This window comes from Leptothrix sp. (in: b-proteobacteria) (genome assembly GCF_965250675.1).
Classification (GTDB): domain Bacteria; phylum Pseudomonadota; class Gammaproteobacteria; order Burkholderiales; family Burkholderiaceae_C; genus Sphaerotilus.
On record NZ_CBDFPH010000011.1, the window covers coordinates 619773 to 673328 of the forward strand.

Annotated in this window: 42 protein-coding genes (1 of these 42 cut by a window edge); 19 read left to right on the forward strand and 23 right to left on the reverse strand. The window is 69.0% G+C overall.

The features are described from left to right. Positions 1 to 1577, forward strand: partial view of an ABC transporter permease gene (locus tag AC5IG3_RS17395; protein ID WP_491907599.1) — the 3' portion only. The gene continues 961 nt to the left of window position 1, outside the view; the window shows 1577 of its 2538 coding nt (coding positions 962–2538); its start codon lies beyond the left edge, outside the window; it ends in the stop codon at positions 1575 to 1577. Positions 1578 to 1605: 28 nt separating this feature from the next. Here the strand turns inward: AC5IG3_RS17395 and AC5IG3_RS17400 are convergent, their stop codons facing one another. Together AC5IG3_RS17400 and AC5IG3_RS17405 are read right to left on the reverse strand one after the other, a co-directional pair. Next, positions 1606 to 2997: an ATP-binding protein gene (locus AC5IG3_RS17400; RefSeq protein WP_491907544.1), complete on the reverse strand. Its 1392-nt coding sequence runs from the start codon at positions 2995 to 2997 to the stop codon at positions 1606 to 1608. Beyond that, the gene (locus AC5IG3_RS17405; protein ID WP_491907545.1) at positions 2994 to 3752 is read right to left on the reverse strand and encodes a response regulator; all 759 of its coding nucleotides are present in this window, start codon (positions 3750 to 3752) and stop codon (positions 2994 to 2996) included. The genes AC5IG3_RS17400 and AC5IG3_RS17405 overlap by 4 nt, the downstream gene beginning before the upstream one ends. Before the next feature lie 177 nt (positions 3753 to 3929). On the opposite strand from AC5IG3_RS17405, the gene AC5IG3_RS17410 reads away from it, so the two are divergent. Beyond that, complete coding sequence (locus AC5IG3_RS17410; RefSeq protein ID WP_491907546.1) at positions 3930 to 4625, forward strand: response regulator; 696 nt, start codon at positions 3930 to 3932, stop codon at positions 4623 to 4625. A 25-nt stretch (positions 4626 to 4650) separates the two neighbouring features. Here AC5IG3_RS17410 and AC5IG3_RS17415 read toward each other — a convergent pair whose 3' ends face one another. The 13 genes from AC5IG3_RS17415 to AC5IG3_RS17475 all read right to left on the reverse strand — a co-directional run bounded on the left by AC5IG3_RS17415 (position 4651) and on the right by AC5IG3_RS17475 (position 27954). Beyond that, the gene (locus AC5IG3_RS17415) at positions 4651 to 5073 is read right to left on the reverse strand and encodes a hypothetical protein (protein WP_491907547.1); all 423 of its coding nucleotides are present in this window, start codon (positions 5071 to 5073) and stop codon (positions 4651 to 4653) included. A 40-nt stretch (positions 5074 to 5113) separates the two neighbouring features. Continuing rightward, on the reverse strand, positions 5114 to 5803 hold the full coding sequence (locus AC5IG3_RS17420; protein WP_491907548.1) for an SCO family protein: 690 nt from the start codon (positions 5801 to 5803) through the stop codon (positions 5114 to 5116). Next, entirely contained in the window at positions 5800 to 7662 is a 1863-nt protein-coding gene (locus tag AC5IG3_RS17425; protein ID WP_491907549.1) for a hypothetical protein, read from the reverse strand. Before AC5IG3_RS17425 ends, AC5IG3_RS17420 begins: the two co-directional genes overlap by 4 nt. Positions 7663 to 7722: 60 nt before the next feature. Then, on the reverse strand, positions 7723 to 8448 hold the full coding sequence (locus tag AC5IG3_RS17430) for an FKBP-type peptidyl-prolyl cis-trans isomerase (RefSeq protein WP_491907550.1): 726 nt from the start codon (positions 8446 to 8448) through the stop codon (positions 7723 to 7725). A gap of 35 nt (positions 8449 to 8483) precedes the next feature. Then, positions 8484 to 13565: a hypothetical protein gene (locus tag AC5IG3_RS17435; RefSeq protein WP_491907551.1), complete on the reverse strand. Its 5082-nt coding sequence runs from the start codon at positions 13563 to 13565 to the stop codon at positions 8484 to 8486. A 437-nt stretch (positions 13566 to 14002) separates the two neighbouring features. Continuing rightward, entirely contained in the window at positions 14003 to 18721 is a 4719-nt protein-coding gene (locus AC5IG3_RS17440) for a multicopper oxidase domain-containing protein (RefSeq protein ID WP_491907552.1), read from the reverse strand. A 264-nt stretch (positions 18722 to 18985) separates the two neighbouring features. Then, the gene (locus tag AC5IG3_RS17445) at positions 18986 to 20614 is read right to left on the reverse strand and encodes a methyl-accepting chemotaxis protein (protein ID WP_491907553.1); all 1629 of its coding nucleotides are present in this window, start codon (positions 20612 to 20614) and stop codon (positions 18986 to 18988) included. A 22-nt stretch (positions 20615 to 20636) separates the two neighbouring features. Beyond that, a complete protein-coding gene (locus AC5IG3_RS17450) occupies positions 20637 to 22358 on the reverse strand; it encodes a methyl-accepting chemotaxis protein (RefSeq protein ID WP_491907554.1) in 1722 nt (573 codons plus the stop codon). Between the two features lie 28 nt (positions 22359 to 22386). Next, positions 22387 to 22941 carry a chemotaxis protein CheW gene (locus tag AC5IG3_RS17455; protein WP_491907555.1) on the reverse strand — a complete coding sequence of 185 codons (555 nt, stop codon included), beginning with the start codon at positions 22939 to 22941 and terminating at the stop codon, positions 22387 to 22389. A 76-nt stretch (positions 22942 to 23017) separates the two neighbouring features. Then, positions 23018 to 24751 carry a methyl-accepting chemotaxis protein gene (locus tag AC5IG3_RS17460; RefSeq protein ID WP_491907556.1) on the reverse strand — a complete coding sequence of 578 codons (1734 nt, stop codon included), beginning with the start codon at positions 24749 to 24751 and terminating at the stop codon, positions 23018 to 23020. A 48-nt stretch (positions 24752 to 24799) separates the two neighbouring features. Further along, positions 24800 to 26986, reverse strand: a complete 2187-nt coding sequence (locus tag AC5IG3_RS17465) for a chemotaxis protein CheW (RefSeq protein WP_491907557.1) — start codon at positions 26984 to 26986, stop codon at positions 24800 to 24802. A gap of 76 nt (positions 26987 to 27062) precedes the next feature. Next, positions 27063 to 27425 carry a response regulator gene (locus AC5IG3_RS17470; protein ID WP_491907558.1) on the reverse strand — a complete coding sequence of 121 codons (363 nt, stop codon included), beginning with the start codon at positions 27423 to 27425 and terminating at the stop codon, positions 27063 to 27065. 67 nt (positions 27426 to 27492) lie between these two features. After that, entirely contained in the window at positions 27493 to 27954 is a 462-nt protein-coding gene (locus tag AC5IG3_RS17475; protein WP_491907559.1) for a hypothetical protein, read from the reverse strand. Positions 27955 to 28119: 165 nt separating this feature from the next. On the opposite strand from AC5IG3_RS17475, the gene AC5IG3_RS17480 reads away from it, so the two are divergent. Continuing rightward, a complete protein-coding gene (locus AC5IG3_RS17480; RefSeq protein WP_491907560.1) occupies positions 28120 to 29277 on the forward strand; it encodes a hybrid sensor histidine kinase/response regulator in 1158 nt (385 codons plus the stop codon). Continuing rightward, positions 29274 to 29903, forward strand: a complete 630-nt coding sequence (locus AC5IG3_RS17485) for a response regulator (protein WP_491907561.1) — start codon at positions 29274 to 29276, stop codon at positions 29901 to 29903. The genes AC5IG3_RS17480 and AC5IG3_RS17485 overlap by 4 nt, the downstream gene beginning before the upstream one ends. Positions 29904 to 29918: 15 nt before the next feature. Here the strand turns inward: AC5IG3_RS17485 and AC5IG3_RS17490 are convergent, their stop codons facing one another. Further along, entirely contained in the window at positions 29919 to 30572 is a 654-nt protein-coding gene (locus AC5IG3_RS17490; protein WP_491907562.1) for a TetR/AcrR family transcriptional regulator, read from the reverse strand. Between the two features lie 50 nt (positions 30573 to 30622). Here AC5IG3_RS17490 and AC5IG3_RS17495 point away from each other — a divergent pair, with 50 nt between their 5' ends. The 13 genes from AC5IG3_RS17495 (at position 30623) to AC5IG3_RS17555 (ending at position 44723) form a co-directional block, all read left to right on the forward strand. Then, complete coding sequence (locus tag AC5IG3_RS17495; RefSeq protein WP_491907563.1) at positions 30623 to 31543, forward strand: ABC transporter ATP-binding protein; 921 nt, start codon at positions 30623 to 30625, stop codon at positions 31541 to 31543. Beyond that, positions 31540 to 32301: an ABC transporter permease gene (locus tag AC5IG3_RS17500; RefSeq protein WP_491907564.1), complete on the forward strand. Its 762-nt coding sequence runs from the start codon at positions 31540 to 31542 to the stop codon at positions 32299 to 32301. The genes AC5IG3_RS17495 and AC5IG3_RS17500 overlap by 4 nt, the downstream gene beginning before the upstream one ends. Positions 32302 to 32317: 16 nt before the next feature. Then, positions 32318 to 32611 (forward strand): BolA family protein, encoded by a 294-nt coding sequence (locus tag AC5IG3_RS17505; protein ID WP_491907565.1) that lies wholly within the window; start codon positions 32318 to 32320, stop codon positions 32609 to 32611. A gap of 79 nt (positions 32612 to 32690) precedes the next feature. Next, positions 32691 to 33962 (forward strand): UDP-N-acetylglucosamine 1-carboxyvinyltransferase, encoded by a 1272-nt coding sequence (gene murA, locus AC5IG3_RS17510; protein ID WP_491907566.1) that lies wholly within the window; start codon positions 32691 to 32693, stop codon positions 33960 to 33962. Next, complete coding sequence (gene hisG / locus AC5IG3_RS17515) at positions 33959 to 34612, forward strand: ATP phosphoribosyltransferase (protein ID WP_491907567.1); 654 nt, start codon at positions 33959 to 33961, stop codon at positions 34610 to 34612. Before murA ends, hisG begins: the two co-directional genes overlap by 4 nt. A gap of 16 nt (positions 34613 to 34628) precedes the next feature. Further along, positions 34629 to 35948 carry a histidinol dehydrogenase gene (hisD, locus tag AC5IG3_RS17520; RefSeq protein ID WP_491907568.1) on the forward strand — a complete coding sequence of 440 codons (1320 nt, stop codon included), beginning with the start codon at positions 34629 to 34631 and terminating at the stop codon, positions 35946 to 35948. Then, positions 35945 to 37033: a histidinol-phosphate transaminase gene (gene hisC, locus AC5IG3_RS17525; protein WP_491907569.1), complete on the forward strand. Its 1089-nt coding sequence runs from the start codon at positions 35945 to 35947 to the stop codon at positions 37031 to 37033. Before hisD ends, hisC begins: the two co-directional genes overlap by 4 nt. Before the next feature lie 18 nt (positions 37034 to 37051). Continuing rightward, a complete protein-coding gene (gene hisB, locus AC5IG3_RS17530) occupies positions 37052 to 37648 on the forward strand; it encodes an imidazoleglycerol-phosphate dehydratase HisB (protein ID WP_491907570.1) in 597 nt (198 codons plus the stop codon). A gap of 1 nt (position 37649) precedes the next feature. Beyond that, positions 37650 to 38306, forward strand: coding sequence for an imidazole glycerol phosphate synthase subunit HisH (hisH, locus tag AC5IG3_RS17535; RefSeq protein WP_491907571.1), 657 nt, complete (start codon positions 37650 to 37652; stop codon positions 38304 to 38306). Between the two features lie 61 nt (positions 38307 to 38367). Next, entirely contained in the window at positions 38368 to 39114 is a 747-nt protein-coding gene (gene hisA, locus AC5IG3_RS17540; protein WP_491907572.1) for a 1-(5-phosphoribosyl)-5-[(5-phosphoribosylamino)methylideneamino]imidazole-4-carboxamide isomerase, read from the forward strand. Position 39115: 1 nt separating this feature from the next. Continuing rightward, a complete protein-coding gene (gene hisF / locus AC5IG3_RS17545) occupies positions 39116 to 39895 on the forward strand; it encodes an imidazole glycerol phosphate synthase subunit HisF (RefSeq protein WP_491907573.1) in 780 nt (259 codons plus the stop codon). A 162-nt stretch (positions 39896 to 40057) separates the two neighbouring features. Then, positions 40058 to 41827: a FecR family protein gene (locus AC5IG3_RS17550; protein ID WP_491907574.1), complete on the forward strand. Its 1770-nt coding sequence runs from the start codon at positions 40058 to 40060 to the stop codon at positions 41825 to 41827. Positions 41828 to 41873: 46 nt separating this feature from the next. After that, a complete protein-coding gene (locus AC5IG3_RS17555) occupies positions 41874 to 44723 on the forward strand; it encodes an EAL domain-containing protein (protein WP_491907575.1) in 2850 nt (949 codons plus the stop codon). 23 nt (positions 44724 to 44746) lie between these two features. On the opposite strand, the gene recG is transcribed toward AC5IG3_RS17555, so the two are convergent. From recG to AC5IG3_RS17570, 3 genes are read right to left on the reverse strand one after another with little or no spacing between them, the layout of a single operon-like run. Then, positions 44747 to 46822 carry an ATP-dependent DNA helicase RecG gene (gene recG, locus AC5IG3_RS17560; RefSeq protein ID WP_491907576.1) on the reverse strand — a complete coding sequence of 692 codons (2076 nt, stop codon included), beginning with the start codon at positions 46820 to 46822 and terminating at the stop codon, positions 44747 to 44749. Then, positions 46812 to 47228, reverse strand: coding sequence for a type II toxin-antitoxin system death-on-curing family toxin (locus AC5IG3_RS17565; protein ID WP_491907577.1), 417 nt, complete (start codon positions 47226 to 47228; stop codon positions 46812 to 46814). Before AC5IG3_RS17565 ends, recG begins: the two co-directional genes overlap by 11 nt. An 8-nt stretch (positions 47229 to 47236) precedes the next feature. Further along, positions 47237 to 47461, reverse strand: a complete 225-nt coding sequence (locus AC5IG3_RS17570; RefSeq protein ID WP_491907578.1) for an AbrB/MazE/SpoVT family DNA-binding domain-containing protein — start codon at positions 47459 to 47461, stop codon at positions 47237 to 47239. A 109-nt stretch (positions 47462 to 47570) separates the two neighbouring features. On the opposite strand from AC5IG3_RS17570, the gene queA reads away from it, so the two are divergent. Both queA and AC5IG3_RS17580 read left to right on the forward strand, forming a co-directional pair. Beyond that, entirely contained in the window at positions 47571 to 48650 is a 1080-nt protein-coding gene (queA, locus tag AC5IG3_RS17575; protein WP_491907579.1) for a tRNA preQ1(34) S-adenosylmethionine ribosyltransferase-isomerase QueA, read from the forward strand. Position 48651: 1 nt separating this feature from the next. Next, positions 48652 to 51066 carry an ATP-binding response regulator gene (locus tag AC5IG3_RS17580; protein ID WP_491907580.1) on the forward strand — a complete coding sequence of 805 codons (2415 nt, stop codon included), beginning with the start codon at positions 48652 to 48654 and terminating at the stop codon, positions 51064 to 51066. Here AC5IG3_RS17580 and AC5IG3_RS17585 read toward each other — a convergent pair. The 4 genes from AC5IG3_RS17585 to AC5IG3_RS17600 all read right to left on the reverse strand — a co-directional run. After that, on the reverse strand, positions 51010 to 51777 hold the full coding sequence (locus tag AC5IG3_RS17585; protein ID WP_491907581.1) for a LuxR C-terminal-related transcriptional regulator: 768 nt from the start codon (positions 51775 to 51777) through the stop codon (positions 51010 to 51012). The two genes, AC5IG3_RS17580 and AC5IG3_RS17585, sit on opposite strands and share 57 nt — an antisense overlap. 99 nt (positions 51778 to 51876) lie before the next feature. Further along, positions 51877 to 52305, reverse strand: a complete 429-nt coding sequence (locus AC5IG3_RS17590; protein ID WP_491907582.1) for an ExbD/TolR family protein — start codon at positions 52303 to 52305, stop codon at positions 51877 to 51879. A 28-nt stretch (positions 52306 to 52333) separates the two neighbouring features. Next, positions 52334 to 53095 (reverse strand): MotA/TolQ/ExbB proton channel family protein, encoded by a 762-nt coding sequence (locus AC5IG3_RS17595; RefSeq protein ID WP_491907583.1) that lies wholly within the window; start codon positions 53093 to 53095, stop codon positions 52334 to 52336. Positions 53096 to 53146: 51 nt separating this feature from the next. Then, positions 53147 to 53556 (reverse strand): energy transducer TonB (locus AC5IG3_RS17600; protein WP_491907584.1); only part of this gene is annotated, 410 nt, incomplete at its 5' end.

A 53556-nucleotide genomic window follows, 5' to 3' on the forward strand; every position in this document is an offset into this window, starting at 1 on the left:
CCGCCAGCGCGCTGGGGCTGCTGCTGGGCCTGGCGGTGCAGCAGGTGCTGGTCTGGCTGCTGGCGGGTTTGGCCGGATTGGGGGGTGGCGATTTGCCAGCGCCGAGCGTCTGGCCGGCGCTGTTCGGGCTGGGCGTGGGCGTCGTGCTGCTGGCGGCATTCGGGCTGCCGCCGGTGCTGCAGCTGGCCAGCGTGCCGCCGCTGCGGGTGATCCGCCGCGACCTGGGTCAGCGCAAGGCCGCCAGCTGGGCGGTGCTGCTGGGCGGCATGGGCGGCTATGCCGCGCTGCTGTTTGCAGTGGCCGCCGACTGGAAGCTGGGCGCCATTGCCGTGGGTGGCTTTGCCGGCGCCTGGGCACTGTTTGCCGGTGGTGCGTGGCTGGCGGTGCAGGCGCTGCGCCGCGCCGTGCCCGAGGTGGGCGCCGCGCGCTGGCTGCTGCTGGCCACGCGGCAGTTGAGCGCGCGGCCCGGCATGGCAGTGCTGCAGGTCAGCTCGCTGGCACTGGGGCTGATGGCGCTGATCCTGCTGGTGCTGCTGCGCACCGACCTGATCGCCAGCTGGCGCCAGGCCACGCCGGCAAATGCGCCCGACCGCTTCGTCATCAACGTGCAGCCCGAGCAGGCCGAGCCCTTCCAGGCCGCGCTGCGTCAGGCGGGTGTGGCGAACTACGACTGGTATCCGATGATCCGCGGCCGGCTGGTGGCCATCAACGCGCGCGACGTGCGCCCGGACGACTTCGCCGACGACCGCGCCCGCCGCATGGTCGAGCGCGAGTTCAACCTCAGCCACGCCGCACAGGCACCCGACTACAACCAGATCATGTCGGGCGCGTGGGCCTCCAGCACTTCAGGAGCAGGCGCCACCGAGGACGGTCTGAGCGTCGAACAAGGCCTGGCCGAGACGCTGGGCGTCAAGCTCGGCGACCGGCTGCGCTTCGACATCGCCGGCACGCTCACCGAAGGCCGCGTCACCAGCCTGCGCAAGGTCGACTGGGCGTCGATGCGGGTCAACTTCTATGTCATGTTCACCCGCGCGCAGATGCCCGACCTGCCCAGCACCTACATCGCTGCCTTCCGCGCGCCGCCGCAGCGCGGCTTCGACGGCGCGCTGTCGCGCGGGTTTCCCAACATCACCAGCGTCGATGTGTCGGCCCAGATCGGCCAGGTGCAGCAGGTCATCGGCCAGGTGATCGCGGCGGTGGAGTTCCTGTTCGCCTTCACGCTCGGCGCCGGCCTGCTGGTGCTGTTTGCAGCGCTGAGCTCCACCCGCGAGGCCCGGGCGCGCGAATTCGCGCTGCTGCGCGCCATGGGCGCGAGCAGCCGGCTGCTCGCGCAGGTGCAGCGCACCGAACTGCTGGGCGTGGGCGCGCTGGCCGGCGCGCTGGCCAGCGTCGCCGCGCTGGCGGTGGGCTGGGCGCTGGCGCGCTATGCGTTTGCGTTCGAGTGGACCGCGCCGCTCTGGGTGCCGCTGGTGGGCGCCACGGTGGGCGCACTGCTGGCCTGGGGCGCCGGCTGGTGGAGCCTGCGCGAAATCCTGCGTCAGCCGGTGGCGGTGACACTGCGCCAGGCCGAGAGCTGACCGGTCAGGCTGCGCCCTCAGCCGGCCCTTAACCGACTTGGGGCAGCCGCACCTCGACACTCAAGCCCCCGAGCGCGGCCACCCCCAGCCGGATGGTCGCGCCGTGGGCCTTGACCACCGTCTGCACGATCGACAGGCCCAGGCCAACCCCGCCGCTGCGGTCCTGGCGCAGGCGCTGGAAGCGGTCGAAGGCGCGTTCGCGGTCGGCCTCGGCAATGCCGGGGCCGGAGTCGTCGACGCGCAGCACCACGGCGTCGCCCTCACGGCGGGACTCGATCCGCACCTGGCCGCCTTCGGGGCTGTAGCGCACCGCGTTGGCCACCAGGTTGCGCAGCAGCGTCTGCAGGCCAAACGGATCGGCACTGATTTCTGCTGCGGCCAGCGAGGTGCTGATGTCGATGTCGCGCCGCTCGGCCTCGGCACTCACATCGGCCAGCGCCTCGGCCGTGATGTCGGCCACCCGCACCGGGCGTTTGCGGGCGTTGACGCTCTCGACATCATCGAGCCGGGCCAGCGTCAGCAACTGATCGAGCAGGTGCGCGCAGCGGTCGACGTTGAGCATCAGGTCGCGCAGGGCTTCGGTGCGATCCGCCGCATCGCGGCAGCGTATCGCCACCTGGGCCTGCACGCGCAACGCGGCCAGCGGCGTGCGCATCTCATGCGCGGCCACGGCCGTGAAGCCGCGTTCATGGTGAAACGCCCGTTCGATGCGGCCGAACAGGTGGTTGACCGCGGCCACCATCGGCTGCAGTTCCTGTGGCGAACGCTCGACCTGCAGCGGCGACAGGTCGTGCTCGTCACGGGCGAGCAGATCGGCGCTGACCTGGCGCAGCGGCAGCAGCGCGCTGCGCAGCATCCACCAGCCCAGCAGGCCGACACCGGCCATCGACAGCACGAACAGCGCGATGAAGGTGTTGCTGACGGTGCCGGTCACGCTCTGGCGCTCGACCTTGAGTTCGCCGACGTGAATCTCCATGTCTGCCACGCCCTTGAGCACATAGGCGTGCAGGCGGTGGTCGCCCGCACCCGTTTCGGACGCCCCCAGCTGGCCCAGCCGCGCAATCGGCTCGGTCGCCGACGCGTTGTAGCTGCGCAGCAGCAGCCGGCCGTCGCTCGACCAGATCTGGTACTGGTAGCGCGAGCCGAGCGTGGCACGGCTCTCCTCGTGCACATTGGTGTGGATGCCGGTGACACCCACGTCGCCGGCCAGCTCCAGGATCTCGTGCTGCGAGAACGTCAGGATGGTCTGCGCCAGGTCGGCCAGGCGCGCGTCGTAGAGCACATTGTTTTCCTGCGCTGCCGACCAGTACATGGCCGTGCCACCCGCCACCCAGGCACTGAGCGTGGACAGCAGCGCGATCAGGTAGAGCCGCGTCTTGAGCGACCAGCCCTGCGGCGACGTGGGCAGCAGCCGCTTCATGGTGCTGGCTCACCGGCAGAGCCTGGTGCCGCATCGGGCGACTCGGACAGGCTCATCGGCTGGGCCAGGCGCGCCCGCAATTCCGCTTCGCTGGCAAGCTGGTAGCCGATGCCGCGCACCGTCACGATCACGTGGCTGCCCAGCTTGCGGCGCAGGTGGTGGATGTAGACCTCGATGGTGTTGCTGCTCAGGTCATCGGTCCAGCCGTACATGGTCTCTTCCAGATGCTGGCGGCTGACGATGCGGTTGCGCAGCCGCATCAGCGTCTCCAGCACCCAGAATTCCTTGTTCTTGAGCGGCACCACATTGCCGTCCCACAGCGCCGTGCGCGTCGAGGAGATCAGCTTGAGCGGGCCGTGCACCAGCTCGGCCGACACGGCTTCGCCCTCGCGCGCCTGGCTGCGTCGCACCACGGCACGCACGCGGGCGGCCACTTCGTCCAGGTCGAACGGCTTGACGAGGTAGTCGTCGGCGCCGATGTCCAGCACCGCAATCCGGTCGTCCTTGTGGCCGCGCGCGGTGATCACGATCACCGGCGTCGGGTCCTTGGCGCGGCGCAGCACCTCCAGGCAGGCCTCGCCGCTGACCTCGGGCAGACCCAGGTCGAGCAGCACGCAGTCGTAGCGATGGGTCTTGAGCGCCACCGCCACGCGGTCGCCCGAAGTGACCCAGTCCACCGTATGGCCTTCGAGCTGCAGGCCCTTGCAGGTGGCCTGGCCCAGCATCAGATCGTCTTCGGCCAGCAGCAGTTTCATGTCGATTCCCTCTTTTTCAGGACCGGGTGGAAAACCCACCTGTTTGCGGGTCTTCGCGCTTTGATTAAGCAGAAATTAAGGCGGCCCGACGAGAGTCGCAACTCTCCCAAGCTTAATGGAGCCGGCACGCCGGACCCCCAGGTCCCGACCCGCGCCGGCCCACCGTCCACCCCCGCCATGAAACGTCGCATCCTGATCGTCGAGCCTCAACTGCTGCTGTCCCAGGGACTGGCCGCGCTGCTCAATGCGGAGGACGATTTCCGCATCGTCGCCCAGGCCGGCGACGGTCAGCAGGCCGTGCATCTGGCGGCCGAGCACGTGCCCGACATGCTCATCATCGACCTCCATCTGCCGGGCTTGAGCGGCATCGAGACCATCAGCACCCTCAAGCGCCGCCAGCCGCACCTGCAGGTGCTGGTGCTCACGCACGCCAAGTCCGAGAACGAGGTGCGCGAGGCGCTCACGGTCGGCGTGGCAGGCTATGTTCTCAAGGACAGCTCGTTCGAAGACCTGCTGCACGCACTGCGCAGCGTCGCGCGCGGCAAGACCTACCTCAGCTCCGACGTGTCGAGCCAGGTGGTCAACCGCTTCCTGCGTCCCAACGAGTCGCCCGCCAGCGAGGCGCCCTGGGCGCAGCTGACGCGGCGCGAGCGCAGCATCCTGCAACTGGTGGCCGAAGGCCGCACCAACCGCGTCGCCGCCGAGTTGCTGCACGTCAGCCCCAAGACGGTCGAGAAGCACCGCGCCAACGTGATGCGAAAACTGCAGATCGGCAGCGTGTCGGAGCTGACGCTGATCGCCTTGGAGATGGGCCTGATCCAGCGGCCCGGCTCGGTGGCGCGGGCCATGTCGACGCCCGACGCCACCCCCTGAGGCCCCGGCCGGCATGCTCGCGGCCTCAGTTCGCCGCGTTGACGCACTGCCCCAGGAACTGGCGCAGCTCGACGCCGATCAGCTTCTTGTCGGCGCCCTCCTTCCAGCACCGGCCCATGGTCGAGACGCGCTGCTGCTGATAGTGCCGCTGCTGGTCCTGCGCCTGCAGCTTGGTGGCGGGGTTGGCCGCCGAGGCCGCCGCTTCCGCTGCCGCCAGCGGCGAGATCGTGTTGATGATGCTGGGCACCAGCTTGCCGCCCAGGGTGTTGCCCAAGGTATTGCCCAGCAGCGAGCCCACCACGCCGGTGGTGCCTGTCAACGTGCTGTTGACGGTATTGCCGACCGAACCGGTCACGCCGTTGACCAACGAAGTGACAGGCGCGAGGCCCAGCGCCAGCGCGCCGAGCGGCAGCGTCAGGCACAGGGAAACGACCACGGGTTTAATCATGAGGGACTCCTTGATGAATGGGTAAGGTGAGACAGAAGGTTCAGCGCCGGCGTGCGCTGCGCGCGGGCAGCAGCCCGCGCACTTCGGCCAGCAGCTGCGTCGGGCTGGCCAGGCCTTCCAGCCGGACCCAGGGCTGACCGGGGGCGGCGCGCAGGAAAGTCACCGGCACATGGTTCATCTTGTCGCCCTGGTAGGCCTGGAAGGCCTTCTGCACCGCGATCGAATCGGCCTCGGCACCGGTGAAGAACGACCAGCTGGCACCGGCGCCCAGGCGGTCGCTGTACTCGCGCAAGCGGTCGACGATGTCGTATTCGGCGTCGATCGAGATCGACACCATGTGCACGCGCTCGCGGTCGGCACCCAGCTGGTGGCGCACCTCGGCGAAGACCTGGCTGGTCACCGGGCAAATGGTGTTGCAGGTGGTGAAGACGAAGTTCAGCAGCACCGGCCGGCCATCGTCGAGCGCCTGGCGGGCGCCCAGCATCTGGCCGTCCTGGCGCATCAGCGGCACCTCGGGCAGCGTGTAGCGGGCCTCGGTGCGGCGCAGGGTCGACGGCTGCACCGGCCGGGCCACGGTGGACGGGCTGGTGGTCGAGCCCGTCTGACGGGCACCGTGGTCGGCGCCGTTGTGCGCCCAGGCGGCGGGGGCGGACCCGGTGGCGGTCAGCACGGCCAGCGCCAGCGTGGCGACGGCGCGTGGCCACAGCGATGAAAAGACGGACAGGCTCATGGAACGATCCAGGTTGAAACGGCTTCCAGCGCCGGCCCCTCGGCCGCACTGAAGCGCACGAGGTAGGCGCCCTTGGAGGCAAAACGCTGCCCCGGGGCCAGCCCCAGGCGCGGGTAGACGGTGGTGCTCTCGCGCTTGCCGGTGACTTGCTCGGTGCGGCCCGGCAGCGGTCGGGGCGTGCGCTCGAATTCCGACTGCAGCTTGAGGCGCGCCATCGCCGCTTGCGCGCCGCCGCGGCTCTGGTGCTTGGCGACGAGGGATTCGCGCGCCTCGTCCTCGGCCTTGGCCGACTCGCGCAGGCTGAGCATGTTCTCGGCGCGCTCCAGCAGGTAGTCGCCATGCAGGTTGTCGAGCATGTCGGAGAGGGTCTCGGCCAGATAGCTCCAGGCGAAGTACACCTCCGACTGCATCAGCTCCTCGCGCAGCGGCAACTGCCGCACCGCCAGCCACGACTTGAAATAGAACAGCCCCGCCTGCCGCTTGTCGGGCAGCTGATAGGGGTAGAGGACACGGGCCGTGTCGCGCCAGGCCACCGGCAGCGCCAGGCCCTCGCGCTGCACCTGCGTGCCCGACCAGTAGGAGGCCACTTTCCCGGGCAAGGGCAAGGCCGCCAGCCGGGCGGCATCGGCCGGCGCCAGCCAGGCCATCAGCGCATCACCGCTCGACAGGCCGGCCAGCAGCACACGCGCCTGCGCCAGGCCGGCGGCGCTGGAGAGGTCCAGCGCGTGGGTGTCCATCTCCAGCGACATGCCCAGCGGCAGGCGGGCCTGGGTCACGGCGGCCTGCAGCTGCCGGGCACCGGCCAGGCCGGCCGCGTCACCGGCGTGGATCTGCAGCACGCGGCGGGGCCGCTCGGCGGGTTCGCGCAGCCAGTGGCGCGCCAGCACGTCGGCCTCCAGCGTAACGCCGCGCGAGAAGTAGAGGCTGTAGACATCGCGCCCGGCCTGGGCCGGGGCCGCAGGCACGCTGGGAAACCAGCACGGCACCTGACGGCGTTCGCAGAACTCGTGCACCGGCGCCCAGCTGCCCTCACCCAGGCCGGAGACCAGCGCAAACGCCGGCTGGGCCTGCTGGCGGGCGTCGAGCTGGGCGGCCCAGGTCTCGGGCGGGCCGTCGAGCTGCCAGACGTCCAGATCCCAGTAGCGCTGGGTGCCCAGCAGCATCTCGGCGGCGTTCATGGAGCGCCCACCCGGCACCACCGTGCCGTTGTGGCCGGAGACGGCCGCACGCGCCATGTCAATGAAGAGCCGGCGGCGCTCGGCGCCCACCTCGGGTGTGATGACGGTGGCCAGCCGCACCCGCTGCGCCGTGACGCCAGGCGACCAGGCGGCCGACAGTGTGCGCAGGTAGGCGGCCAGGCCGCGCACCTCGGCCTCGTTGAATTCATAGCGCGGCATCAGCAGGCCCAGATCGCGGCCCGTCACATGCCGGCCGTGGTTGAGCGCCGCGGTAAGCGTGGCCAGGTCATACGGCGCGTGGCGCTGGTTGAAGCTCTTGACGTTGCGGTAGTTGAGGTTGACCACCGCCTGCGGCTCGTCTTCGAGCAGGAAGCGGCCGGCAATGGGCGAGACCTGCTCGGTGCCTTCGACCGCGCCCAGGCCGCTGCGGCGATGGCACTGGGCACACGCCACCGCCGCGCCCCGGCTCTCGATGCCGCCCATGCGCAGGCCGGTGACGGGCGCGCCGTTGGCGCCCAGGCCCTGCAGGTAGATGCGCCGGCCCACCTCGACGTCCGCCGCCGAGCTCACACCCGCCAGCGACGCCCGCCCGCCCGGCACGCCTTCGCGCTGCGGCCCGGTCGACTGGGCCGCTGGCGCCGCCGCAGCGCACGCCGCCACGGCCCAGCCCAGGACGAGCAACCAACGGAGGGGGCGATTCAGCGCACGCATCGACAGGGGCCGCTCAACGGTCGGTGACGCTCACTGCGCCGGCTTGATGCCGACCAGCTCGATGTCGAACACCAGCGTCTGGTTCGGGCCGATGGTGCCGCCCGCGCCGCGCTCGCCATAGGCCAGCAGGTGCGGCACGACGATCTGCCAGGCCGAGCCGACCGGCATGGCCTTGAGCGCCTCGCGCCAGCCCATGATGGTCTGCAGCACGCGCAGCGTGGCGGTCTGGTCGCCCTCGGTGGCGTCGAACTCGGTGCCGTCGATCAGCGTGCCACGGTAGCGGACGATGACGCTGTCGGTCTCCAGCGGCCGCAGGCCCTGGCCGGCCTTGATCACGGTGTAGGCCACGCCATTGGGCAGGGTCTGCACGCCGGGGCGCTTCTTGTAGGCTGCCATGAAGTCGAGGCCCTGGCGGGCGTTCTTCTCGGCGGCGGCCTTGTTGCTGCGCACCTGCGCGCGGCGCAGGTCGGACTGCAGGCCGTTGAGGGCGGTGCGGATGTCCTTGTCGCTCAGGGCCAGCGGCTGGCCGGACAGGGCGTCGCGGATGCCGCGGATCATCATGTCGGCGTCGAACGGCACCTCGCCGGTGGCGAAGTTGCGCACGGCGGCCACGCCGCTGGCGTAGCTCATGCGCTCGACCGGGGTCTCGGGCGGGCGAATGTCCGGGGCCTGTTGTGCCCAGGTGCCCGTGGTGCCGGCCACCAGCGCCAGCGCGGCGATCAGGGGCTTGAAAGAAAACAGCGGAAGGGTTCGCATGGGGCGTCCTTGAAGGAAGGGAAGTGAGGCCGGCATCACGGCAGCGTCATCGTGATCGAGGGCGTCCAGGCGCCGTTGCCCAGCGCATTGACCGCCCGCATCTGCACCTGCACCGACCGGTTGCGCACGTTGTTGCCCACGGTGAAGGAGCCCGTCATGCTGTTGGGCGCCGCGGCCGGGCTGAAGGCGAAGTTGGTCCAGGTGGTGCCCAGCAGGCCGGGCACACCGACACGCGCCTGGTAGGTGGTGTTGCTGTTGGTGGTCTCGTCGGCCCAGTTCAGCGTGACCAGGTCGTTGTTGGTAGCGCCCACCCGCGTGGCCGAGCCGGTCAGCGCCGTCGGCACGGTGGTACCGAACGGCGAGGCCGTGGTGCCCACCTTGACTAGCACGGCGTTGCTGGCCAGGGCCGAGCTGACCGCCGCAGCGCCGGTGCCGGCCCGCGACTTCACCGTGTAGGTGTAGGTCGTGTTGGCCACCGGCCGGGTGGAGGTGGCGGTGTTGTTGGTGCCGTCGATGAACGTGCGTGTCGTGCCGGTGCCGGTGCTGCTGGCGGTGTTGACGCTGCCGATCAGCACGGCAGCGGCGGCGCCGGTGCTGCGGTAGACGTCGAAGGCGGTTTCGTTGGTCGAGGCGTCCAGCCAGCTCAGCGTGATGCGCGGCGTGTTGGTCGTCACGCCCAGCGAGACCAGGTTGGTGGGCGCCACCGGGGCTACCGGGCCGCCGGCGGGCGTGGTGACCGCCCGGTCGGTGCGGCCGTCCACGCCGGTGATGGCCTGGCTCAGCGTGGTGCTGGTTTCGCCGGCCGAGTTGACCGAGCTGACGCGGTAGTCCATCGTCGTCGGCGCCGTCGCCACCACGCTGTAGGTGTAGGCGGTCTGCGGCTGCGCGGTGCTGTCGGTGTAGGCCAGCACGTTGGCGGCCAGCGTGGCGATCTGCACGTTGTTGCGCAGCACGCGGTAGCCGGTGGCGTCCTGCACGGCCGTCCAGTTCAAGGGCACCGAATTGCCGGTCACCGTGCCCACCGTCACCACTGGGTTGCCCACGGTGAAGCTGGTGACGGCCGGCGTGGCGATCGACGTGGCGTTGGCCAAGGTGTTGACATCGCGGGTCATGATCTGACCGGCCGTGGCGCTCAGGCCGACGTTGACGGCGCGCACCGGCGCCACCGGCGCGAAGGCACTGGTGCCCACGCGGCTTTCGGCGCGGAAGCCGATCTCGGCGGTGCGGCTGGTGCCCACGCCGACGTCGTTGTCGGTCCAGCGCAGCAGGCCGCCGGCGTAGCTCAGGTTGGTGGGGGCCAGCGGTGCCACCTCATTGCCGCGGAAGACCACCGGGCGCATGAAGTCGTTTTCCTCGTGGCCGAGGATGTGGCAATGCCAGACGTATTCCCAGTTGTAGTTGTAGAGCTCGTTGACCACCGCCTTGGGCACGCCGCTGTTGGGGTCGACCTGGGTGAAGCCGAACGGCGAGCCGAGCGGCTGCGACGGGTCCATCGGCCGCACGCTGTTGGGCACGCCGAAGCCGTCGAGCGGCGGACGCTTGGCGCGCACGGCCACGATCACGTCCTCCAGCGGGTTCATCTTGATCGTCTCTTTCCAGCCGATCTCGTTGGCCTGCGGCGGCATGATGAAGCCGTCCCAGCCGACGCGGTTGACCAGCTGCACGTTGAGCAGGTGGAAGTGCACCGGGTGGGTGTCGACGCCGTTGTGGGTGATCTTCCAGATCTGCGTCTCGCCGTCGCCGAACAGCTCGGTCGGCGCGTCGATGTTGGCCAGCGGAATGGTGGTCTGCGTCAGGGCGCTGGTGAAGGGCAGCTCGACGGCCAGGATGGCGTTCATGCGGCCGAAGGTCGGCTCGAACAGCTCATGGATCGCCTTGGGCTTGACCAGGATGCGGCCCAGGGCCGCGCCGCCGTTGGCGGTGTCCACCGCCGCCACGGCACCGGTGCCGCCACCGCCGCTGATCGTGACCGTGGGCGGCGTGGTGTAGCCCGAGCCCACGTTGGTCAGCGTGACGTCAAAAACCTTGCCCGTGGCGCTGGCCGTGGCGGCCACGCCGCCGGCCTGCTGCGGCGCGCCGATGCTGATGATCAGGCCGTTGGCCGACAGGTCGGTGTAGCCGCCCCCGCCCGCCGTGCTGGGCGTGGTGGGGTCCGGCGCGGTCAGCGTGATGGCGTCCAGCGCGCCGCTCACCACCAGCTGGGCCTTGGTCGTGCCGCCGGTCACGGCAATGGTCGGCACCGCCGCATAGCCGGTGCCGGGGTTGGTGATGTTGATGCGGGTGACACGCCCGGCCGAGATCGTCGCGTTGCCGGTGGCGGTGATGCCGCCGGGCGTCTGCGGCTTGGAGAAGGTCACGGCCGCCGTGGTGCCGGCATAGCCCGCGCCGCCGTTGGTGACCGAGACCGCGCCCACCTTGAGCGTGGTCGAGGCCGTGGCACCCGAGCCGGCCACCGGCGAGGTGATGCGCACGATCGGCGCCACCGTGTAGCCCGAGCCGGCGTTGGTCACGGTGATCTTGTCGAGCTTGAGCGACGCCAGCGCCGCCGCGTCCTTGCCACCACCGCCACTCAAGGTGACCAGCGGCGCCGACACGAAGCCCGCGCCCGTGCTGGTCACCAGCACGCTGTTGAACACACCCGGCGTGCCCGGCAGGTAGTTGAACTGCGGCTCTTTCAACGTGCCGGTGTAGATGCGGGCGTAGGCCTGATCGTCGGTGTAGGTGGTGCCCAGCGCCTGGTTGTAGGCGGACTGCGCCACGATGGGCTTTTCCTGCGAGGCCTTGTAGGCCTTCGGGATCTCGGCCGCCAGCGCCGCCACGTTCAGCGGCGCGGCGGGCGTGGCAGCGGCCACGCGGATGCGCATCATCGTGCGGGTGCTGGGGCCGTAGCCCGGCAGGGTGTCCTCGGCGCCGCCCGAGGCGCTCTGGTCGCCGGTGGCGGTGAAGTAGTCGTTGCGCGGGTCACCGGCCGGCACGGGCGAGGGCGAGTCGCTGTAGACGATCAGGGTCTTGCCCGCGTACTGCGAGAAGTCGACCACCACGTCGGCCCGCTCGGCCGGCGAGATGTAGAGCGACTTGGTGTCGACGTTGAGCACGTTGATGCGGCCCTTGTCGATCAGGTAGGCCATCGGGCTGGGGTCGTACGCGGCCACCTTGGGCAGCCAGCCGCCTTCGTTGCCGATCTGGTAGAGCGTCGGGCCTTGCGTGGCGGGGTTGGGCACGCCGCCGTTGCGGGCGTCCATCTGCCAGGTGTCGGGCGTGCACATCACCGGGGCGCCGGCGGCATCCACCATGGGCTGGCCGCTGGCGTTCACGGCCTGCGAGTAGCGCGTCACGCCGGGGCCGCAGGTCACGGACGGCGTCACGGCGGGCACCATCGAGACTTCGGTGATGCTGGGCTGGCCGGTCAGCGGGTCGGCAAACGGCGCGCGGTTGGCCTCGTCGGCCACGAACAGGTTGAAGGTCATCAACCGGTCGTTGGACGCGTTGAGCACGCGCAGGCGGTAGGTCTTGGGGTCGACGTCCAGCGTCGGGTAAGCCTTGCCGTTGACCATGGCGGTGTCCATCCAGGCCTCGGGCGTGGTGGTCACGTCGTTGTAGGTGCCGGTGGGCATCGAGTACAGCGCCGGGAAGATCGGGAAGAACATCGGCCCGTAGTGCCAGCGGCCCACGGCGTTGAAGCCGTTTTCCTGGTTGGGGTCCTGCACGGTCTCGTAGACGTGCGGGAACCAGGAGTCGCTCTCGCCGCCCCAGCCGTCGGTGTGCCAGCGGCCGTCCTGCAGCGCAATGTCCGAAGGCACGAAGGTGCGGTCCTGCAGCACCAGCTGCAACGTCTCGGCGTCGGCCGGCAGCACCTTGGCCAGCGACGTGCCGTTGACGGTGCCGCCGGTGATGAGCGCCTGCTCGACCGCGTCCGTCAGCACGTAGCCCGACACGATGCCGGCGTAGACGTTCAGGCGCGTGGCGCCGATGGTGTGGTCGTGGTACCACATCTGGCGCGCCGACTGCCCGTTGGGGAAGTAGTAGGTCATGGCGCCCGCGCCCGGCTCCGGCATGTCGGGCACGTTGGCCGCGCTGGCGCCGCGCAGGAAGGCGGGCAGGAAGGTCGGGTCGAGCGTGGCCGTCGGGCCGCTAGCCGCGGCCACCAGGCTCTTGGGGTTGGCGGCGTTGGCCTCTTCGACCGGGGTGATCCACTGGTAGGGCGTGCCGTCGCTGATCCAGGGCGTGTCGCCGCCGTGCAGGTGGATGTTGACGCGGTTCTGCGTGAACTCGTTCAGGCCATCGGGGCCGATGCCGGCGCCGGCAATCGACTTGTCGGTGGGCAGGAAGATGTCACCGTTGCGGGCCGTGACCGTCCAGCTGCCATCGCCGTTCTGGATGGCATCCGCGCGGCCGGCCGGCAGCAGGTTCAGGAACTTGACGCGCACCGGCACGTGCTGGGTCGCGAAGATCACCGGGCCGAGGTACTTGGGCGCGGCCACCGCCACCGCCTGCACCTTGACGGGCGCGCCGCTGGCGTCGGTCATCAGAAAACCGCGCGCGTCGGTGTCCTGAATCAGGATGGGCGCGCCGGGGGCAAAGCGACCGGTCGCGGCGTCACGCGCACCGGGGTAGAACAGCGGCACGCCCTTGCCGGGGTTCGCTGCCTGCCAGGCCTTGCTGGCCAGTTGCACGTAACCGCGCAGCAGGGTTTCACGCTTGAGGTCGCTGTGCAGGCGCTCGGTGTATTCAACGACGGCGAGTTCGTAATACTGCTGGCGGGGTTTTCCATCAAGTCCGTCGGCCTTGCTGCCGTCCGGGCGCGTCCAGATATCGGGCACGGCCTTCGGAATATCCTTGCCCACCAGGGGCAGCGGATCGACGAATTTGCGCAGCGCCGCACCTGTGTCTGTGCCGGCGCCCACCTGGGCGGCAAGATCCGTGGCGCAGGCCGACGTGGTGCGGCGCGGGCCCGACGGGCTGTGAGCGAAGAACGACGGCACGCACATCGGGTTGCCGTTGAAATCAAACCCGTCGCCAGCGCCGACGCCGGCCATGACCCAGCCGCTGGGCAAATACGAGGCGGACGCCAGTGCCGCTGCGATGGCCAGGTGGTGACGCTTGAAACGGGTTTGCATTGAATATCTTCCTGAAGGGATATAGCCGCCGGCTTCGGGCTTTTTTCGGACCGGTATGAACGCATCCAGTTATCGACTCAGGATGAGTTTTATTGACCCATCACAAACATCTTCGGCTGCGAATGTTTCGTAGTTTGCAAGTTGCAAGCAAATGTGTCATCGCGGGCAGATACGTATTTGCATGGGCAAATACCCCACCAAGAAAACATTCATTGGGTAACTATGTTTACCTATTAATCTGATTTAATTTTCGGACTCACTTTCATCCCGCAAGGGCATGGTCCGCCCCCCGCGTTCAAGGGAGCCTGAAACGGTCGCGTTACCTATTGTGAAAATTTGAAACATTCACGATGTCGCGGCGCAATGAAAAGAGGCGCCACAAGGGCGCCTCTGAAGGGGTGTCACGGGGCGGCGGCTGCCGCCCGGTCGATCTGGACTTACTGGACCTTGAACAGGCCCCACAGGCCGGTGTTCACGAACGGCGTGGGGCCGTCGCGGTAGTGCCAGTAGCCGCGCTTGGCGCCGCCGTACAGGCTGGCTGTCACGCCCTTGCCCGGTCCGATCAGGCTGGCGCCCGGCGCCACGAAGTTCTCGATGCCGAGATCCGCGTAGTTGTGTCCGATGACGCGGAAGCTGTGCTGACGCGCCCGGCCGTCGGCCTGCAGGACCCGGAACTTGACGGCGTCACCCGCCTTGGCCGAGAAGATCGGCGTCTCCACCGGCAGGCCGCGCAGGTCGGCCGGCAGGCGGCTGTCGTCGTCGACCATCAGGTTCGGACCCAGCACGCACGGGTTGATGTCCCCGGCGATCACCAGCGACTGCGTGCAACCCGCGTAAGGCTGACCGTTGTAGTCGATGCGCGACCACAGCGGCTCGGTGCGGTAGTTCAAGGCGCGCTCGCCGAAGTCGTACGAGTCATTGCCCACGAAGTGCTGGGCGATGGCCGCCTTGCCGGCGCCAAGGCGCAGGTTCAGGCCGTCCTGGTAGTGCAGCACGAACTCGCGGTAGGCCGAGCCGTCGGTCTTGCGGATCACGGCACTGGTGGCGCTGGCCGCACCGGCGGTGCTGGTGTTGGCCTCGTTCCACCAGGTCGAACCCTTGGGCTCGATGATCAGGGCGCCAATCAGGCCTTGTGAGCCTTGCTTGACGACGTCGCTCATGGCGCGCAGCGGGATGGTGCCGTACTCGATCGGCGTGCCGCCCTTGGCCACACCGTTGAGCAGATCCCATTCGATCTTGCCGGCGTACCAGGTGTAGGTCTTCTTCTGGCCCGGGCCAGCCAGCTGACCTGGGTTGATGCCGACGTTGGCCGCATCGCTGGTGCGCGGGTCGTAGTGAACCAGCGAGGCGTGGATGCCGATCTGCCTGGACGGCTTGACGTTGTCGACGTTGAGCGACGTGATGTCCGGCATCGGTGCATCACCCGGCAGGTCCGGCACCGGCAGGTTGGCCGGCAGACGGTTGGTCAGGTTGACGGTGATGCAGTCGCCCGCGTTGGCACGCATCACGAACGGCTCGGGCGTCTTGGTGCCCGCGCGCAGGCTGGCCACGTCACCGGCGTGCACGTACATCAGTGCGGTCGGGTCGGTGAGGCCGGCGCGCTTGTTGTAGACCAGCGCGCCGCCAGGCAGCAGGTCGCGTGCGGCCCAGGCCTCGATGTTGTAGGTACGGGCCACGGAGCCGATCGGGCAGCCGTTGAGACCCAGCGTGGACGTCACGCCCCCCAGCACGCCGCCCACCAGTCCGCCCAGCAGGCTGTTGGAGCCGCCCAGCAGCGTGGTCGTGGTGTTGACCAGGTTGGTGGTCAGCGGTTGCAGCAGGCCACCGGCGACGGCGCCCGTCAGGCTGTCGACGGCGTTCGCGTCGGCATAGGTGCGCAGGATGCCCCAGGCACCGTTCCACAGCGCGTCGGTCGAGCCGTAGTGGTACATGTAGTCCATCTGCTTGGCACCGCCCGTGACCTTGGCCAGCAGGCCGAGATCCATCTCCATGTGCTCGGAGATGCCGATTTCCTGGGCGCCCACGTACGGTGAGGTCGAGTCGGAGACCTCACGCTTCCAGCGCTGGCCGTGCAGCGTGAAGACTTGCTGCACTTCCTGGGCACCGTGGATCAGGCGCAGCTGCACGCGCTCGCCCTCGAAGGCCTTGAGCACAGGCGTGAACGGGTCGCCGTGCACGGTCGAGCTGAAGAGGTTGGCCGGGTCGGCACGCTGGTCGGTGTAAGCCGTCGAGGTGTCGCCGTTGGCCGACAGGCGCAGCGGCAGTGGCTCGTTCTTGTAGTTGACCAGGAAGGGGTTGTGGTGCTCGGCGGAGATCACCTCCGGCTTGGCCGGCGCGTCGACCGGACGGCCGTCCGGTCGGTAGAGCAGGCTGAAGTCGGCACTGGCGAGCATGAACTCGCGGAAGTCCGGGTGCGTGACCTTGTCCTGAGCACCCTTGATGATCGCGACCGGACCGACACCGCTGGTCAGCGGCTGGCCACGTTCATCGAGCCAGGTGCTGCCCTTGGGCTCGACCACCAGCGCGTTGTAGAAACCGTGCTGCTGGATCGACGAGGCGCCGAAGTGATCGTGCGAGAACACGGTACGCAGCGTGCGGTCGTTGCCGTTCTTGTCGTACAGCTCGTCGGCCCACCAGCGCTGGACGCTGGTCTGGTAGCCGATGGCGGTCGGCTCGGGCAGCACGGCATGGCCGTCCACCACCGTCACGCTGCCGTCGGCCTGGACCTGACGAACCGAGCCGCCCGGCGCGAGGGCCGCTTCGGCGCGTTCGACCAGTGCACCGCGTGCAAAGGTGCCGTCTTCGTAGTTCCAGCCGTTGCCCCCACCGTCGGAGGCCATCACGTCGAACTTGACCAGGTGGATGTGCTGACCGATGGTGTCGGTCGGCGTCTTGACCTGGAAGTCGTCCTTCTCCAGCACTTCCGGCGTGCGGTTGGTGTGGAAGAAGTTGATGCAGTCGCCCGAATTGGCGCGGAAGAAGAACGGGTCCGCCGTACGCGACTTGCCTTCGTAGGCCGCCACGTCGCTGCTCAGCACGTTGATGCGGGCTTGCGGGTCGTGCCAGCCGGCCTTGTTGACCACCAGATCCATCTGGATGGCCGACACGTCGTAGCGACGCACCGGGGCCGTGGCCGGGCAAGGATCGGCGAACGGGGCGCCGGGCGCTGCCGGCTTGCCGTTGACCTTGAAGGTGGCCGCCGTACCAGCGACCGTCTTGCTGGCGATGCCAGCCGCCTTGCCGTGGAAGGCCATGGCGGCGCGCTCCAGCGGCGTGCCGGCGTCGGGCAGCAGCACCATGTCGGCGGTGACCAGCACCGAGGACAGGTCGGCCGCAGCCACGCCTGCACCCAGCACGCGGGTGCCGCCGGTGATGATGTGACGGCCCAGGCCGCTCTCACCCAGCTGGCTGTCTGCCGACAGGTCCAGCGGCGGCTGAGGCGGACGGTGTCCGGCCGTACCGGCCACGAAGAAGGGGTAACCCGGCACGGCAGCCGCGCCATAGGTCGGTGCAGGCGCCAGCGCCACGCCCCGGATCGGCAGGATGCCCGGGCTGAAGGCGCCACCCGCGGTCGCGCCGGTCAGCGGATCGGTGCCGCGGCCGAGTTCACCGTCGGGCAGCATGCGCGTGCCGTCCTCGAACACGTCATGCGAGCGCCACAGGCCCCACATGCCTTGGGCAAAGTGCGGGTACATGTGGCAGTGGAAGATCGCGTCGCCCACCGACAGGTTGCGGTTGCTGCCGGTGTAGGCGATGTCGAACGTCATGGCCTGGCGCGGACCGATGGTCTGGCTGTCCAGGTAGGTCGACTTGTCGGCATCCTTGGTCTTGGCAAACCACTGGTTGGCGTGCAAGTGGAAGACGTGCGTTTCCTTGACACCAGCCTGCATGACGCGGAACTTGACCGGGTCGCCCAGGTAGCTGTGGTGCACGTTGCCCGGATCGTCCGGGTACAGCTGCTTGGCGCGACCGTTGGCATCCTGGCCCACGATCATGGCCGGGTCGCCGTTGGCCCAGGACGTCAGGAAGAAGTCTTCCAGCGAGCACTCCGGGCAGTTGGCCGCCGGGCCGACGCCTGCACGGTTGGCCGCCACGATGGCGCCCATGCCGCTGGCACCGTAGTTGATGGCAAAGCCGTCACGGATGCCGACGCCGGCACCGGTGTGGTCGAACACGTCGCCATAGGCCTGCACGGTCTTGAGTTCGTCATGCAGCACGACGGTGAACTCGCGGAACCAGTTTTCGTTGCTGACGGTGTAGCCGTCCGACACCACGGCGTAGTCCTGCACCACCGCGTTCAGGTCGCCATGCACGATCTGGTAGCGATTGCTGCCCAGATCCTGGTGCATGTTCAGCAAGGGCGTGCCCACCGTGCCCGTCAGGGCGCCGGTGGTGTCGACTGCCTCGTAGTTGATCAGCGCGCCGGAGACCGCCTGAGCCTTGGCGGCGGCCATGATCTCGGCGCGAATTTCGCTGCGATAGACGTTGGAGCCGGTGGGCTCGACGTTGACGGCACCGAACAGGCCCAGCGTGGTGGAACCGCCGTCGCCCTCGCCGCCCGCAGGGGCGCCGTTGTCGTGGAAGACGTGATCGCCCTCGCGCTCCAGCAGCAGGCGGTAGGTGATGCCCTGCCCCGGCGCGATGCCGGAGATGCCCGTCACGCGCGGATCCCAGGTGTTGTAGCCCGGCGCGGTGGTGTCGTGGCTCAGGCCGTTGAACATCATCGAGGCGATGCGGGTGGCCGGGCGGTTGAAGCCGTTGCCCACTTCGGCCGCCGTGTCACCGGGCTCGACCGCCTCGGGGGGCTTGATCAGTTCGGTTTCTGCAAACGGGTCGTTGCCAGGGGTGCCGGGCGCGTCGTTGCACAGCAGGTTGGTGAAGTTCACCTCCAGCTTGTCGCCGATGTTGCCGCGCAGCACCAGCGGACGCGGCCGCTTGTCGGACTTCAGCGCCACCTTGCAGGGCGTCGCCACGACGCCGGGCTGGTCGAGCGTCTTGCCCGAGACCAGATCCACCACGTCGCGCTTGAGCGCATACACCATGCCGTACGGGTTGTAGGACCCGAACCGGTTGTAGACGATCGGCTGGTCGAGTGCGACCACATCGGCCACCACCGTACCCGTGCCTCGCGCCTGAACGCCCGGCGACAGTGCCATCAAACCTGCGCCCAGCAGGGCCCCGGTTCCGGATACTGTCCTGCCCAGCAACACATGCCAAGTCAACTTCATCATGCCCCCCTCATCACAACGCCAGTTGCTGCGTCCAGACCAATACCTGGACAGTCAAACAACTGAAACAAATTTTGATGTCGTTTACATTTTGACTCACATTGACCCGGCTTAAGCAAAATCCGGTAACACCCCCGTGCATTCAGGGGGTGTTGCCGGGTGTCTTGAGCGCGTCATGCGCAGATCAAAGGATCAGAACGTTTCCCAGTCGTCGCCAGCCGCTGCAGACGCCACAGCGGGTACTGGTTTTGCCGATATCGGTTTGCGCGCAACAGGGGCGCGCTGTATCGGTTTGTAGGCTGGCGCGGTCACGGCGCGGGCCTGAGGCTTGAACGATGCGACGGGCTCGCGCAGGTGCAGCGACCGACCTTCGCTGAGCTGGAACACGCCGATGGCGTCATTCAGGCGCTGGGCCTGTTCACGCAGGCTCTCGGCGGCGGCCGCGCCCTGCTCAACGAGCGCGGCGTTCTGCTGGGTCATGGTGTCCAGCTGGGCCACCGCACCATTGATCTGCACGATGCCGGAGTTCTGCTCGGTCGAGGCGTTGCTGATCTCGCTGATCATGCCGGTGACGCGCTGCACGCTGGCCACGATCTCGTCCATCGTGCTGCCGGCGTCGGACACCAGGCGCGAGCCGGATTCGACCCGCTCCACGCTCGCCCCGATCAGGCTCTTGATCTCACGCGCCGCATTCGCGCTGCGCTGTGCCAGGCTGCGCACCTCGCCAGCCACGACCGCAAAGCCCCGGCCCTGCTCACCGGCGCGCGCCGCTTCCACCGCTGCGTTCAGCGCCAGGATGTTGGTCTGGAACGCAATCCCGTCGATCACGCCGATGATGTCGGCAATCTTCTTGCTGCTGGTGTTGATCTCGCCCATGGTGTGCACCACCTGGGCGACGACCTCACCGCCGCGTTGCGCCACGCTGGCCGCCGACGTGGCCAGTGCGGTGGCCGTACGGGCCGATTCGGCCGAGTGGTGAAAGGTACCGGTCAGCTGCTCGGTGGCGCTGGCGGTGTTCTGCAGGCTGGAAGCCGTTTCCTCGGTGCGCAGGCTCAGGTCCTGGTTGCCGGAGGCCACTTCGCGGCTGGCGGTCTGAATCGACTCCGCCGTCTGGTGAACCGCGCTCAGCGTTTCTTCCACGCGCTGCAGCATCTGCTGCACCTTGCGCGAAGCCTCCCAGCGCACCGGTTCATGCGCGAAGCTGAGGTTGACGCGGCCATCGGCACTGATCAGCCGGTCGGCGATCGACGCCAGTTCATCGGCAGCACGCGACTGAACGCGGGCCTGAGTCGCCAGCAGGATGAGGATGCCGGCCTCGGCCACCACGTAGGCGGCGTGTTCGAGCACAATCATCAGGCTCGGCTCGGCGAAGCAGATCGAGCCCCAGCCCATTTGCTGCAAGTAATTGAAACTGAGGTGGTGCGCGGCAATCGCCACTGCGCCGGCCACCACGGCGCGCCAGTCGCGGTAGACCACCGTCACGGCCAGAAAGGCGAAGACGGCAAAGTGGGCTTCGGTGCGACCTTGGCTGGCGTGAATCATCAACGCCACCATCGCCATGCCCAGCATGGGCATCAGGATGCGGGCGAACTTGCTGTTGCCCAGCGCAGCGGCTGCCGCCGTGCTGAGGCCCAGCAGCACGGCGCCCAGCAGGGCAGTCAGGCCCAGGCCGCTGCCCTGCTGGCCGGCATAGATCAGCGCGCCCACCCAGGTCACCGCCATGGCCACCAGCACGATGCGGTGGCTGCCATCCAGACCCTGCGTCTGACTGGGAGCCAGGCCGTTATCTGTATGGGATGTTCGATAAAGCGCTTGGCTCATTTCTATTCCAGTGACGTTCGACTTAAAAGGTTTCCCAGTCGCTGTCGCTGGTGGCCGTGCGGGTCTCCGGCGTCGGCCTGGGTGTTGAAGGTTTGGGGGTCGCAGCCGTGGTGACGGCGGCCTTGACCGGCGCGCGATACGCAGCAGGTGCAGCGACTCGCGGCGTGAAACTGGCGGCAGGGGCATAGCGGGCCACGTGGCCACCGGCATGCCCGCCGATGTTGAAGACACGTACCACCTCGGCCAGCTTGGTGGCCTGGTCTTTCAGGCTCTCGGCGGCGGCATTGCTTTCCTCGACCAGCGCGGCGTTCTGCTGCGTCATCTGGTCGAGCTGCGTCACCGCACCCGTCACCTGGCCCAGCTCGCTGCTCTGCTCGGTCGCCGCTGCCGTGATCTCTCCAATGATGTCGCTCACGCGCTGCACGCTGGAGACGATTTCCTGCATCGTGCTGCCCGCGTCGTTCACCAGCCGCGTGCCGCTCTCGACCCGCTCCACGCTCGCCACGATCAGGCTCTTGATCTCACGCGCCGCGTTCGCGCTGCGCTGCGCCAGGCTGCGCACCTCGCCCGCCACCACCGCAAAGCCCCGGCCCTGTTCACCGGCGCGCGCCGCTTCCACCGCCGCGTTCAGCGCCAGGATGTTGGTCTGGAACGCAATCCCGTCGATCACGCCAATGATGTCGGCAATCTTCTTGCTGCTGGTGTTGATCTCTTCCATGTTCGAGACCACCTGCGACACCACGCTGCCGCCGCGCTGCGCGGCTTCGGCTGCCGAACTCGCCAGCTGGTTGGCCGTGCGGGCCGAATCCGCCGTCTGCTTGACCGTGCCCGTCAGCTGCTCCATCGAGCTGGCCGTCTGCTGCAGGTTGCTCGCCGTCTGTTCCGTGCGGCCCGACAGGTCCTGCGTGCCGCTGGCGACTTCGCTGGAGGCGGTCTGAATCGACTCGGCCGACTCGCGCACCTGACTCACGGTACGGCTGAGCGCATCCTGCATGTGGCCCACAGCCGTTTGCAGTTGGCCGATTTCGTCCTGGCGATCCGTGCGCAGGGACTGCGTCAGATCGCCCTGGCCGATGCGCTCGGCCTGGCGGCCCAGCGTCATGAGCGGGCCACAGATGTGGCGCACCAGAAAGACCGTGCCCGCCGCCATGCCCAGCACGATCAGCGCGATCAGGCCGACCACGCCGTAGAGCGTGTTCATGCGCTGGGCGCCGGCTTGCTCCAGCAGGGCGGCATTGCTTTTGCCCTGCTCGGCCACGAAGGCGAACTGGGCATTCAGATAGGCATCCAGCGCCGGCTTGACACGCTCCTTCATGAGCTGCATGGCGGCCTGGGGATCGGCGGCCTTGGCTTCGCGGGCGTTGTCGCGCGCCGCCAGGTAATCCTTGCGCCGCTGGCCGACCTGATCGAGCGCGGCTTGCTCGCCAGGCGCGCTGACATCGGCATCCAGCCGCTTCTGCAGTTCGCTGATCTGCTTGCTGGTGGCGGCGATGTCGGTCTTGAGCACAGACTCCAGCTCGGGGTCGTGCGCAGCCACCAGGGCCAGTGTGCGGGCGGCGTTGACCTGCGTGAGCGCGCTCCACTGCGCACTAGTTTCAAACTTGCGCTGCTGCTCGGTCAAGGCCGCATTCGTCTCGGCGACCAGCGTCTTGGTGCGCAGCAGCGCGGCGGTGCTCATCACGGCCAGAACGACGGCCATCGCCACCGGTGGCACCCACAGAGCTTGTTTGAGGCTGAGTTTCATGAAAAATTCCGTTTCGGGGTGCGTTCTTTCAGAACGCGCTGTCGAGCAAGCCCATTTCGCTGCTCGACAGGATGGACTCGATGTCCATCAGGATCAGCATGCGTTCGCCCACATTGGCAATGCCCTGGATGAAGCGCATGTCCACCGCCGCGCTCATCTCGGGCGCGGGCTGGATCTGGCCGCCATCGAGCTGGGTCACGTCGGCCACGGCGTCCACCACCGCGCCAACCACCTTGCCGCGCATGTTGAGCACGATCACGACCGTGAGCGCGTTCAGCTCGGCGGTGTCGCAGCCCAGCTTCACGCGCAGGTCGATGATGGGCACGATCACGCCACGCAGGTTCACCACGCCCTTGAGGAAGCTGGGGGCGTTGGCGATGCGCGTGGGCGCCTCGTAGGAGCGGATTTCCTGCACCTTGAGGATGTCGATGCCGTACTCCTCCTGCCCGAGGCGGAAGGTCAGGTACTCGCCGCCGTGCATGGCCAGCGCGGCGGGGGCCTTGCGCAGCGAGGACGACGTTCCGCGCAGGGCGGAAGCCGAGGCGGCGTTGAAGGTCGGGGCGTCTTGCAGGGTGGTGTTCATGAGGAGAATCTTCCTTCAAACAAAGCGGTCACAGCGCGTCGATAAGGGCCTGATAAAGCACCCAGTTCGGGCAGGGTCAAAAGCTGGTCCAGTCGTTGTCACTCACCGGCGCGGGCGCCTGGCGCTCGGCCGCCTTGGGCGCTGAACGGACCGGCGCCTTGGCGATCGGCTTGGCCGGGATGGACGGGCTGGCGGTGTAGGCCGGTGCCTGGGACGGCACGTAAGCCACCGCGCGGTGCGACATGCCATCGACCTGGAACTTGCCGACCACGGCGGACAGGCGCTCGGCCTGGTCGCGCAGGCTCTCGGCCGCCGCCGCGCTTTCCTCGACCAGCGCGGCGTTCTGCTGCGTCATCTGGTCGAGCTGCGTCACCGCACCCGTCACCTGGCCCAGCTCGCTGCTCTGCTCGGTCGCGGCTGCCGTGATCTCGCCAATGATGTCGCTCACGCGCTGCACGCTGGAGACGATTTCCTGCATCGTGCTGCCCGCGTCGTTCACCAGCCGCGTGCCGCTCTCGACCCGCTCCACGCTCGCCCCGATCAGGCTCTTGATCTCACGCGCCGCGTTCGCGCTGCGCTGCGCCAGGCTGCGCACCTCGCCCGCCACCACCGCAAAGCCCCGGCCCTGTTCACCGGCGCGCGCCGCTTCCACCGCCGCGTTCAGCGCCAGGATGTTGGTCTGGAACGCAATCCCGTCGATCACGCCAATGATGTCGGCAATCTTCTTGCTGCTGGTGTTGATCTCTTCCATGTTCGAGACCACCTGCGACACCACGCTGCCGCCGCGCTGCGCCGCTTCCGCCGCCGAACTCGCCAGCTGGTTGGCCGTGCGGGCCGAATCTGCCGTCTGCTTGACCGTGCCCGTCAGCTGCTCCATCGAGCTGGCCGTCTGCTGCAGGTTGCTCGCCGTCTGCTCCGTGCGGCCCGACAGGTCCTGGTTGCCGCTGGCGATCTGGGTGCTGGCGGTGGAGATCGATTCCGAACTTTGGCGGATGTCGCCCACGATGCCGCCCAGCGCACCCTGCATGCTCTGCAGCGCGGCCATCAGCTGGGCCGCTTCGTCCTGGCCACGCACGTCGACACGGCTGGTGAGGTTGCCGGCGGCAATGTCGGTGGCCAGCGTCTTGGCGGCCTCGATCGGCGCGACGATGCTGCGCGAGTTGAGCAGCGTCAGCGGCACCACCACCACCACGGCCAGGCCCAGCGCGGCGGCAAACAGCGCCATCGCCAGGGTTTGCGCGGTCTTCAATTCCTCGATATCGGCCGCAGCCTCTTCGTTGAGCAGGTTCTGCAGGCTGGCGAGCTTCATCTCGGCCTTGACGATCTCCTTGATCGCCGGCTCGGCTTCCATGGGAATCAGGGCCGAGTTGCTGATGTCGAGGTTCTGCAGCCTGGTCAGCAGCGGCAGGAACTTGGCCTTGTAGGCCTCCACGTCGGCCAGCAGGCCCCGCACCACGACGTTGTCCGGGTCTTCATTGCCTTCCAGCAAGTGACCGGCCGTCTTGAGCAGTTCCTGGTCGGCGTATTTCCAGGCGGCGGCGGCGCGGGTGGTGGCCGGTGCGTTGCCGAAGTTCTGCATCAGGTCGTTTTCCGCCCGGCGCAGCTCGCCCATTTGCTGGTTCATGCGTGCCACGTCGCCCATTTCCTTGAACGGGTTTTCAACGAAGCTATCGCTCTTCTGGCGCATGCTGTTCATGCCCCAGAGGCCGGCACCGCCGACGGCAAAAAGCAGGACCAGCACCATCGCGATCGCACCGAGCATGCGGGTGCGGATGGTGAACTGGCGCATCAGATCAGACAGGCTGGACATGGGTTGTCTCCCTTGTGGGTCATCGGTTGTGCAGGGTGGAAGCGGGCATCAGTGGCGCGAGCGGCGCACCAGCGAGCCGGTGTCCAGGATCAGCGCGACACGACCGTCGCCCATGATGGTGGCGCCCGAGACGTCGGTGACGCGGCGGTAGTTGGCTTCGAGGTTCTTGACCACGACCTGCTGCTGGCCGAGCAGTTCGTCCACCAGCAGCGCGACGCGGCCGCCTTCGGCCTCGACCACGACCATGATGGTGGCCACGCGCTCGAAGTCGAAGCGCGGCACGTCGAAGACGCGCTCCAGCTCGATCACCGGCATGTACTCGTCACGCACCTGCACCACACGGCCGGAGCCACCGATGGTCTTGATGGTCTTGTCGGTGACCTGGAAGCTCTCGACGACGGACGCCAGCGGCAGGATGTAGACCTCGTCGGCCACCCCCACGCTCATGCCGTCCATGATGGCCAGCGTCAGCGGCAGACGCACCTTGACGCTCATACCATAGCCCTCGGCGGAGTCGATCTCGACCGTGCCGCCCAGGCTGGTGATGTTCTTCTTGACAACGTCCATGCCGACGCCCCGGCCGGACACGTCGGTGACGACGTCGGCGGTGGAGAAACCGGGCGCGAAGATCAGGCCCCAGACGTCGGCGTCGGCCATGGAGTCGGGCGCGTCGATGCCGCGCTCGCGGGCCTTCCTGATGAGCTTGTCGCGCGACAGGCCGCGGCCGTCATCGCGCACTTCAATGACGATCGAGCCGCCCTGGTGCGAGGCGCTCAGCGAGATGGTGCCCAGCTCGGGCTTGCCGTGCGCGACGCGGTCGGCCGGCATTTCGATGCCGTGGTCGCAGCTGTTGCGCACCAGGTGGGTGAGCGGGTCGGTGATTTTCTCGATCAGGCCCTTGTCGAGTTCGGTGGCCTCGCCGTGCGTGACCAGCTCGACCTTCTTGCCCAGCTTGGTCGCCAGGTCGCGCAGCATGCGCGGGAAGCGGCTGAAGACCGTGCTCATCGGGATCATGCGGATCGACATCACCGCTTCCTGCAGGTCACGGGTGTTGCGGTCGAGGTCGTTGAGGCCGGCCACCAGCTGCTGGAAGATCGCCGGCTCGATGTCGCGGCTGTTCTGCGCCAGCATGGCCTGGGTGATGACGAGTTCGCCTACCAGGTTGATGAGCTGGTCGACCTTCTCGACCGAGACGCGGATGGTGCTGGAGTCCAGCCCGCCGCCGGCGGGCTTGTCGGCACGCGGTGCGGCCTTGGCGACCGGCGCGCTGTGCAGCACCGACAGGTCCACCGCAGCGGCTTGCACCACCGGTGCCGGGGCGGTGGACCCCGGCGCACCCGGCGCGTCATCGAAGAAGCCGTAGCCGGGGTCTTTTTCGACCGCCGGCTGGGCCGCGTGCATCGGCACATCGGTGTCCAGCGGGGCAGCGTCCAGCGGCACGCCCGGGTTGCCGGCGTGGAAGCCATAACCCGCGCCGAAGGGAGTGATCTGCACCTGCTCACGCGAGACGTGGAAGGTGAACAGGTCGAGCAGGTCGTTGTCGCTGCTCTGGGTCACGACCTTGAAGCGGCGCATGCCGTCTTCGGCGTGGCCCAGCGCCAGCGGTTCGATGGTGCCCAGGTCGGTGATTTCCTTGAACAGCTCGTAGAGGCTGTCGGCCTGCTTGGGGTCGCTCAGGGGACCGATGCGCAGTTCCAGCTCGCGCACCTCGGGCTTGGCCTTCGCGGCGTAGACAACAGGCGCGACAGGGGCAGCCGGGGCTGCTGCGACGGGCTTGGCCACGGCCGGCGCCGCGATCGGCGCGGGCGGTACTTCACCGCTGGCGAGCGCGCGGATGTTGAACAGCAGCTCGGTGGTGTCGACCACGTCGGCGCCGGAGCCCTGGTGGCGGCCGAGCTGCTCGCGCAGCGCGTCACCGGCGGCCAGGATCACGTCGACCATCTGCACGTTGGGCTGCAGCTCGTGGCGGCGCAGCTTGTCGAGCAGGGTTTCCATCTCGTGCGTGAGTTCGGCCACGTCGCTGAAGCCGAAGGTGGCCGCGCCGCCCTTGATCGAGTGCGCGCAGCGGAAGATGGCGTTCAAGGCCTCGTCGTCGGCGGCCTCGATGTCCAGTTCCAGCAGCAGTTGCTCCATGCGCTGCAGGTTCTCGCCGGCCTCCTCGAAGAAGACTTGGTAGAACTGGCTGAGGTCGATCCCCGCGCCGGCGGAGGAGGTGTCTGTATTCATGTCTTGCATGGCGCTGTTCCCCTGGAACCTTGGTCGAAGCTGTCGGGCGTCTGGAGTCGGAATCAATCGGGCCGGGCCGCGAGGCTCAGCGCACGACCTTCTTGATGACTTCGATCAGCTTGGCCGGATCGAAGGGCTTGACCAGCCAGCCGGTGGCGCCGGCGCTGCGGCCGGCCTGCTTCATCGTGTCGCTGGACTCGGTGGTCAGGATCAGGATCGGCGTGTTCTTGAACTGGCTGGACTCGCGCAGCTTCTTGGTCAGGCCGATGCCGTCCAGGCGCGGCATGTTCTGGTCGGTCAGCACCAGGTCGAAGCTGCGGGTGCCGGCCTTCTCCCAGGCATCCTGACCGTCGACGGCTTCGACGACGTTGTAGCCCGCGCTCTTGAGGGTGAAGGAGACCATCTGGCGCATCGAGGCCGAGTCGTCTACTGCGAGGATTGAATGCATTGCTCTCTCCGGGAAGGTTCTGGGGGTATCGGGGTGTTATCGGCGGCGTGCGGGCGGACTTGACGGCTCAGAACAGCTCGACCGAGCCGGCGTCCATTTCGTCCTGCGTGACCGGGTTGGGGCGCAGCGGCGCTTGCTCGACCACGGTCTCGCCTTCGGCATCCGGCCCCATCGAATCGCGGGCGAGCTGATCGGCGCAGGCGCGCAGGCGGCGGTGGGTATGCACGATCAGCTGATCGGCCATGTCCTGGAACTGCAGCGTGGTGACGGCGCCGGCCATGCTCTCCATCGCCCGGTGCAGGGCGCCGGTGTCGATGTGCGGCAGCGCGGCGGCCTGGTGCAGCAGCACGCTGAGCTGCGAGTTGGCGCCGTAGAAATGGCCCATCAGCGATTCGCTGGCGTCGCTCAACAGGCGCTGCAGGCGATCCAGGTCGTTGGTGGCCGTGAGCAGGTGGTCCTGCAACTCGGCGGCCATCAGCAGCGGAATGGAGGCGCCGGGCTCGGCGCCGGCGTCGGGATTGTTCTGCATCGCGGCTCCAGAAGGCAGGGTCTGCGGGGAAAATGGACAGGTTGTCGGTTGGTAGAATTTTTCACATTCCGGGCCTGTTGCGGTAGGCCGATGACACGGTGAAACCCGGCTCTTTTCTCGTCCTTGAAATCGCCCTTGCCACCGCACCCCTTGCCTCGACACCCCATGCCCCGAACCGCCACACCCCGCCGATTGCGCCTGTTGCACCTGGAAGATTCGGAGCTGGACCACGAGCTGGTGCTGGCGCACCTGCGCCGCGGCGGCGTCGAGCCGACCATGCACCGGGTCGACAACGAGGTCGATTACCTGGCGTCGCTGGGCCAGTCCTGGGACGCGGTGATCTCGGACTACAACCTGCCCGGCTTCTCGGGCCTGATCGCGCTGGAGCTGCTGCGCGAGCGCAACAAGGTGCTGCCCTTCATCCTGGTTTCGGGCGAGATCGGCGAGGACACGGCCGTGGAGGCCATGCGCAACGGAGCATCGGACTACCTGCTCAAGAGCAACCTCACCCGGCTGGTGCCGGCGCTGCTGCACGCGGTGGACGCCAGCGAGGCGCAGCGCGCCCGCGAACGCTCGGACCTGGAACTGGCGCGCTCGCGCAAGCAGCTCTCCGAGCTGGCGCAGCACCTGCAGACCAGCATCGAGCAGGAACGTGCCGCCATCGCCCGCGAGATTCACGACGACGTGGGCGGCTCGCTCACCGCCGTCAAGTTCGACCTGGCCTGGATCGCCCGCCACGCCGACACGCCGGCCATGATCGAACACGCCCAGCAGGCGCTGGAGACGGTCAACCACGCCATCGAGGCCAGCCAGCGCATCATGCACAACCTGCGCCCCGCCATCCTGGAACAGGGCCTGGTCGCGGCACTGCAGTGGATGGTGCAGCGCTTCGAGCGCCGCAGCCAGATGACGACGCTGTTCCGCACCAGCCACGACCACATGACCCTGCCGCCTGGCGTGCCACTGGTGGCCTACCGCACGGCGCAGGAAGCGCTCACCAACATCTCCAAGCATGCCGGGGCCACGCGCGTGGAAGTCGACCTGACCGTGGCCGGCGGCGTGCTGTCGCTGGAGATCAGCGACAACGGCAAAGGCCTGTCGCAGGGGGCGCTGGGCAAGGAGCGCAGCTTCGGCCTGCGCGGCCTGCACGAGCGCGCCGACACCGTGGGCGGCTGGATCGACCTCAGCAGCACGCCCACCGGCACGACGCTGATACTCTCGGTGCCCATGGACCACCGCGCCCGCACCCGTTACGCCCAGCACCATGAGTCTGCCCAGGGGCATGACAGCGAACACGACCCGTCGACCTGGGGCGGCCTATGACCCGCGTGATCCTGTGCGATGACCACGCGCTGATCCGCCGCGGCATCCGCGACACCCTGGCCGAGCAGCCCGACATGCAGATCGTCGGCGAGGCCGGCGACTACGGCGAACTGCGCGCCCTGATGCGCACGCAGACCTGCGACGTGCTGGTGCTCGACATCAACCTGCCCGGCCGCAGCGGGCTTGACGCCCTGCACGCGCTCAAGGAAGAAGGCTCCACCGTCAAGACGCTGATCGTCTCGATGTACCCCGAAGACCAGTACGCGCTGCGGGCACTCAAGGCCGGCGCCTACGGCTACGTCAACAAGGGCGTCGACCCGGCGCTGATCGTGGCCGCTGTGCGCGTGGTGGCGCAGGGCCGCAAATACATCACGCCCGAGATGGCGCAGATGCTGGCCGAGAACCTGACCGCCGCCGCGCCCGAAATGGCGCACGAGAAACTCTCCGACCGCGAACTGCAGACCCTGGTGATGATCGCCAGCGGCAAGCGCGTCTCGGACATCGCCGAGGAACTGACGCTCAGCCCCAAGACCGTGAGCGTCTACCGCGCCCGCGTGCTGGAGAAGCTCAGCCTGGCCAACAACTCCGAACTGACGGTCTACGCCATCCGCAACGGATTGGTCTGATTCACCAGGCGCCCGTCAGGGTCGCAGGCGCTGCCGATGCGCCGCGCTCAGGTACGGCCACAGCAGCGCCATCACCTGGCGCGTGCCGTGGCGGATGGCGGCGTCGGCGTTGTCCGGCTCCAGCGCGTGGCGCGGGTCGCGCACATATTCAAAACTGAGCCAGTAGGTCAGCAGCACGACGATCGAGGTCGCCAGCGCGGCGGTTTCCTCGGCGTTGAGCGGTGCACCGTCAATCACGCACAGCCGCGCGACGCGCTCGTGCACCGCCGCCTGCTGCACGGCCAGCGCGGCCTGGCAGCGCGTCTCCAGCTGGCGGTTGCGGGTCAGCAGGTCGTTGAGGTCGCGGAACAGGAAGCGGTAGTCCCACGCCAGCCGCAGCATCTGCGGCACCAGTTGCCACGCGCCTTCGGCATCGGTGGCCGGGCCGGCGGCGGCCAGCGCCTCGGCCAGCGCGCGCTCGTAGCGGCTCATCAGCGCGTTGACCAGCTCTTCCTTGGCGGGGTAGTGGTAGTAGAGGTTGCCGGGGCTGATGTGGAGTTCGGCCGAGATCAGCGTGGTCGACACATTCGGCTCGCCATAGCGGTTGAACAGCGCCAGCGTGGTGTCGAGGATGCGCTCGGCGGTGCGGCGCGGCGCTTTGCGCTGAAGCTGAGGATGGGCCGGGTTCATTCTGGCCGTGAATCTAGCACCGCACCCCGGCTCCCTACAATCGCGCCCCTATGACTGCAGCGCCTCCATCGATCTCATTCCAGCAGGTCAGCAAGACCTTCCAGACGCCGCGCGGCGAGTTGCACGCGCTCTCGGACGTGAGCTTCGACATCCAGCCGGGCGAGTTCTTCGGCCTGCTCGGCCCCAACGGCGCGGGCAAGACCACGCTGATCTCGATCCTGGCCGGGCTGGCGCGCGCCACCTCGGGCCGCGTCACCGTGATGGGCCACGAGGTGGTGACCGACTACGCCGCCGCGCGCCAGGCGCTCGGCATCGTGCCGCAGGAGCTGGTGTTCGACCCCTTCTTCAGCGTGCGCGAGACGCTCAAGATCCAGAGCGGCTACTTCGGCGTCAGGAACAACGATGCCTGGATCGACGAGTTGCTGGCCGGCCTGGGCCTGGCCGACAAGGCCAACGCCAACATGCGCCAGCTCTCGGGCGGCATGAAGCGCCGCGTGCTGGTGGCGCAGGCGCTGGTGCACCGCCCGCCGGTGATCGTGCTGGATGAGCCGACCGCCGGCGTCGACGTCGAATTGCGCCAGACGCTGTGGCAGTTCATCTCGCGCCTCAACCGCGAAGGCCACACCGTGCTGCTGACCACCCATTATCTGGAAGAGGCCGAGGCGCTGTGCGGGCGCATCGCCATGCTCAAGAACGGCCGGGTGGTGGCGCTCGACCGCACCAGCAACCTGCTGGCCGGCACCGCCAGCACCATGCTGCGCTTCAAGACCGACGACACCCTGCCGCCCGACCTGGCCGCGCAAGGCCGCGTCACCGGCCGCGTCGCCCAGTTGAAAGCGCGTGACGCCGCCGAGGTCGAAACCCTGCTCGCCCGCCTGCGCGCCGCCGGCGTGCGGGTCGAGGACCTGGAAATCGGCCGCGCCGACCTGGAGGACGTGTTCCTCGACATCATGCAAGGAGCCCAGGCATGAAGCTCGCCGGCGCCAAGACGCTGTTCTACAAAGAAATCCTGCGCTTCTGGAAAGTCAGTTTCCAGACCGTGGCCGCGCCGGTGCTGACCGCCGTGCTCTACCTGCTGATCTTCGGCCACGCGCTGGGCGACCACGTCAAGGTCTACGACACCGTCGGCTACACCAGCTTCCTGATTCCCGGCCTGGTGATGATGAGCGTGCTGCAGAACGCGTTTGCCAACACCTCGTCGAGCCTGGTGCAGAGCAAGATCACCGGCAACCTGGTCTTCCTGCTAGTGACGCCGCTGAGCCACTGGGCCTGGTTCCTGGCCTACGTGGGCGCGGCGGTGGTGCGCGGCATGGTGGTCGGCTGCGGCGTCATGATCGTGACGATCTGGTTCGCGCCGCCCGGCCTGGCGCAGCCGCTGTGGGCGCTGGTGTTCGCGCTGCTGGGCGCGGCGCTGATGGGCAGCCTGGGACTGATCGCCGGCCTGTGGGCCGAGAAATTCGACCAGATGGCGGCGTTCCAGAACTTCATCGTCATGCCCATGACCTTCCTGGCCGGCGTGTTCTATTCCATCCACAGCCTGCCGCCGTTCTGGCAGAAGGCCAGCCACTTCAACCCGTTCTTCTACATGATCGACGGCTTCCGGCACGGCTTCTTCGGCGTCAGCGACGTCTCGCCGTGGCTGAGCCTGGCGGTGGTTGGCGGCAGCCTGCTGCTGGTGGCCGGCCTGACGCTGCGCCTGCTGGCTTCGGGTTACAAACTCAGGCACTGAGTAGAATTCACGACTTATGGCCGACCCTACCCCCGCTCACGTTCAAGCCCTGATTGCTGCCGGCCTGCCCTGCGAACACCTGCAGGTCGAAGGCGACGGGCGGCATTTCTTTGCCACCATCGTCTCGGCGCGCTTCGAGGGCCTGACCCGCATCCGCCGTCACCAGCAGGTCTATGCCGTGCTGGGCGAGCGCATGCGCGAAGAGATCCATGCGCTGTCGATGAAGACGCTCACGCCCGCTGAATTCGCCGCCACGCCGGAAGGCGCTGGCGTGGCTGCTTCGCCGTCACCCTCCTCCACCTCTCACTGAGTCGGCCGCGCCCCAGCCATGTTGAGCGGTGCGCCAGTGTCGCGCCGCAGCGGCTGGGGCGCTGCCGATTGCCCGCCTCATGGACAAGCTTCTGATTCGCGGCGGCCGCACCCTTCAGGGTGAGGTCACCATCTCCGGCGCCAAGAACGCCGCCCTGCCCGAAATCTGCGCGGCGCTGTTGTGCACCGAGCCGGTGGCGCTGTCCAACGTGCCGCGCCTTCAGGACGTGGCGACCACGCTCAAGGTGCTGCGGCACCTGGGCGCGGTGGCCGAGCGCAGCGAGACGCAGCCCGACCTCGTCACCATCGACGCCGGCCACATCACCACCCGTGAGGCGCCGTACGACCTGGTCAAGACCATGCGGGCGTCGATCCTGGTGCTCGGGCCGCTGCTGGCGCGCTTCGGCGAGGCGCGCGTGTCGCTGCCCGGCGGCTGCGCCATCGGCTCGCGGCCGGTCGACCAGCACATCAAGGGCCTGCAGGCCATGGGCGCGCAGATCGAGGTCGAGCACGGCTACATCGTCGCCCGCGCGCCGGGTGGCCTGAAGGGTGCACGCATCACGACCGACATGGTCACCGTCACCGGCACCGAAAACCTGCTGATGGCCGCCACGCTCGCCCACGGCGAGACCGTGCTCGAGAACGCCGCGCAGGAGCCCGAGATCACCGACCTGGCCGACATGCTGATCAGCATGGGCGCGCAGATCACGGGCCACGGCACGCACCGCATCCGCATCCAGGGCGTCGAGCGCCTGCATGCGCCGGCGCGGCCGCACCCGATCATTCCCGACCGCATCGAGACCGGCACCTTCCTGTGCGCGGTGGCTGCGGCCGGCGGCGACGTCACGCTGCGCCGCACCCGCGCCGATCACCTTGACGTGGTGATTGACAAGCTGCGCGAAGCCGGCGTGCAGATCGAAGCCGGCCCGGACTGGATGCGCGTGCAGGCCAGCGGCCGCCCCACCGGCGTGAACTTCCGCACCAGCGAGTACCCGGCCTTCCCGACCGACATGCAGGCGCAGTTCATGACGCTCAACTGCATTGCGCAGGGCACGTCGCGGGTGACCGAGACCATCTTCGAGAACCGCTACATGCACGTCAACGAGCTGGTCCGGCTCGGCGCACACATTGCGGTCGACGGCCACACCGCCATCGTCGAAGGCATCGCCAAGCTGAGCGGCGCCACCGTGATGGCCACCGACCTGCGCGCCTCGGCCAGCCTGGTGATTGCCGGCCTGGTGGCCGAAGGCGAGACCACGGTCGACCGCATCTACCACCTCGACCGCGGCTACGACCAGATGGAAGCCAAGCTGCGCGGCATCGGCGCCGACATCGAGCGAGTCAAGCAATGATCACCCTCGCCCTCTCCAAAGGCCGCATCTTCGAAGAAACCCTGCCGCTGCTGGCCGCTGCCGGCATCACGGTGCTCGAAGACCCCGAGACCAGCCGCAAGCTGATCCTGCCGACCAACCGCGCCGACGTGCAGGTGGTGCTGGTGCGCGCCAGCGACGTACCGACCTACGTGCAGTACGGCGGCGCCGACCTGGGCGTGGCCGGCAAGGACATCCTGATCGAGCACGGCGGCGAAGGCCTCTACCAGCCGCTCGACCTGCAGATCGCCAAGTGCCGCATGAGCGTGGCGGTGCGCAATGACTTCGACTACGACAGCGCCGTCAAGCAGGGCTCGCGCATCCGCGTCGCCACCAAGTACACGCAGATTGCCCGCCAGCATTTCGCCGACAAGGGCGTGCACGTCGACGTGATCAAGCTCTACGGCTCGATGGAACTCGCGCCGCTGACCGGCCTGGCCGACGCCATCGTCGACCTGGTCTCGACCGGCAACACGCTCAAGGCCAACCACTTGCGCGAGGTCGAGCCTTTCCTGGAGATCTCCTCGCGCCTGGTCGTCAACCAGGCTGCGCTCAAGCTCAAGCGCGATCGGCTGCGCCCGCTGATCGACGCCTTTGCGGCCGCCGTGGCCGCCCGTAACCCCAGCAACTGAACCTGCCTCCACCACCATGACTGTTGCCATCCGCCATCTCGACACCGCCGCCGCCGATTTCGAAGTCCGGTTCCAGCGCGTGCTGCACTGGTCGGCCGAAACCGACCATGCGATCGAGGAGCGCGTGGCCGCGATCCTGGCCGACGTGAAGACGCGTGGCGACGCGGCGGTGCTCGACTACACCGCCCGCTTCGACGGCGTGCAGGCCGACAGCATGGCAGCGCTGGAGCTGACGCGTGAGGAGCTGAAAGCCGCCTTCGACGCCATCACCCCCGCGCAACGCCACGCGCTGGAAGTCGCCGCCGCCCGCGTGCGCAGCTACCACGAGCGCCAGTTGCAGGCCTGTGGCCTGAGCTGGCAGTACCGCGACGAAGACGGCACGCTGCTGGGCCAGAAGGTCACGCCGCTGGACCGCGTCGGCATCTACGTGCCGGGCGGCAAGGCGGCCTACCCGAGCAGCGTGCTGATGAACGCGCTGCCGGCGCACGTGGCCGGCGTGGGCGAGATCATCATGGTCGTTCCCACGCCGCGCGGCGAGAAGAACGCTCTCGTGCTGGCCGCCGCCTACGTGGCCGGCGTGACGCGCGCCTTCACCATCGGCGGCGCCCAGGCCGTGGCTGCGCTGGCCTACGGCACCGCCACCGTGCCGGCGGTCGACAAGATCACCGGCCCCGGCAACGCCTACGTCGCCAGCGCCAAGCGCCGCGTCTTCGGCCAGGTCGGCATCGACATGATTGCCGGCCCGAGCGAAATCCTGGTGCTGGCCGATGGCAGCACGCCGCCGGACTGGGTCGCGATGGACCTGTTCTCGCAGGCCGAGCACGACGAACTGGCGCAGAGCATCCTGCTGTGCCCGGACGCCGGCTACATCGCCCAGGTGCAGGCCGCCATCGACCGCCTGATCGACGCCATGCCGCGCCGCGACGTGATCCGCGCCAGCCTCGAAGGCCGTGGCGCGCTGATCCTGACGCGCGACATGGAAGAGGCCTGCGCCATCAGCAACCGCATCGCGCCCGAGCATCTGGAAGTCAGCAGCCACGAACCGCACCGCTGGGAGCCGCTGCTGCGCCACGCCGGTGCGATCTTCCTGGGTGCCTACACCAGCGAGTCGCTGGGCGACTACTGCGCCGGCCCGAACCACGTGCTGCCCACGTCCGGCACCGCGCGCTTCAGCTCGCCGCTGGGCGTCTACGACTTCCAGAAGCGCAGCAGCCTGATCGAAGTGAGCGAAGCCGGCGCGCAGTCGCTGGGCGTGATCGCCGCCGAACTCGCCTACGGCGAAGGCCTGCAGGCGCATGCGCAGGCGGCAGAATTCCGGCTCAAGCGCACGTCATGAGCGCCCCACTCTCCCCCCGCCTCACGCAGACCCTGCGCGCTGATGTGCAGGCCATGCACGCCTACGCGGTGCAGCCGAGCGCCGGCTACGTCAAGCTCGACGCGATGGAAAACCCCTTCGCGCTGCCGCCCGAGCTGCAGCGCGAACTGGGCGAGCGCCTCGGCCGCCTCGCGCTCAACCGCTATCCGGCCGACGAGCCGCTGCGGCTGATCGAGGCGCTGTCGGCCTACGTCCATCTGCCCGCCGGCTGCGCGCTGATGCTGGGCAACGGCTCGGACGAACTCATCAGCCTGCTGGCGCTGGCCTGCGCCCGACCCGGCGCCACCGTGCTCGCGCCGGTGCCGGGCTTCGTGATGTACGCGATGTCGGCGCAGCTGCAGGGCCTGAACTTCGTCGGCGTGCCGCTGACGCCTGACTTCGAGCTCGACGCCACCGCGATGCTGGCCGCGATTGAGCAGCACCGCCCGGCCATCACCTACCTCGCCTACCCGAACAACCCGACCGCCAACCTGTTCGACGCTGCGGTGATCGAGCAGATCGTCGCCGCTGTGGGTGCGCAGGGCGGGCTGCTGGTGTTCGACGAGGCCTACCAGCCTTTCGCGTCGCGCAGCTTCATGGACCGTGTCGGCACGCACGAGCACGTGCTGGTCATGCGCACGCTGAGCAAGTTCGGCCTGGCCGGCATCCGGCTGGGTTACATGGCCGGCCCGACCGCGCTGATCGGCCAGCTCGACAAGGTGCGCCCGCCGTACAACGTCAGCGTGCTGGACGCCGAGGCCGCGCTGTTCGCGCTCGAACACGCCGACGAGTACGACCGCCAGGCCGCGCTGATCCGGGCCGAGCGCACGCGGCTGCATGCCGCGCTGGCCGCGCTGCCGGGCGTGCAGGTCTACCCGAGCGAGGCCAACATGATCCTGGTGCGCCTGCCCGACGCCGCGCGCACCCACGCCGGACTCAAGCAGCGCGGCGTGCTGGTCAAGGCTGTGGCCGGCCTGCACCCGCTGCTGGCCAACTGCCTGCGCCTGACCGTGGGCGCTCCGGATGAAAATACGCAGCTGATCGCGGCCCTGGCCGCCAGCCTCTGAACCGCTGAAAGCCTTCTCATGACCAGCCCCCGCATCGCTGAAGTCCAGCGCAACACCAACGAAACCCAGATCCGCGTGCGCGTCAACCTGGACGGCACCGGCGTGTCCAAGCTCGCCACCGGCATCGGTTTCTTCGACCACATGCTCGACCAGATCGCCCGCCACGGGCTGATCGATCTGGAGATCGAGGCCGTGGGCGACCTGCACATCGACGGCCACCACACGGTCGAGGACGTCGGCATCACGCTCGGCCAGGCCGTGGCGCTGGCCGTGGGCGACAAGAAGGGCCTGACCCGCTACGGCCACAGCTATGTGCCGCTGGATGAGGCGCTGTCGCGCGTGGTGGTCGATTTCTCGGGCCGCCCCGGGCTGGAGATGGGCGTCAAGTTCACCTCGGGCTCGATCGGCCAGCTTGACACCCAACTGGTGCACGAGTTCTTCCAGGGCTTCGTCAACCACGCGCTGGTCAGCCTGCACATCGACAACCTCAAGGGCCAGAACGCGCACCACCAGTGCGAGACCATCTTCAAGGCCTTCGGCCGCACGCTGCGCATGGCGCTGACGCTGGATCCGCGCTCGGCAGGCGTGATTCCGTCGACCAAGGGAACTCTTTGAGATGAGAACGCTCGCAGTCGTCGACTACGGCATGGGCAACCTGCGCTCGGTCTCGCAGGCCGTGCTGCACGTGGCGCAGGGCTCGGGCCTGCAGGTGGTGGTGACGTCGCACCCCGATCAGGTGCGCGCCGCCGAGCGCATCGTGCTGCCCGGCCAGGGCGCCATGCGCGACTGCATGCGCGAGCTGCATCAGGCCGGCCTGAAAGAAGCGGTGGTCGAAGCCGCCCACACCAAGCCGCTGCTGGGCGTGTGCGTGGGCATGCAGATGCTGCTCGACCACTCCGAGGAGCAGGACACGCCCGGCCTCGGCCTGATCCCCGGCCGCGTCAGGCGCTTCCAGCTCGAAGGCCGGATCCAGCCCGACGGCAGCCGCTACAAGGTGCCACAGATCGGCTGGAACCGTGTTCGCCAGATGCAGCCAGACTCACAGCCGCATGCGCTCTGGCAAGGCGTGCCTGACGACGCCTGGTTCTACTTCGTGCACAGCTACTACGCCGACCCGACCCAGGCCGCGCACAGCGCCGGCGTGACCGACTACGGCGCGCCCTTCACCTGCGCCGTGGCGCGCGACAATATTTTCGCGACCCAGTTCCACCCCGAGAAAAGCGCGGCCCACGGGCTGGCGCTGTTCCGCAACTTCCTGAACTGGCAGCCCTGACGGCCCGTGCCGCCTGCGCCAGTTCGCTCCCCTTTTCCCTTCCATTGATTGGATCCCAGCCATGCTGCTGATCCCCGCGATCGACCTCAAAGACGGTCAATGTGTGCGCCTCAAACAAGGCGACATGAATGACTCCACCACCTTCGGCGAAGACCCGGCCGCCATGGCACGCCGCTGGGTCGACGCAGGCGCCCGCCGCCTGCACCTGGTCGACCTGAACGGCGCCTTCGCCGGCAAGCCGGTCAACTCGGACGCCATCAAGGCCATCCTGGCCGAGGTCGGCGGCAGGATCCCGGTGCAGCTGGGCGGCGGCATCCGCGACCTCGACACCATCGAGCGCTATCTGGCCGACGGCCTGCGCTACGTCATCATCGGCACGGCGGCGGTCAAGAACCCGGCCTTCCTGCGCGAGGCGTGCGCCAAGTTCGCCGGCCACATCATCGTCGGCCTCGATGCCAAGGACGGCATGGTCGCCATCGACGGCTGGAGCAAGCTCACCGGCCACGAGGTGATCGCCACCGCCCGGCAGTTCGAGGACGACGGCGTCGAGAGCGTGATCTACACCGACATCGGCCGCGACGGCATGCTCAGCGGCATCAACATCGACGCCACCGTCAAGCTCGCCCAGGCCCTGAAGATCCCCGTGATCGCCTCGGGCGGCCTGAGCAACATCACCGACATCGAAGCGCTGTGCGCGGTCGAGAAAGACGGCGTCAGCGGCGTGATCTGCGGCCGCTCGATCTACACCGGCGACCTCGACTTCGCCGCCGGCCAGCGCTTGGCCGACCAGTTGAACGGCAGCCGCTGACATGCTCGCCAAACGCATCATCCCCTGCCTCGACGTCACCGGCGGCCGGGTCGTCAAGGGCGTCAACTTCGTGGGTCTGCGCGATGCGGGCGATCCGGTCGACATCGCGGCGCGCTACAACGAGCAGGGCGCCGACGAGCTGACCTTCCTCGACATCACCGCCACCAGCGACGGGCGCGACCTGATCCTGCACATCATCGAGGCGGTGGCCTCGCAGGTCTTCATTCCGCTGACGGTGGGCGGCGGCGTGCGGGTAGTGGAAGACGTGCGGCGGCTGTTGAATGCGGGCGCGGACAAGGTCAGCTTCAACTCGGCGGCGGTGTCCAACCCGGACGTGATCCGCGAGGCGTCGGGCAAGTACGGCGCGCAGTGCATCGTGGTGGCCATCGACGCCAAGCGCCGCCAGGGCGACGACCTGAGCGCGCGCGGCGCGGGCTGGGACGTCTACACCCACGGCGGGCGCAAGAACACCGGCATGGATGCGGTGGCGTGGGCGGCGCAGATGGCGCAGTACGGCGCGGGCGAGATCCTGCTGACCAGCATGGACCGCGACGGCACCAAGAGCGGCTTCGACCTGGCGCTGACCCGCGCGGTGGCCGACGCCGTGCCGGTGCCGGTGATCGCCTCGGGCGGCGTCGGCAACCTCGACCACCTGGCCGACGGCGTACAGCAGGGCGGCGCCGACGCGGTGCTGGCCGCCAGCATCTTCCACTACGGCGAATACACCGTGGCGCAGGCCAAGGCGCTGATGGCCGCACGCGGGATTCCGGTCCGGACCTGACACCCGCAGCGTTCACCGGACAAGTGAAAAAGCGCACGCCTGGACGTGCGCTTTTTCACTTTTTCATGCCGGATCCAGAAAAATTGATGGTGCGCTGCCGAACGTTTTCGCCCGGCCACCTAACATCGCGCGCCCAGCCCCAGAAGAAGAAGTAAAAAACACATGCCACGCTCGACGATGCCCGCGGTGACCCGATTGAATTTCCGCGCTGTGCTCGTCAGTGCATCGCTGGGCGCCTGGCTGTTTCTGGCCACGCAGAGCTTGCCGGCACACGCGGCCGCTCCGGTGGCACCGACCGCCGCCGCAACGGCCACGCCGGAGTTGCTCTACACCCTGGTGCCTGGCGACAACCCCTGGACGGTGTCGGCGCGCTACCTGAACGACATGAGCCTGTGGGCGCGAGTGGTCAAGCTCAACGACATCCGCCATGACCGGCAGCTCCGCCCCGGACAAGTGCTGCGCATTCCGGTCGCCTGGCTGCGCACCGAGCCGGCGTCGGCCGAGGTGCTGCATCACCACGGCGCCGTGGAGCTGCTCAGCGTCGACGGCCAGACACCTGCGGCCCGCACCGGACTGAAGCTGGGCGCGGGCACCCGCATCGTCACGGGCGCGCAGGGCAGCGTGAGCTTCAAGCTCGAAGACGGATCGGTCTTCCTGGTGCGGCCAGACAGCGAAGTCCTGATCGAGCGCCTGGCGCGCCCGCTGCTGCCCGTCAGCCCGGGCAGTGGGCCGAGGATGCAGCTGAGCCTGTCGCTCACACGCGGTGCGGTCGACAACCTGGTCAACAGCCAGAAAGCCGCCGGGCGCTACGAGATCAAGACCCGCGCGGCGGTGGCCGCCGTGCGCGGCACCGAGTTCCGCGTCAGCACCGACGGCGAATCGACGCGCACCGAGGTGCTTGATGGGCGCGTCAACGTCGGCAACGCGCAGGGGCAAGCGCTGCTGCCACGCGGCAGCGGCACGCTGACCCGCACCGGCGCCGCGCCTGAAGCCGCGCGGCCCCTGCTCGCCGCGCCTTGGCTGGACGCGGTGCCGGCGCTGGTCGAGCGTTTTCCCATCGATCTGCCCCTCAGCCGGGTGTCCGGCGCCGTGCGCTACCGCAGCCAGCTGGTGCCGACCGGGACCCGGCAGGTGCTGCTGGCGGACCAGGTGGCCGATGCCGCGCGCGTGCGCCTGCCCGACATGCCCAACGGCAACTATCTGCTGCAGGTGCGCGCCATCGACGCCCAGGGCCTGGAAGGCCTGCCCGCGCAACGCGCCCTGCACGTGCACGCCCGCCCTTTTCCGCCGATGCCGCTGCAGCCGCAGCCCGAGGGCCAGGTCACCGAGACCCGGCCACGGTTCGAATGGACCGAAAGCACAGCCAGCGCCGAAGGCCCGCGCGAAGTGCTGTTCCAGCTCAGCCGCACCGCCGACTTCAGCGGCGACGTCATCGAGCACCGCAGCCCCGATGCCGGCCAGGTGCCCGCCTCACAAGACCTCGCACCCGGCCCCTGGTTCTGGCGCGTGGCGTCGGCCACTGCGGCTGAAGGGCAAGGCCCCTGGAGCGATGTGCAGCCGTTCCGCCGCGTCGTGCCCGGCCCCGGTGCCGAAGCACCACAGGCGCAGGACGGCCAGCTGGTGCTGCGCTGGCCGCGGGCCTCGGGCGCGGCGCACTACCGCGTCGAGGTGGCGGCTGTCGCGGCCCCGAAAGCGGACACCCAAGCCGACACACCGGCCACCACGGCGCCGCTGGTCGACACCACGCAGGAGGCGGCGCAACTGAGCCTGCCCACGCCCGCGCCCGGCACCTACGCGGTGCGCATTCAGGGTATTGATGACGATGGCCACGCCGGCCCGTGGGGCCCGCCGCAGCAGTTCACGGTCAAGGAAAAAACCAGCCGCTGGCCGTACCTCTGGCTGCTCATGCCGCTGTTGTTGAGCGTTCTTTGACGCGCTGGCCATGCCGCCTTTGCGCCTCCCCGCCCGCCGATCACGGTTGAAAACCTGGTTCCAGCCCTGGTGGCTGGCGGGCTTGGGGGTGCTGCTGCTCGGGGCGGTGCAACCACGCCTGGCCGAGCGGATCGACCTGCTGGGCTTTGACCTGCTCGTCCCGGCGCTGCAGCAGGCGCCGCAAAGCGTGGTGCTGCGCATCGACGACACCAGCCTCGCCGCGCTGGGCCGCTGGCCCTGGCCGCGCGAACTGCATGCGCGCATGCTCGACCGCCTGCACGAAGCGGGCGCCACGCAGGTGGTGCTCGACATCCTGTTCGCCGAGGCCGCCGATGCGCAGGGCGACACCGCCCTCGCCGCCGCGCTGCAGCGCAGGCCGGGCACCGTGCTGGCCGCAGCGCCGGCCACCCCTACTGCCACGACCGTCGACGACGTCGTGCTGCCCCAGCCCGCGCTGCAGGTGCACGGTCGCATCGGCCATGTTCAGGTGCCGATCGACGCCGACGACCACGTCCGCCGCCTGGCCTTGAAAGCCGGGCCGGGTGCGCCGCTCTGGCCGGCACTGGCACTGGCGGCCTTGCCACCGCCTGAGGCGGCCGAACTGACCGATGCCGACGCGGCCTTGTCCCTCACGCCACACACCTGGACCACCACACCACCTGTCCTGCTGCCCCGGGCCGGCGAGGGCCAGGCGGCGCTGCCCGAGATTTCTTTCGTGCAGGCGCTGGCTGACCCCGCGCTGGCGCAGAAGGTGCGCGGGCGCACGGTGTTTGTCGGCGTCACGGCGTCGGGCCTGGATCAGCCGCTGCAGACCTCGCTGTGGCCGCATGACCGACCCATCTCGGCGGTGCAGTTCCATGCGCACGCCTTCGAAGCCCTGCGCCAGGGCGCGCACATCACGCCGTGGTCCGTACCCGCACAGTGGAGCGCCAGCCTCGCGCTGGTGGTAGCTGCGCTGCTGCTGTGGTGCCGCAACGTGCCGAGCCTGAGGTGCGCCTTGACCGTGGCTGCGACGCTGACCCTGCCCTGGGTCATGAGCGGCGTGCTGCTGACGCAGCAGCAGTGGTTCGCGCCCGCCCTGCCGACGCTGGCCCTGCTGACCGCCGCCGTCACCCGCATGGGGCAGCGCCACTGGCGCACCCACCGCGACGGCCAGCGCGCCCGGCGCAAGGCCCAGGCCACGCTGCAGGCGATTGGCGACGCGGTCATCGTGATGCGGTCGGACGGCGGCATCGATCACCTCAACCCCAGCGCCGAGCGCCTGGCACGTCAGGCTGTGCCCGCTGGTGCCGGCCTGGGCGAGGTCTTTGCGTTCGATGCGCACAGCCTGATGCGGCTGCAGCAAACCCTGCAGCAAGCCCTGTCGATCACCCCCCCGGCCACCCGCAGTCAACCGCTGCCCGAGCCGGTGCGCATCCACACCCCCGCCGGGCTGCGGGCGCTGCGGGCCACCTTCTCGCCCATGCAGGATCGGCGTGGCCGCCCCGACGGCGTGGTACTGGCGCTGAGCGATGTCACCGAAGAGCTGGCCGCCACCGCGCGCCTGGCCTACACCGCCAGCCACGACGCCCTGACGCAACTCTCCAACCGCACGGTGCTGTCCGACCGGCTGGCGACCGCGCTGGCGCAGGCGCCCGATCGTCTGGCCGCCCTGCTCTTCATCGACCTGGACCGCTTCAAGCGCATCAACGACAGCCTCGGCCACCACCACGGCGACGAGGTGCTGCGCGTCACCGCCGCCCGCCTGCGCGCCACCTGCCGCCCCGGCGACACCGTGGCGCGCTGGGGCGGGGACGAGTTTGTGGTGCTGATGCCCGGACTCGCGACCCAGTCAGAGGCAGCAACTGCCGCCCGCGCCATCGTCGCCGCGCTCAGTCAGGACATTGACCTCGATGGCCTGCAAGTTGCCAGCAGCTGCAGCGTGGGCATTGCGCTGGCCCCGGAACACGGCGTCGACCTCGAAACCCTGATCGCCCTGGCCGACTCGGCCATGTACGCCGCCAAGGCACAGCCCGCCCTGCGCTGGCAGTTCTACCAGGCGGCCACCGGCCCCTGGGCGCTGTGGACGCGCGATCGCCTCAGCCTGGAGGCCGACATCCGCAGCGCGCTGGAGCAGGGCCACTTCGAGCTGCACCTGCAGCCCCAGGTGGCCACGCTGACGGGCCGTCTGGTCGGCTTCGAAGCCCTGCTGCGCTGGCGCCACGAGAGCGGCCGCCTGATCATGCCGGACGAGTTCATCGGCGTGGCCGAAGAGTCCGGGCTGATCCTGACGCTGGGCCACTGGGCGCTGCGCGAAGCGGTGCAGCTGATCGCCCGCTGGCAGCAGCGCGGCGGCCCGCAGGTGCCGGTGGCCGTGAACATCTCGGTGCTGCAATGCATGGACCGCAGCCTGGTCCAGACCCTGGGCGAGCTGCTGGCCCAGAGCCGCATTCCGCCCCACCTGCTGACGCTTGAAGTCACCGAAACCGCCGCCATGAAGGATGCCGCCCAGGTGCACGATCTGCTGAGCGCCATCCACGCGCTGGGCGTGAACCTGTCGCTGGACGACTTCGGCACCGGCTACTCGTCGCTCGCCTACCTCAAGCGCTTTCCGATCGACGAGATCAAGATCGACCGCAGCTTCGTGCGCGACATCGACATCGACCCCGACAGCACCGCCATCGTGCGCGCCACCATCGCCATGGCGCACAGCCTGGGGCTGCAGGTGGTGGCTGAAGGCGTGGAGACCGAAGCGCAGCGGCGGCGTCTGCAGCAACTGCACTGCGACCGGCTGCAGGGCTACCTGTTCTCGCCCGCCCTGCCAGTCCATGAAGCAGCGACCTGGCAGGAATCACTGAGACTGCAGGCCACCCCGGCGGACGAACAGCACCTGGACGCGCGGATGCTGTCGCTGTAGTCCAAAGCCCGACGCCCCGGTTTTCAGGCCTTCAGGTACTCCAGCTTGCCACCCAGCCAGCGCTGGATCTGCGCCTGCGCGGCGGCGGGGTATTGGTCCAGCAGCTGCGGCGCCAGCTCGCGGGCCTGCAGCAGCAGGGGGGCGTCGTGCGTCAGGTCGGCAAACCGCAGCAGCGCGTCACCGCTCTGGCGTGCACCCATGAACTCGCCAGGGCCGCGGATTTCCAGGTCGCGCCGGGCGATCTCGAAGCCGTCGGTGGTCTCGGCCATGGCCTTGAGGCGGTCGCGACCGGTCTGGCTCAACGGCCCGGTGTAGAGCAGCACGCAGACGCTGGCGACCGCACCGCGCCCGACCCGGCCGCGCAGCTGGTGCAGCTGCGCCAGGCCGAAGCGCTCGGCGTGCTCGATCACCATCACGCTGGCGTTGGGCACGTCGACGCCGACCTCGATCACCGTCGTGGCCACCAGCACGCTCATGGCGTTGGCGCTGAACTGCGCCATCACGGCGGCCTTGTCGGCGGAGCTCATGCGGCCGTGCAGCAGGCCGACATTCACGCCACCCAATTCGGCCGACAGCAGCGCATGCGTCTCGGTGGCGTTCTGCAGATCGAGTGCCTCGCTCTCCTCGATCAGCGGCACGACCCAGTAGACCTGGCTGCCCTTGGCGACCTCGTCGCGCACGCGGGCGATCACCTGCTCGCGCCGGTCGGCGGCAAACACGCGCGTGACGATGGGTGTGCGCCCCGGGGGCAGTTCGTCGATGGTCGACACGTCCAGGTCGGCAAAGTAGGTCATGGCCAGCGTGCGCGGAATCGGCGTGGCGCTCATCATCAGCAGATGAGGTTCGAGCGCCTGCAGCGCCAGCTTGCGGCGCAGCTCCAGCCGCTGGGCGACGCCGAAGCGGTGCTGCTCGTCGATCACGGCCAGGCCGAGCCTGGCAAACGTCACGTCGTCCTGGATCACCGCATGCGTGCCGACCACCAGCTGCGCGGCGCCGCTGGCGACCTTCTCCAGCATCGCGGTGCGCGCCTTGCCCTTGCGGCTGCCGGTCAGCCACGCCACGTCGATGCCCAGCGGCGCCAGCCACTGCAGCAGCTTGCGGAAATGCTGCTCGGCCAGGATCTCGGTCGGTGCCATCAGCGCGCACTGCCAGCCCGCGCCCATCGCGATGGAGGCGGCCAGCGCCGCCACCACCGTCTTGCCGGAGCCGACGTCGCCCTGCAGCAGCCGGTGCATCGGCTGGGCGCGGCGGAGGTCGGCGGTGATCTCGCTGGCGACGCGGCGTTGCGCGCCCGTCAGCTGGAACGGCAGCACCGCCAGCAGCTGCTCATGCAGGCCACCGGCGGTGCCGTGCAGCGCCGGGGCGCGCAGCTTGGCGCGCTCGCGCTGGGCCTGCAGTTGCGACAACTGCTGAGCGAGCAGTTCCTCGAACTTGATGCGCTGCCACGCCGGGTGCTCGCGCTCCTGCAGTGCGTGCAGGGGGGTGCGTGCCGGCGGGTGGTGCAGCAGGTAGAGCGCCTCGCGCAGCGCCGGCAGGCCGGCAGGCAGCAGCGAGGCGGGCACGATTTCATCGAGCCGCGCGCGCGACAACCCCGCCATCACCGCCTTGCGCAGATAGGCCTGCGGCAGCTGCGCGCTGGTCGGGTAGACCGGCGTCAGCTCACGCGCGAGCGGCGCACCGGGCTCGATGGCCTTGAAGGCCGGGTGCACGATCTCGCGGCCAAAGAAGCCGCCGCGCAACTCGCCGCGCACCCGCACCCGCGCGCCGGGCGCGAGCGTCTTTTCATGCGACGGATAGAAGTGCACGAAGCGCAGGATCAGCTCGGCGCGGCCCGGCGCCTGGCCGACCGATTCGACCAGCTTGACGATCAGCTGCCGGCGCGGCCGCAGCTCGACGCGGGCCTCGCGCACCACGCCTTCCACGTGCACCAGATCGCCCTCATGCGCCGTGCCCAGCGGCGTCAGCCGGGTTTCGTCCTCATAGCGCAGCGGCAGGTGCAGCGCGAGGTCGATGTCGCGCGTCAGCCCGAGCTTTTCCAGCGCCCGCTGCGGCGCGCTGAGGGTTTTTTTGGCGGCCGGCGCCGAGAGTTCAACCGGCACGGCGGGCGATGTGTTGGCGCAGCCAGGCGGCAAAGGCGGGTTCGTCCAGACCGCCACCGGCCAGCTCGAACACGCCCACGGTGGCGTCCGCCTGGCCGGCGGTCAACCGCCAGCCGTTGAGCGCCAGGAACAGACCAACGCTGAGGAAAGCCGCGCGCTTGTTGCCGTCGACAAACGGGTGATTCATGACCAAGCCGTGGCCGTAGGCGGCGGCGAGTTCGGCCACGTCCGGGGGCGGCTCAGCGCCGTGCAGGGCGCGGTTGACCGGTCGAGCCAGGGCCGAATCGAGCAGGCCCTCATCACGCAAGCCTGACGCGCCGCCGTGATCGGCCAGGCTTTCGTCGTGCAGCAGCACCAGCATGCGCTTGTCGATCCAGCGCCAGGCGTCGTTCGCTGGCGTATTCACTGCGAGCCTCACTTGGCCAGCGCGCGGAAGGTGTCGCGGTACTCGCGCATGAACTCGCGGCCGAGCGCGAGTTGCTCCTCGAACGCCGGATCGAAGGGCGTCAGCGCAAAACCGTCAGGCGTCTCGGTCAGGTGCACCGTGTCGCCCTTGCCCAGCTTGAGCCGCGCCAGTACCTCCTTGGGCAGAATCACGCCAACCGAATTGCCGATCTGAGTGAGCTTGAGGCTGTGCATGGCGATCTCCGTGAGGCGTTCAAGTTGAGGCGCGCAAGTTATAACTTTTGTTATATTTTGCGCCACTCCCCTTCTTTTCTGCAAGTGCTTTTGCATCGCGACCGACACCGTGACTTCTTCATTGCCCCGCTCCTACACCGTCGCTGATTTCGATTTCGACCTGCCGCCCGAGCTGATCGCCCAGCATCCGGCGCCCGAGCGCAGCGCCTCGCGGCTGCTGGACGCCAGCGGCCCTGGGTCGGTCGACCGCATTTTTCGCGACCTGCCCGGCCTGCTCAACCCCGGCGACCTGCTGGTGTTCAACGACACGCAGGTGATCCGCGCACGGCTCTACGGCGCCAAGGACTCGGGCGGCGCGGTCGAGGCGCTGGTCGAGCGCGTGCTGCCGGCCTCGGCCGGTGGCAGCCATGAGGTCTGGGCGCACCTGCGCGCCAGCAAGTCGCCGCGCGCCGGCCAGGGCGTGGTGTTCCGCAACGACGCAGGCGAAACCTTCCGCGCCGAGGTGCTGGGCCGCTGCGGGCCGGAGGACGGCCTGTTCCACCTGCGTTTCCCGTCGGACGCGTTCGCGCTGCTGGATCGCTTCGGCCACATCCCGCTGCCGCCCTACATCACTCACGCGGACGATGCTGATGACGCGCGCCGCTACCAGACCGTGTTCGCCCGCGCACCGGGCGCGGTGGCAGCCCCAACGGCTGCGCTGCACTTCGATGAAGCCTTGCTGGACGCGCTGACCGAGCGCGGCGTGGGCCGCGCCAGCGTGACGCTGCACGTCGGCGCGGGCACCTTCCAGCCGGTGCGGGTCGAGCAACTGAGCGAGCACCGCATGCACAGCGAGTGGTTCGAGGTGCCGCAGGCCACGGTCGACGCGATTGCCGCGACCCACGCACGCGGCGGCCAGGTCATCGCCGTGGGCACGACCACGCTGCGCGCGCTGGAGTCCGCCGCGCGCAGCGGCGTGTTGCTGGCCGGCGCGCAGGAGACCGACATCTTCATCACCCCAGGCTTCGCCTTCCAGGTGGTCGACCGCTTGATCACCAACTTCCACCTGCCCAAAAGCACGCTGATGATGCTGGTGAGCGCGCTGGCCGGCCACGCGCGCATCCGCACGCTCTACGCCGAGGCGATCGAGCGGCGCTACCGCTTCTTCAGTTACGGTGACGCGATGCTGCTGAGCCGCCTCAAGAGCTGACGTGCGGGCTGTCCTGCGGACGGTGCTGCGTCTGTGGCGCGGGCTGCTGCTCGGCCTGATCGGCGCGCTGCTGCCCGCCGCACTGTGGGCGCAGCCCGCCGCACCGGCCACGGTGCTGACGCAGGCGCAGTTCAGCAGCGATGGGCAGGTCGTGGCCGAACAGACGGTTGCGCTGCCCGACACCTGGGCGCAGCGCGGCCTGTCCAACCGGGGCGCGGGGGTGTATCGGCTGAACTTCGTGCTGCCACCGCTGTCACAGTGGCCGCAGGAAGGCTGGGCGCTGCAGATCGACCGTCTGGCCGAGCAGCATGAGGTGCGGCTCAACGGCACGCTGCTGAGCAGCCGCCTGACGCAGGCCAACCTGCCCCACCGTAGCACCCCCTCCAGCCGCGCCACGCCGAACTGGCTGCCGCTGCCGTCGCCACTGCTGCAGCGTGGCGGCAATGAGCTGCTGATCACCGTGCGTCACTCGACACGCGGCGGGCTGTCGCCGGTGGTGATCGGCCCGGCCAGCGCCTTGTGGGACGCCAGCCAGCTGGAGCAGTGGCGGGTGATGACGCTGCCGGTGATGCTCAACAGCGCGGGCATGGCGCTCGGCCTGTTCATGCTGATTTTCTGGTGGCGGCGGCGCAGCGAGTGGCTGCTGGGCGGCTTCGGGCTGCTGTGGCTGGCGATCTCGCTGCGCAGCACGGTCCAGATCCTGACGCCGCCGAGCGCGCGCGGCATGCTGCTGGACGGCTTCATGTACGCCAGCCAGATCTTCAACGCCATGCTGCTGGGCGGGCTGGCGCTCGGCATGGCCGACCTGCGCGGGCACGCCTGGCGCCAGGTGCTGGGCGTGACCGGCGTGGTGTTGATGCTGGCGGCCATTCCGGCCGCTGCGCTGGGGGCGATGGACGCGTTGCGGACCTGGGCCTATCCGCTGATGTTCGTGGTGGTGCTGCCGCCGCTGGTGCTGGTGGCGCGCAACGCCCGCGCGCTGAGATCCTCTACCCGGCTGGTGCTGCTGGCGGCGGTGCTGACGCTGGTGGTCGCGGCCGGCCACGACTATCTGTGCTGGCGCGGCACCTTCTCGGTGATGGCTGTCTACTGGATTCCGCTGGCGCTGCCCGTGGTGCTGTCGGTGTTTGCGTGGCGGCTGATCCAGCGCGTGACCGGCGCGCTGCGCGAGGTCGAGCAGCTCAACACCGATCTGGAAGGCCGCGTGGCCGAGCGCACCCAGGCGGTCGAACAGGCCCACCGCGCCAAGACCCGCTTCCTGGCGGCGGCCAGCCACGACCTGCGCCAGCCGGTGGTGAGCATCGGGCTGATGATCGACCTGCTGCGCGACCAGCTCCACGCCCCGGCGCAGCTGCGCCTGATCGACCGGGTCGATGAAGCGATGGCGTCGCTGGAACAACTGCTCAAGGGCCTGCTCGACCTGTCGCGGCTCGACGCCGGCACGGTGCAGCCCCGCCGCAGCGCCGTGGTATTGCAGCCCTTGTTCGATGCCATCGAAGCCCATGAGCAGCCGACGGCCACGCGAAAGAACCTGCGCCTGCGGCTGCGCGCCACGCCGCTGGCCGTGCACACCGACGCGGTGCTGCTGGAGCAGATCCTGCGCAACCTGGTCGGCAACGCGCTGCGCTACACCCCGCGCGGCGGCGTGCTGATTGCGGCGCGCCGGCACGGCACGCAGGTGCGGCTGCAGGTGTGGGACAGCGGCATCGGCATCGCCGAAGACCAGCAGGGCCTGGTGTTCGAGGAGTTCGTGCAGAGCCGCCAGGCCGGCGAGAGCAGCCACGCCGGCCTGGGGCTGGGCCTGGCGATCGTGCGGCGGGCGACCCGGCTGCTCGGCCATGAGCTGCGGCTGCGCTCGCGGGTCGGGCAGGGATCCTGCTTCGAGCTGATCCTGCCACGGGCTTCGACGGCCCTGCGGCCCTCGCAGACGGCCGAGGCACTGTCGCCCCCCGAACCCGCCTGGCCCCTGTTCGGCCTGCGGCTGGCGGTGGTCGATGACGAGGCCACGGTGCGTGAAGCGCTGGCGGCGCGGCTGTCCGCCTGGGGAGCGCAGGTCCAGAGCTTCTCGGGCGTGACGCCGCTGCGCCAGCGCCTGGCGATGCGGCCACGCGGCCACAGCGGCATCGACCTGCTGGTGACCGACTGGCGCCTGAACGGCAGCAACGGCCTGCAGGCCATCGAGGCGCTGCACAGCTACGCCGGCCCGGTGCCGGTGCTGGTCATCACCGGCAACACCGCCCCGGACGAGCTGGCACGGCTGGACGCCAGCGGCGTGCCGGTGCTGCACAAGCCGTTTCGCGCCGAGGCCTTGCTGGCTGCGGTGCTGCAACTGCAGCGGGCGTCGGGTCGCGTGCCGGACTCAGTGATCGAAACGCAGCCCGGCGCGGGCCGCCGCGATGACGGCCTGAACGCGTGAGCTGACCCCCAGCCGGCGGAACAACCCGAGCAGGTGGGTCTTGACGCTCGACTCGGCCAGGCCGAGCTGGCGCGCGATCACCTTGGTCGACAGGCCGACCACCAGCAGGCGCAGCACATCGACCTGGCGCGGTGTCAGCCCCAGCTCCCAGATGACGGCCAGCTGCCGCTCGGCGGCCGTGAGCGAGTCGTCGGGCAAGGGCAGATCGAACGCCGGCAGATGCCGGAACAGCTGCGGCGGCAGATAGATGCCCCCGCCCAGCACCACGCGCAGCGCGGCCTCGATCGCGCCGCTGCGGGCAGTCTTGGGAATGAAGCCCGCAGCACCCAGCTCGATGCTGGCCAGAATGGTCTCGGGCCGCTCGTCGGCGGACAGCACCACCACCGTGAGGTCGGGCGCGACCGAGCGCAGCACCGGCAGGCTGTCGGTGCCCTGGCTGTCGCGCAGGCCGAGGTCGAGCAGCAGCAGGTCAATGCCCCGGTCGGCGCTGAGGTGCACCAGCGCGCTGGTCAGGTCGGACACCTGCAGCAGGTGCACTTCGGGGAAGCGCTCTGCCATCAGCAGCGCCAGCCCTTCGCGGAACAGCGTGTGGTCGTCCACCAGCAGCGCCTTGGTGGCGGCAACGCCGGCATCGATCCGGTCCACCGGAGCGTCAGCCTCGGCAGGGTCCGGCGGGGTGTGCCCGGCGGGCACTGAAGGGGTGAGAGACATCGGTTGGGCAGTCAGAGCGGCCCAAACTATAACCAGCCCTGCGCTGGGAATGGCTTGATTCCCGACTCAGGGCGAGGCGGTTTGCATTGCGTCACGCATTCAGCGGGCCACAGGCGTCTCGGGCTGGCTGACGAAGCCGATCCGCGTCAGCCCGGCGGCCGAGGCGTCGGCCAGCGTCTGGGCGACGTGGCGGTACGGCGCGTCCTGGTCGGCGCGCAGGTGGATTTCGGGCTGCACACTGCTGCCCCCTTGGGCCATGAAGCGGCGGGCCGCCTCGGCCCGGCTGACCGGCTCGCCGTTCCAGTAGCGCAGGCCCTGGGCGTCGATGGCGAACTCGATCTTGTCGGCTACCGCCGGCTGCACCTGGCTGCTGGCCTGCGGCAACTGGAGCTTGACGGAGTGGGTGAGCAGCGGCGCGGTGACGATGAAGATCACCAGCAGCACCAGCATCACGTCGATCAGCGGCACCATGTTGATCTCGGCCAGCGGGGCGCTGGCCGATCGGCGGTCGAAACTGGCGAATGCCATGGCGGGGTCTCCGGGTTGGGGGGTGAAATCAGGACTGCGCCTGGCGCGCTGCGCCCTGCCCGCCGACCAGGGTCGAGCCGGTGGACAGGAAGGTCTGCAGCTCGAAGGCGAAGCCGTCCAGCCGCGCGCCCAGCACCCGGTTGCCGCGCGTGATGGCGTTGTAGGCCATCACCGCCGGAATGGCGACGGCCAGGCCGATGCCGGTCATGATCAGCGCCTCGCCCACCGGGCCGGCCACCTGGTCGAGCGTGCCGGCACTGCCCGCGCCGATCACCAGCAGCGCGTGGTACACGCCCCAGACCGTGCCGAACAGGCCGACGAACGGCGCGGTGGCGCCGATGGTGGCCAGCGTGGTCAGGCCGTTTTCGAGCCGGGTGGTTTCCTCGTCGAGCACCTTGCGGATGGTGCGGGTGACGAAGTCCTGCGCCGTGCCGGCCTCGGCCAGATTCGCCGCGCCGTAACGGGCGTGGTGCGCCTGGGCGTGCAGCGCCTGCGCGGCCAGGTGGCTGAAGGGGTCGCGCGCGTCATGGGTCTCGAAACCGGCCTGGACTTCGTCGAGCGAGCGGGCGTTCCAGAAGAACTTCAGGAACTTGTCGCTGCGCTGGCGACGGATCACCTGGCTCAGGCTCTTGATCAGGATCAGCGCCCAGGACAGCACCGACATCAGCACCAGCACGGCCAGCAGCGTCTTGCCGACGGCGTCCGACTGGGCGATGAAATGGCCAAAGCCCATGCCGGACGGGACAAGCTCGGTGGCCGCAGTGGCGGCAACAACTTCAGTGGGACTCATCAAAAACTCCTGCAAGACAATTTCAGATTCAAATTCAGATCAGGGACGGGTTCAGAACTTGAACTCGGCCTCGGACGTGGCCCAGAACTCGAAGGGCACGCCGTTCTCCAGCCGGGGTTTGGCGCGGCAGAGGCGCGCCTTGGCGAGCGCCTCCTGGTCGAGCCGGGGCGAGCCGGACGAGCGCAGCAGCTCCACCGTGCGCGGCACGCCCCGCCCGTCGAACAGGATGCGCACCTGCACCGTGCCCTCCTCGCGCAGCCGCTCGGCCGCGCGCGGGTACTCGTAGGCAGGCGGGCGCACCCAGTCGGTGTCGGTCAGCACGACCTTGCGCGGCGCGGCGGGGGCCGCAGCGGGCGGGGTGGCTGGCGCGGGTGGAGCCGGTGGCGCAGGCGGTGCCGGGGGCGCGGGTGGAGCCGTCGGTGCCGCCAGCGGAGGCGGCTCGGGGGGCGGGGGCGGCGCGG

Excerpts from the sequence above, each read along its gene's own strand:
- AC5IG3_RS17400 (WP_491907544.1), bottom strand. The coding sequence starts at position 2,997 with ATGAAGCGGCTGCTGCCCACGTCGCCGCAGGGCTGGTCGCTCAAGACG.
- AC5IG3_RS17405 (WP_491907545.1), bottom strand. The coding sequence starts at position 3,752 with ATGAAACTGCTGCTGGCCGAAGACGATCTGATGCTGGGCCAGGCCACC.
- AC5IG3_RS17410 (WP_491907546.1), top strand. The coding sequence starts at position 3,930 with ATGAAACGTCGCATCCTGATCGTCGAGCCTCAACTGCTGCTGTCCCAG.
- AC5IG3_RS17415 (WP_491907547.1), bottom strand. The coding sequence starts at position 5,073 with ATGATTAAACCCGTGGTCGTTTCCCTGTGCCTGACGCTGCCGCTCGGC.
- AC5IG3_RS17420 (WP_491907548.1), bottom strand. The coding sequence starts at position 5,803 with ATGAGCCTGTCCGTCTTTTCATCGCTGTGGCCACGCGCCGTCGCCACG.
- AC5IG3_RS17430 (WP_491907550.1), bottom strand. The coding sequence starts at position 8,448 with ATGCGAACCCTTCCGCTGTTTTCTTTCAAGCCCCTGATCGCCGCGCTG.
- AC5IG3_RS17435 (WP_491907551.1), bottom strand. The coding sequence starts at position 13,565 with ATGCAAACCCGTTTCAAGCGTCACCACCTGGCCATCGCAGCGGCACTG.
- AC5IG3_RS17440 (WP_491907552.1), bottom strand. The coding sequence starts at position 18,721 with ATGGCACTGTCGCCGGGCGTTCAGGCGCGAGGCACGGGTACGGTGGTG.
- AC5IG3_RS17445 (WP_491907553.1), bottom strand. The coding sequence starts at position 20,614 with ATGAGCCAAGCGCTTTATCGAACATCCCATACAGATAACGGCCTGGCT.
- AC5IG3_RS17450 (WP_491907554.1), bottom strand. The coding sequence starts at position 22,358 with ATGAAACTCAGCCTCAAACAAGCTCTGTGGGTGCCACCGGTGGCGATG.
- AC5IG3_RS17455 (WP_491907555.1), bottom strand. The coding sequence starts at position 22,941 with ATGAACACCACCCTGCAAGACGCCCCGACCTTCAACGCCGCCTCGGCT.
- AC5IG3_RS17460 (WP_491907556.1), bottom strand. The coding sequence starts at position 24,751 with ATGTCCAGCCTGTCTGATCTGATGCGCCAGTTCACCATCCGCACCCGC.
- AC5IG3_RS17465 (WP_491907557.1), bottom strand. The coding sequence starts at position 26,986 with ATGCAAGACATGAATACAGACACCTCCTCCGCCGGCGCGGGGATCGAC.
- AC5IG3_RS17470 (WP_491907558.1), bottom strand. The coding sequence starts at position 27,425 with ATGCATTCAATCCTCGCAGTAGACGACTCGGCCTCGATGCGCCAGATG.
- AC5IG3_RS17475 (WP_491907559.1), bottom strand. The coding sequence starts at position 27,954 with ATGCAGAACAATCCCGACGCCGGCGCCGAGCCCGGCGCCTCCATTCCG.
- AC5IG3_RS17480 (WP_491907560.1), top strand. The coding sequence starts at position 28,120 with ATGCCCCGAACCGCCACACCCCGCCGATTGCGCCTGTTGCACCTGGAA.
- AC5IG3_RS17485 (WP_491907561.1), top strand. The coding sequence starts at position 29,274 with ATGACCCGCGTGATCCTGTGCGATGACCACGCGCTGATCCGCCGCGGC.
- AC5IG3_RS17490 (WP_491907562.1), bottom strand. The coding sequence starts at position 30,572 with ATGAACCCGGCCCATCCTCAGCTTCAGCGCAAAGCGCCGCGCCGCACC.
- AC5IG3_RS17495 (WP_491907563.1), top strand. The coding sequence starts at position 30,623 with ATGACTGCAGCGCCTCCATCGATCTCATTCCAGCAGGTCAGCAAGACC.
- AC5IG3_RS17500 (WP_491907564.1), top strand. The coding sequence starts at position 31,540 with ATGAAGCTCGCCGGCGCCAAGACGCTGTTCTACAAAGAAATCCTGCGC.
- AC5IG3_RS17505 (WP_491907565.1), top strand. The coding sequence starts at position 32,318 with ATGGCCGACCCTACCCCCGCTCACGTTCAAGCCCTGATTGCTGCCGGC.
- murA (WP_491907566.1), top strand. The coding sequence starts at position 32,691 with ATGGACAAGCTTCTGATTCGCGGCGGCCGCACCCTTCAGGGTGAGGTC.
- hisG (WP_491907567.1), top strand. The coding sequence starts at position 33,959 with ATGATCACCCTCGCCCTCTCCAAAGGCCGCATCTTCGAAGAAACCCTG.
- hisD (WP_491907568.1), top strand. The coding sequence starts at position 34,629 with ATGACTGTTGCCATCCGCCATCTCGACACCGCCGCCGCCGATTTCGAA.
- hisC (WP_491907569.1), top strand. The coding sequence starts at position 35,945 with ATGAGCGCCCCACTCTCCCCCCGCCTCACGCAGACCCTGCGCGCTGAT.
- hisB (WP_491907570.1), top strand. The coding sequence starts at position 37,052 with ATGACCAGCCCCCGCATCGCTGAAGTCCAGCGCAACACCAACGAAACC.
- hisH (WP_491907571.1), top strand. The coding sequence starts at position 37,650 with ATGAGAACGCTCGCAGTCGTCGACTACGGCATGGGCAACCTGCGCTCG.
- hisA (WP_491907572.1), top strand. The coding sequence starts at position 38,368 with ATGCTGCTGATCCCCGCGATCGACCTCAAAGACGGTCAATGTGTGCGC.
- hisF (WP_491907573.1), top strand. The coding sequence starts at position 39,116 with ATGCTCGCCAAACGCATCATCCCCTGCCTCGACGTCACCGGCGGCCGG.
- AC5IG3_RS17550 (WP_491907574.1), top strand. The coding sequence starts at position 40,058 with ATGCCACGCTCGACGATGCCCGCGGTGACCCGATTGAATTTCCGCGCT.
- AC5IG3_RS17570 (WP_491907578.1), bottom strand. The coding sequence starts at position 47,461 with ATGCACAGCCTCAAGCTCACTCAGATCGGCAATTCGGTTGGCGTGATT.
- AC5IG3_RS17585 (WP_491907581.1), bottom strand. The coding sequence starts at position 51,777 with ATGTCTCTCACCCCTTCAGTGCCCGCCGGGCACACCCCGCCGGACCCT.
- AC5IG3_RS17590 (WP_491907582.1), bottom strand. The coding sequence starts at position 52,305 with ATGGCATTCGCCAGTTTCGACCGCCGATCGGCCAGCGCCCCGCTGGCC.
- AC5IG3_RS17595 (WP_491907583.1), bottom strand. The coding sequence starts at position 53,095 with ATGAGTCCCACTGAAGTTGTTGCCGCCACTGCGGCCACCGAGCTTGTC.